General features: G+C 43.1%; 37 protein-coding genes. 9 read left to right on the top strand and 28 right to left on the bottom strand.

The annotated features are described in order from the left end of the window. Positions 1–123: 123 nt before the first annotated feature. The 4 genes from clpX to NFS18_RS13660 all read right to left on the bottom strand — a co-directional run bounded on the left by clpX (position 124) and on the right by NFS18_RS13660 (position 4,137). Positions 124–1,395: an ATP-dependent Clp protease ATP-binding subunit ClpX gene (clpX, locus tag NFS18_RS13675; protein WP_251391084.1), complete on the bottom strand. Its 1,272-nt coding sequence runs from the start codon at positions 1,393–1,395 to the stop codon at positions 124–126. Positions 1,396–1,430: 35 nt separating this feature from the next. Further along, positions 1,431–2,012, bottom strand: coding sequence for an ATP-dependent Clp endopeptidase proteolytic subunit ClpP (gene clpP, locus NFS18_RS13670; protein WP_251391083.1), 582 nt, complete (start codon positions 2,010–2,012; stop codon positions 1,431–1,433). A 121-nt stretch (positions 2,013–2,133) separates the two neighbouring features. Beyond that, positions 2,134–3,420 carry a trigger factor gene (tig, locus tag NFS18_RS13665; protein ID WP_251391082.1) on the bottom strand — a complete coding sequence of 429 codons (1,287 nt, stop codon included), beginning with the start codon at positions 3,418–3,420 and terminating at the stop codon, positions 2,134–2,136. Between the two features lie 171 nt (positions 3,421–3,591). Further along, a complete protein-coding gene (locus tag NFS18_RS13660; RefSeq protein WP_251391081.1) occupies positions 3,592–4,137 on the bottom strand; it encodes a DJ-1 family glyoxalase III in 546 nt (181 codons plus the stop codon). A gap of 226 nt (positions 4,138–4,363) precedes the next feature. On the opposite strand from NFS18_RS13660, the gene NFS18_RS13655 reads away from it, so the two are divergent. Together NFS18_RS13655 and NFS18_RS13650 are read left to right on the top strand one after the other, a co-directional pair. Further along, positions 4,364–4,879, top strand: a complete 516-nt coding sequence (locus tag NFS18_RS13655) for a CYTH domain-containing protein (RefSeq protein WP_251391080.1) — start codon at positions 4,364–4,366, stop codon at positions 4,877–4,879. A 156-nt stretch (positions 4,880–5,035) separates the two neighbouring features. Continuing rightward, positions 5,036–5,407 carry a helix-turn-helix transcriptional regulator gene (locus NFS18_RS13650; protein WP_251391079.1) on the top strand — a complete coding sequence of 124 codons (372 nt, stop codon included), beginning with the start codon at positions 5,036–5,038 and terminating at the stop codon, positions 5,405–5,407. A 112-nt stretch (positions 5,408–5,519) separates the two neighbouring features. On the opposite strand, the gene NFS18_RS13645 is transcribed toward NFS18_RS13650, so the two are convergent. The 10 genes from NFS18_RS13645 to NFS18_RS13600 all read right to left on the bottom strand — a co-directional run bounded on the left by NFS18_RS13645 (position 5,520) and on the right by NFS18_RS13600 (position 18,378). After that, positions 5,520–6,728 (bottom strand): aspartate kinase, encoded by a 1,209-nt coding sequence (locus NFS18_RS13645; RefSeq protein ID WP_251391077.1) that lies wholly within the window; start codon positions 6,726–6,728, stop codon positions 5,520–5,522. A 96-nt stretch (positions 6,729–6,824) separates the two neighbouring features. Further along, on the bottom strand, positions 6,825–8,030 hold the full coding sequence (locus NFS18_RS13640; RefSeq protein ID WP_251391076.1) for a cofactor-independent phosphoglycerate mutase: 1,206 nt from the start codon (positions 8,028–8,030) through the stop codon (positions 6,825–6,827). Between the two features lie 70 nt (positions 8,031–8,100). Continuing rightward, complete coding sequence (locus NFS18_RS13635; protein WP_251391074.1) at positions 8,101–9,318, bottom strand: homoserine dehydrogenase; 1,218 nt, start codon at positions 9,316–9,318, stop codon at positions 8,101–8,103. Between the two features lie 10 nt (positions 9,319–9,328). Further along, positions 9,329–10,427 (bottom strand): peptide chain release factor 2 gene (gene prfB, locus NFS18_RS13630; protein ID WP_408631560.1). Its coding sequence is split into 2 segments (ribosomal slippage): positions 9,329–10,363 and positions 10,365–10,427, totalling 1,098 coding nucleotides; the frame shifts between segments, so codons are not numbered across the junction. Positions 10,428–10,538: 111 nt separating this feature from the next. Next, the gene (gene secA, locus NFS18_RS13625; protein ID WP_251391072.1) at positions 10,539–13,112 is read right to left on the bottom strand and encodes a preprotein translocase subunit SecA; all 2,574 of its coding nucleotides are present in this window, start codon (positions 13,110–13,112) and stop codon (positions 10,539–10,541) included. A gap of 384 nt (positions 13,113–13,496) precedes the next feature. Then, entirely contained in the window at positions 13,497–14,267 is a 771-nt protein-coding gene (gene hisA, locus NFS18_RS13620; protein ID WP_251391069.1) for a phosphoribosylformimino-5-aminoimidazole carboxamide ribotide isomerase, read from the bottom strand. A 162-nt stretch (positions 14,268–14,429) separates the two neighbouring features. Beyond that, positions 14,430–14,792, bottom strand: coding sequence for a hypothetical protein (locus NFS18_RS13615; RefSeq protein WP_251391060.1), 363 nt, complete (start codon positions 14,790–14,792; stop codon positions 14,430–14,432). An 88-nt stretch (positions 14,793–14,880) separates the two neighbouring features. After that, positions 14,881–16,833 carry a fructose-1,6-bisphosphatase gene (locus NFS18_RS13610; RefSeq protein WP_251391057.1) on the bottom strand — a complete coding sequence of 651 codons (1,953 nt, stop codon included), beginning with the start codon at positions 16,831–16,833 and terminating at the stop codon, positions 14,881–14,883. A gap of 12 nt (positions 16,834–16,845) precedes the next feature. After that, positions 16,846–17,604, bottom strand: a complete 759-nt coding sequence (dapB, locus tag NFS18_RS13605; RefSeq protein ID WP_251391055.1) for a 4-hydroxy-tetrahydrodipicolinate reductase — start codon at positions 17,602–17,604, stop codon at positions 16,846–16,848. 144 nt (positions 17,605–17,748) lie between these two features. Further along, positions 17,749–18,378 (bottom strand): single-stranded DNA-binding protein, encoded by a 630-nt coding sequence (locus tag NFS18_RS13600; protein ID WP_251391052.1) that lies wholly within the window; start codon positions 18,376–18,378, stop codon positions 17,749–17,751. Positions 18,379–18,773: 395 nt separating this feature from the next. On the opposite strand from NFS18_RS13600, the gene typA reads away from it, so the two are divergent. The 3 genes from typA to hpf all read left to right on the top strand — a co-directional run bounded on the left by typA (position 18,774) and on the right by hpf (position 21,963). Beyond that, entirely contained in the window at positions 18,774–20,603 is a 1,830-nt protein-coding gene (gene typA, locus NFS18_RS13595) for a translational GTPase TypA (RefSeq protein WP_251391050.1), read from the top strand. 41 nt (positions 20,604–20,644) lie between these two features. Next, positions 20,645–21,256, top strand: a complete 612-nt coding sequence (locus tag NFS18_RS13590; protein ID WP_251391048.1) for a transporter — start codon at positions 20,645–20,647, stop codon at positions 21,254–21,256. Positions 21,257–21,405: 149 nt separating this feature from the next. Further along, positions 21,406–21,963, top strand: a complete 558-nt coding sequence (hpf, locus tag NFS18_RS13585; protein WP_251391046.1) for a ribosome hibernation-promoting factor, HPF/YfiA family — start codon at positions 21,406–21,408, stop codon at positions 21,961–21,963. A 161-nt stretch (positions 21,964–22,124) separates the two neighbouring features. Here the strand turns inward: hpf and NFS18_RS13580 are convergent, their stop codons facing one another. Next, positions 22,125–22,775, bottom strand: a complete 651-nt coding sequence (locus NFS18_RS13580) for a YigZ family protein (protein WP_251391044.1) — start codon at positions 22,773–22,775, stop codon at positions 22,125–22,127. Positions 22,776–22,948: 173 nt separating this feature from the next. On the opposite strand from NFS18_RS13580, the gene NFS18_RS13575 reads away from it, so the two are divergent. Beyond that, complete coding sequence (locus NFS18_RS13575) at positions 22,949–25,510, top strand: transglycosylase domain-containing protein (RefSeq protein ID WP_251391037.1); 2,562 nt, start codon at positions 22,949–22,951, stop codon at positions 25,508–25,510. Positions 25,511–25,595: 85 nt separating this feature from the next. Here NFS18_RS13575 and NFS18_RS13570 read toward each other — a convergent pair whose 3' ends face one another. The 4 genes from NFS18_RS13570 to ftsH form a co-directional block, all read right to left on the bottom strand. After that, complete coding sequence (locus tag NFS18_RS13570) at positions 25,596–26,537, bottom strand: ROK family glucokinase (protein WP_251391035.1); 942 nt, start codon at positions 26,535–26,537, stop codon at positions 25,596–25,598. 62 nt (positions 26,538–26,599) lie between these two features. Then, the gene (hprK, locus tag NFS18_RS13565) at positions 26,600–27,529 is read right to left on the bottom strand and encodes an HPr(Ser) kinase/phosphatase (RefSeq protein WP_251391033.1); all 930 of its coding nucleotides are present in this window, start codon (positions 27,527–27,529) and stop codon (positions 26,600–26,602) included. Between the two features lie 20 nt (positions 27,530–27,549). Continuing rightward, the gene (uvrC, locus tag NFS18_RS13560; RefSeq protein WP_251391025.1) at positions 27,550–29,421 is read right to left on the bottom strand and encodes an excinuclease ABC subunit UvrC; all 1,872 of its coding nucleotides are present in this window, start codon (positions 29,419–29,421) and stop codon (positions 27,550–27,552) included. Positions 29,422–29,666: 245 nt separating this feature from the next. Further along, positions 29,667–31,736, bottom strand: a complete 2,070-nt coding sequence (gene ftsH, locus NFS18_RS13555) for an ATP-dependent zinc metalloprotease FtsH (protein ID WP_251391023.1) — start codon at positions 31,734–31,736, stop codon at positions 29,667–29,669. 231 nt (positions 31,737–31,967) lie between these two features. Between ftsH and NFS18_RS13550 the strand changes: the two genes are divergently transcribed. Beyond that, a complete protein-coding gene (locus tag NFS18_RS13550) occupies positions 31,968–33,449 on the top strand; it encodes a DUF1846 domain-containing protein (protein ID WP_251391021.1) in 1,482 nt (493 codons plus the stop codon). Between the two features lie 51 nt (positions 33,450–33,500). Here NFS18_RS13550 and NFS18_RS13545 read toward each other — a convergent pair whose 3' ends face one another. Beyond that, the gene (locus tag NFS18_RS13545; RefSeq protein ID WP_251391085.1) at positions 33,501–34,070 is read right to left on the bottom strand and encodes a phosphatase PAP2 family protein; all 570 of its coding nucleotides are present in this window, start codon (positions 34,068–34,070) and stop codon (positions 33,501–33,503) included. A 75-nt stretch (positions 34,071–34,145) separates the two neighbouring features. Here NFS18_RS13545 and NFS18_RS13540 point away from each other — a divergent pair, with 75 nt between their 5' ends. Further along, a complete protein-coding gene (locus tag NFS18_RS13540; RefSeq protein WP_251391019.1) occupies positions 34,146–34,742 on the top strand; it encodes a manganese efflux pump in 597 nt (198 codons plus the stop codon). A 78-nt stretch (positions 34,743–34,820) separates the two neighbouring features. Here the strand turns inward: NFS18_RS13540 and NFS18_RS13535 are convergent, their stop codons facing one another. Both NFS18_RS13535 and NFS18_RS13530 read right to left on the bottom strand, forming a co-directional pair. Next, on the bottom strand, positions 34,821–35,432 hold the full coding sequence (locus NFS18_RS13535) for a metallophosphoesterase family protein (RefSeq protein ID WP_251391017.1): 612 nt from the start codon (positions 35,430–35,432) through the stop codon (positions 34,821–34,823). 3 nt (positions 35,433–35,435) lie between these two features. After that, positions 35,436–37,352, bottom strand: a complete 1,917-nt coding sequence (locus NFS18_RS13530) for a BMP family ABC transporter substrate-binding protein (RefSeq protein ID WP_251391015.1) — start codon at positions 37,350–37,352, stop codon at positions 35,436–35,438. Positions 37,353–37,526: 174 nt separating this feature from the next. On the opposite strand from NFS18_RS13530, the gene NFS18_RS13525 reads away from it, so the two are divergent. Continuing rightward, a complete protein-coding gene (locus tag NFS18_RS13525; RefSeq protein WP_251391013.1) occupies positions 37,527–37,889 on the top strand; it encodes an ArsR/SmtB family transcription factor in 363 nt (120 codons plus the stop codon). A 62-nt stretch (positions 37,890–37,951) separates the two neighbouring features. On the opposite strand, the gene NFS18_RS13520 is transcribed toward NFS18_RS13525, so the two are convergent. The 6 genes from NFS18_RS13520 to NFS18_RS13495 form a co-directional block, all read right to left on the bottom strand. Then, positions 37,952–39,838, bottom strand: coding sequence for a heavy metal translocating P-type ATPase (locus NFS18_RS13520; protein ID WP_251391011.1), 1,887 nt, complete (start codon positions 39,836–39,838; stop codon positions 37,952–37,954). A gap of 11 nt (positions 39,839–39,849) precedes the next feature. Further along, positions 39,850–40,068 carry a cation transporter gene (locus NFS18_RS13515; protein WP_251391009.1) on the bottom strand — a complete coding sequence of 73 codons (219 nt, stop codon included), beginning with the start codon at positions 40,066–40,068 and terminating at the stop codon, positions 39,850–39,852. A 115-nt stretch (positions 40,069–40,183) separates the two neighbouring features. Continuing rightward, entirely contained in the window at positions 40,184–41,095 is a 912-nt protein-coding gene (locus NFS18_RS13510; RefSeq protein WP_251391007.1) for a S8 family peptidase, read from the bottom strand. Between the two features lie 54 nt (positions 41,096–41,149). After that, positions 41,150–41,626: a precorrin-2 dehydrogenase/sirohydrochlorin ferrochelatase family protein gene (locus tag NFS18_RS13505; RefSeq protein ID WP_251391005.1), complete on the bottom strand. Its 477-nt coding sequence runs from the start codon at positions 41,624–41,626 to the stop codon at positions 41,150–41,152. Between the two features lie 21 nt (positions 41,627–41,647). Next, the gene (locus NFS18_RS13500) at positions 41,648–43,264 is read right to left on the bottom strand and encodes a peptide ABC transporter substrate-binding protein (protein WP_251391003.1); all 1,617 of its coding nucleotides are present in this window, start codon (positions 43,262–43,264) and stop codon (positions 41,648–41,650) included. 29 nt (positions 43,265–43,293) lie between these two features. After that, on the bottom strand, positions 43,294–45,102 hold the full coding sequence (locus NFS18_RS13495; protein WP_251391001.1) for a dipeptide ABC transporter ATP-binding protein: 1,809 nt from the start codon (positions 45,100–45,102) through the stop codon (positions 43,294–43,296). Between the last annotated feature and the right edge of the window lie 139 nt (positions 45,103–45,241).

Here is a 45,241-nt window from a genome sequence, read left to right as displayed (position 1 = left end):
TTTGTGCCTCGCCGCAGGCGATTTTAAATGCACAAATGCGGTTACTGTGCACAGCAGCAGGCTGTGAACAGTAACACCAAAACAGGCAGGTGAATTCTCACCCGCCTGCTACTATTTTCACGTTTATGCACTCTCTGATGTTAAAAAGGATTTTCGTTCCTCCCCGTCGCACTCATACAACGGTCGTCCTGTACCCTTGACAACATCCTTTGTAATTCTGCACTCTTTAATCGTATCATCTGACGGCACACGGAACATGGTATCCATCATGATATTTTCCATTATTGCCCGCAGCCCCCTTGCTCCTGTCTTTCTCGCCAGTGAAGTCTCTGCAATGGCTATCAGTGCATCCCTGTCAAATACAAGACGCACCCCATCCAATTCCAAAAGCTTCTGATACTGCTTTACAATAGCGCTCTTCGGCTCTGTCAAAATCCGAACCAGTGCATCCTGATCCAGCATATTTAAGGATACTGTTACCGGAAGACGCCCTACCAGTTCCGGAATCAGACCAAACTTCACTAAATCCTGAGGCAGCGCCTCGTGGAGAAGCACGTCCACGTCATATTCATGCTTGGAAGCAATCTCGGAATTAAAGCCAATAGACTTTCTGTCCAGACGAGTTTCTATAATCTTATCCAGACCTTCAAATGCTCCGCCACAAATGAACAAAATATTCGTTGTATCAATCTGTATCAGCTCCTGATGCGGATGCTTTCTTCCCCCTTGCGGCGGTACAGATGCAACCGTCCCTTCAATTATTTTCAAAAGTGCCTGCTGCACACCTTCACCGGAAACATCCCGCGTAATGGACGGGTTCTCAGATTTTCTCGTAATCTTATCAATCTCATCAATGTATATGATCCCATGTTCAGCACGTCTGATATCCCCATCTGCCGCCTGGATGACCTTCAAAAGGATATTTTCCACATCCTCTCCTACATATCCGGCCTCTGTCAATGCTGTTGCATCTGCAATTGCAAATGGCACATTCAGCACTTTTGCAAGCGTCTGTGCCAGCAATGTCTTACCACATCCAGTCGGTCCCAGCATCAGAATATTACTCTTCTGCAATTCTACCCCCAGATCTGAACCTGCCATAATCCGTTTGTAGTGATTATATACAGCTACAGAAAGCACCTTTTTCGCCTCGTCCTGTCCTATCACATAACCATCCAGAAATGCTTTGATTTCTTCCGGTGTCAGAAGATTGATTTCATCAAAACTGCTTCTCTCATCGTATTCAAATTCTTCCTCGATAATCTCTGCACAGACATCGACACACTCATCACAGATATATGCTCCGTTCGGTCCGGAGATCAGCTTGCGGACCTGCGCCTGCGTTTTACCGCAGAACGAACATCTCACTGTATCATCAACCAGTCTTCCTGCCATATTTATCTCACCTCTATCTGCCCTCATTAAATATATTAATGACTGGCAATTACCTCATCAATTAATCCATATTCTTTTGCCTGCTGTGCAGACATGAAGTTATCACGCTCTGTATCAACCTTAATAACTTCTAAAGGCTGTCCGGTATTTGCAGCCAAAATCTCATTCAGTTTCTGACGTGTACGCAGGATGTGTTCTGCTGCAATCTGGATCTCAGTTGCCTGTCCCTGAGCTCCGCCGGAAGGCTGATGGATCATAATCTCTGCATTCGGCAGTGCAAAACGTTTGCCCTTTTTACCGCCCGACAGCAAAAATGCCCCCATACTTGCAGCCATACCGATACATACGGTAGACACATCACATTTAATGTACTGCATCGTATCGTATATTGCCAGTCCTGCTGTGACAGAACCGCCCGGACTATTGATATACAACTGTATATCTTTATTCGGATCATCGGCCTCCAAAAAAAGAAGCTGTGCAACAACAATATTCGCTGACACATCATTAACCTCTTCTCCAAGAAAAATAATTCTGTCCTTCAGCAATCTTGAATAGATGTCATAGGAACGCTCTCCACGACTTGTTTGTTCTATGACATAAGGTACTAAGCTCATTTTCAATGACCTCCTCTAATATCTGATATTACGTCTTATGAAATTAAATAATACCTTCCCTCACAAAGTTGGTGTCTTAATAACAGTGCAGCCTTTCGGCTGCACTGAACTCTTCGTAAAACTATGCTTCAACTGCTGCATCGGAAATTAATGTAACTGCTTCCTGAACGGCAATATCTTCCTTCATTTGAGCTTTCTCATTCTCACCCATGAATTCTTTCAGCTTCTCAACGTCCATCTGGTAAGATTCTGCCATCGTCTTCAGTTCCTCTTCCAGACGTTCTTCGGAAATCTCAATATTCTCAGCCTTCACAACAGCTTCCAGAACCAGTCTGGTCCTGATTCTCTTTTCAGCCTGCGGCTTCATCTCTTCCATCATCTTTTCAGAGTTCAGTCCTGTAAACTGGAAGTACTGCTCCAGACTCAGTCCCTGCTGCTGGACACGACGTGCAAAGTCTTCGGTCATCTGTCTTACCTGCAAGTCAATCATCGGCTGCGGAATATCCATCTGCGCATTCTCCACTGCCTGCTCTACTGCCTGGTCTTCTCTCTTCTCTTTACCTTCACGCTCTTTGCGCTCTTTGATATTCTTCTTTACTTCTGCTTTATAATCATCCAGTGTCTCACACTCAGATACTTCTGACGCGAATTCGTCATCCAGCTCCGGAAGCTCCTTTGCTTTGATCGCATGCACAATACACTTAAATGTTGCAGCCTTACCTGCCAGTTCTTCTGACTGATAATCTTCTGGGAAAGTAACATTTACTTCTATCTCTTTCTCAATCTCAGCACCGATCAACTGCTCTTCAAATCCCGGAATAAAAGAACCTGATCCGATTGTAAGCGGATAGTCTGTACCCTTTCCGCCATCAAATGCAACACCGTCAACAAATCCTTCAAAATCCAGAGTTACGATATCCTTATCCTGAACTGCACGGTCTGTTACTTCGATTGTTCTTGCATTGCGTTCACGCTCTTTTTCAACCTCTTCATCAATCTCTTTCTGTGTAACTCTTGTAGAATACTTGTCAACTTTCAGTCCTTTGTACTCTCCAAGTGTTACTTCCGGCTTCAAAGCAACTTCTGCTGTAAAAATGAACGGCTTTCCTTTTTCAAGCTGTACGATGTCAATCTGCGGCTGGGAAACAATTTCCTCTTCACACTCATCATATGCCTTCGGATAAGCCTCAGAAATCATGCTGTTTGCAGCTTCATCATAGAAAATCTCTGCCCCATACATTTTCTCAATCATCTGACGCGGAACTTTTCCTTTACGGAATCCCGGCACACTGATTTTCTTACGTTCTTTCAAATATGCTGTCTGAATTGCTTTTTCCACTTCTTCAGCAGCAACTTCAATTGTGAGCTTTGCCATATTATGCTCTAATTTTTCTACCTGTAAACTCATTTTTAGCTTCCTCCTTGATTCGTACCTTTTTTCATATCTTACGGACGTCTTTCAATCCGGTAAGTTTACATTCAGGTATCCTGTTTTTTATCGAATAAAAATGAACATTCGCAGTCATTGGAACAGTATAGCATAAACACCCTTGAATTTCCAGTATTTTTTCCGCTTTTGTCAGAATAATATAGACTTTTTCACCTCTTCCGCTTTCTCCAAGCCACACAGCGCCTCGGTCAGTTTCAGCGCAAAGGTCAGTGCGGTTCCCATTCCCCGTCCGGTAATTACATGCCCGTCCTGTATTGCCGGCTCCATCACGACTTCTGCCCCAATCAGCTTTTCTTCAAAAGACGGATAGCAGCAGGCCTTCTTTCCTTTTAAAATCCCAAGCCCTCCCAACACACTCGGCGCTGCACAGATTGCTGCGAGAAACTTGTCTTCTTTATCGTATGCACATAAAAGCCCGCTTAGACCACTGTGTTCCTGCAAATGTAAAGTTCCCGGCATTCCTCCTGGCAATACAAGCATATCCACATCCGAAAAATCCATTTTTTCAAATGTGATATCTGCCTTGACTGTGATGCCATGTGCTCCGGTAATCTGTAATGAATCATTTATGGAAACCATATCCGTATGAACTCCTGCCCGGCGTAAAATGTCTACTACAGTAAGTCCTTCAATTTCCTCAAATCCCTCTGCTAAAAATACACTGACTTTTTTCATGCTTAAAATCCGCCTTTCTGCGAAAGTCGCCATTGGGATTATGAAATCCCCTGCAACTTTTCTAAATATTTTTTTGATTATATCATCACTGACAAAATATTTCAAATTGCACATTTCTCATTTTGAGTTGTTTTATAAAATGATCCCATTGAAACAAATGTATTTTATGTTATCATATATACATATTTTATGCTGCCAACTGAAAGGCGGCGGAATGGAGATTTTTATGGAAATTGAACGTAAATTTTTAATTGAAAAAGAGAAAATTCCTTTTGCACCGGAAAAGTACCCTTGCCGCCACATTGAACAGGGATATCTCTGCACTGCCCCGGTAGTACGGATTCGACAGGACAATGACGATTTTTTTCTGACCTATAAATCCAAGGGACTGATGGTTCGGGAAGAATATAATCTTCCCCTTACAAAAGAAGCCTACTGCCATTTAAAAGAAAAAACTGATGGACGGCTCATCATCAAAGAGCGATACGTCATCCCGCTATCAGAAGGATATTCTTTTAAGTTAGGTTGTAAATGTGATTCAGACACTGTCACCGATCTGCCGCAGTATTCAGAATTAAATATTGAGCTTGACTTTTTTAAAGAGGCTCTGGAAGGATTGGTTCTTGCAGAGGTAGAATTCCCGGATGAAGAAACTGCAAATCGTTTTAATCCGCCGGTATGGTTTGGGGAAGATGTCACTTATTCTTCCAAATATCACAACAGTTCACTCAGCCTCGCATAAGATTCATTATTTTCTAAAGCTTTACTATTTGTAAACATTATGTTGCTTTTCTTATATTTGCTAAGTTTTGTTGCATAACAACCCTTGTTATCGGGAAAATTGATATAATTAGACATTATTCGAGTTCTTCTATTTTCAGATAACGGAGGGAATATTGTGGCAAACCTGCAACTGACAAGAAATTTATACAAATACAGAGAAGCGCACAATTACACACAAGATAAAGTCAGTAAATATCTCAATATTACACGTCAGGCATATTCCAATTACGAAACAGGCAAACGCAATCCGGATATTGACCTTCTTATCAAACTTGCTGAATTGTATGGTGTAACTCTGAATCAGCTGATTATGGATTCTTACAGTTCCTCTCTGATTCGTGAGAACCGGCCGCCTTATATCACGGCAGCAGAACCGGAAAGTAAAGCCACATTATTTCTTTCAAAAGAAGAAACTGATTTGATCATGAAGTATCGGGAAGCCAGTCCAGAGGATCGTTATCTGGTGATGAAGATTTTAAACAACTAAACACGCGAATAAAAAAAGCGTCAACTCACTGTGTCTTCTATAGATACAGGTTTGTTGCCGCTTTTTCTTTAAAGTCCCATAATTCCAACCATGATTTTGTTATACATCTTTCTCAGCCTGCAAGTCCGAAACGGTCATGTACAGCAATCATTGCACGTTCTACGTCATTTTCATCAATGAGCACAGTAATACGTACCTCAGAAGTGGATATCATATTAATGTTAACCCGTGCGTTAAACAATGCCTCAAACATCTTAGCAGCCACGCCCGGATTACTCATCATGCCTGCCCCTACGATAGAAATCTTTGCCACATTATCCTTGTGGTTAATCTCCTGAATGGTCAGCGCATCCTTGTTTTCTTCCAGCGTACTCAGAGTCTCATTTAAATCATCCTGGGCAACTGTAAAAGAAATGTCCTTTGTTCCGCCGCGTCCCACAGACTGCAGAATAATGTCTACATTGATTCCTTTCTTTGCAAGTGTGTTGAATATTTTAAATGCAATACCCGGCTTATCATCTACACCGATCACAGAAACCCTGGATGTATTCTTATCGGAAGCTACACCGCTGATTAACATTTTTTCCATCTTCGCTACCTCCTTGACTACCGTTCCTTCTGAGCGGTTCAGACTGGATCTTACGACCAACTGTACTCCATATTTCTTTGCCATTTCCACAGAGCGGTTATGCAGCACCTTTGCCCCCAAAGATGCCAGCTCCAGCATCTCGTCATAACTGATCTGCTCCAGTTTTCTTGCATTTGGTACAATACGGGGATCTGCCGTGTAAACACCGTCTACGTCCGTATAAATCTCGCAGGCATCTGCATGAAGAGCTGCCGCAATCGCAACTGCCGTTGTATCGGATCCTCCCCGCCCCAGTGTTGCGTAGTCCTCATATTTATTAATCCCCTGAAAACCTGTTACAATAACAATCTTACGGTATTCCAGTTCATGCTCAATCCGGTCTGTGTCAACCTTTTTAAATCTTGCATTTCCATAGGCAGAAGTACTATGCATTCCTACCTGAAAAGCATTCAGTGATACAGTTGGTACTCCTAAAGTAGCAATTGCCATTGCCATCAGAGACACTGATACCTGTTCCCCTGTTGTAAGAAGCATATCCATCTCTCTTCTAGACGCATTTGGATTGATATCTTTCGCCTTTGCAATCAGCTCATCTGTCGTGTCACCCATAGCAGAAAGCACGACAATGACATCATTTCCCTTTCTATACTCTTCGGCGCATCGTTCCGCCACATTAAAAATGTGTTCCTTATCCTTTACGGAACTTCCCCCGAATTTTTTTACTATCAGCATATTTCCCTCCTGCTGTCATTCCCTTTATTCAGACAATGTAATTGTTCAGCCGGAAAGCGGAACTGTCATAATAATATAAGGCTGTCTGCCTCAATACTATTCTGCCTGAAGCAAATACTTCATCAAAAGGTATCCTTCTTCTCTCATTATACCGCTCCTTCGACCGCTTTCTTCTGTATACACTTGTGCACCCTTATAAGTCCTTGTACTGTCATAGAGCATATAAGGAACAGGTTCTGCAGTGTGTGTCCGCACCCGGATCGGTGTCGGATGATCCGGAAGCACCAGCATGCGGAAATCTATTCCAAGCCCAGAAAGCTGCTTTGTCACAGAACCTATGATCTGTTCATCAATAAACTCAATCGCTTTGATCTTGTCAGCTATACTGCCCTGATGCCCCATCTCATCAGGAGCCTCCACATGAATATAAACAAAATCGTAATTTTCCTTTGTTAAAGCATCTACAGCCCCCTGTGCCTTCCCCGCATAATTAGTATGCAGACCGCCGTTTGCGCCCTCTACTTCTATGTTATGCATCTGTGCACCAGATGCGATTCCTTTTAACAAATCTACTGCAGAAATCATTGCCCCTTTTACATGATACAATTCTTCAAAAGAAGTCAAAGAAGGTCTTGTTCCCGCTCCCCAGAACCATGCTGAATTAGCCGGGCGCAGACCTCTTTCTCTGCGTGCTTCATTAATTGGATGATGATTCAAAATCTCAAAACTTTTTTCCATCATTTCCCGGAGTACATCGTCCTCTGGCAAATATTCTCCAATTCTCCTCGTTAAAATATCATGAGGAGCAGTCAAATCCAGCACCCGTCCGTGATTCCATATCAGAAGATGGCGGTAACTGATTCCGGTATAGAACTGATATCCATCTCGTGCCAGTCCCTCTTTCAATGCCTCCATCAGTATCTTCGCTTCTTCTGTTGTGATTTCATCGGAACTATGATCTAAAATATGCTTATCCTCATAGTGCTCTTCTTCCTCAGAAAGAGTCACGATATTGCAGCGGAAGGATACATCATCTGTATTCATATCCACTCCGATACTCAATGCTTCCAGCGGAGAACGTCCGGTATAATACATCTTTGGATCATATCCGATAACGGACAGATTTGCAGTATCACTTCCCGGAGACATTCCCTCCGGCACAGTCCTGACCATACCGATTTCTGACCGGACTGCCATTTTATCCATATTTGGTGTCTGTGCAGCCTCCATCGGCGTTCTTCCGCCCAATTCCTCTAAGGGTTCGTCTGCCATTCCGTCACACAACATAATAATATATTTCATTTTTCGTTTCCTCGATTTCTCAATCCCTGTTACTTTTGTATAAGGATTGCAAAGCAAAGATTTCCCACACTTACCCTTCTACACGGATCATGTACATAATTCCCGGAAATCCTTTCGCAATTTCTTCGTATTTTCCTTCTGTCATCTTTTCGGTTACAAATCCGAATTCCCCGTCCAAACCTTCTACCGTTACGATTTCTACCGGACCAAAACAACTGTCCAGATATGCTTTCATGGCATTGCAATCACCCTTGATCCGCACAAAGAACCGCTTGCTTGTATCCTTAATAGAAAGCAAATTAAGCTTATCGCTTTTCCACATGGTCATAATATTTCTGTGCAGATGTTTTGCTTCATCCACTACATCAGCTACCACTGCGCTGGCTGTCGGAAGCTTGCCTGCTCCGCTGCCGTAGAACATAGCATCACCCAGTACATTTCCATGTACAAAAATGGCATTAAACACATCATTAACACTATACAGAGGGTGACTGCTGTTCAACAAATAAGGCGCTACAATCGCATGGAGATGGTCCCCGTCACGCTTACTGGATGCCAGCAGCTTAATGGTCATTCCCATTTCTTTTGCATACATCATATCCTGTTTGGTGATGTTCGTAATTCCCTCTGTGTAAATATCTTCAAAATCCACCTGCTGACCTGAAATCAGAGAGGATAGAATTGCAATCTTCCTACAGGCGTCATGACCTTCTACATCGGCTTCTGGATTACGCTCTGCGTAACCCTTTGCCTGTGCCTCCTTCAGCACCTCGTCATACTCCGCCCCTTCATAGAACATTTTCGTCAGCATATAATTGGTCGTACCATTCAAAATACCTGTAATCTCTTCAATCTCATCTGCCGTCATAGAAGAGTTAAGCGGACGGATAATCGGAATCCCACCGCCCACACTGGCTTCAAACAAGAAATTAATATTCTGTTCACGGGCAATAGACAACAGCTCCGCTCCATGTTTGGCAACCAGTGCCTTATTGGACGTTGCCACGCTCTTGCCTGCCAGAAGGCTTCGCTTCACAAAAGTATATGCCGGCTCGATGCCTCCCATCACTTCTACCACAATCTGCACATCTGGATCATTTACAATCACATCAAAATCATGCACCAGCTTTTCCTGGATTGGATCTTCCGGAAAATCCCGTAAATCCAGCACATATTTTACATTCAATTCATCGCCGATTCTCTGATTAATACGCTCGCCGTTGGTATTGATTACTTCTACCACGCCTGATCCCACTGTGCCGTATCCCAACACTGCTATATTTACCATAGTTCTCTCCTTACTTCGCACTCAGATATGCATTGATAAACGGATCAATGTTACCGTCCATCACTGCTCCCACATTGCTGATTTCTGCATTGGTACGGTGGTCTTTCACCATCGTATATGGCTGCATGACATAGGAACGAATCTGACTTCCGAATCCGATTTCTTTAATTTCTCCACGAATATCAGATACCTTGTCTGCTTGTTCCTGTTGCTTTAATAAGTACAGCTTTGCTTTCAGCATCTGCATTGCCTTGTCCTTATTCATATGCTGGGAACGTTCATTCTGACATTGTACCACTATACCGGTAGGCAAATGAGTGATACGGATTGCGGAAGATGTCTTATTGATATGCTGACCGCCCGCACCGCTGGCGCGATAAGTATCAATCCGAAGATCATCATCATTAATCTCAATTTCAATTTCATCCTCGATATCCGGAATCACATCACAAGATACAAAAGAAGTCTGCCGTTTTCCCGCTGCATTAAATGGGGAAATACGCACCAAACGGTGAACTCCCTTTTCAGACCGCAGATACCCGTAAGCATTTTCTCCCTGCACTTCAAAGGTTACCCCCTTGATTCCTGCCACATCACCATCCAAGAAGTCTAATACTTCCAGCGTATAACCTTTGCGTTCTGCCCAGCGGGTATACATCCGGTAAAGCATACCTGCCCAGTCACAGGACTCTGTTCCTCCAGCGCCTGCATGGAGACTGATAATCGCATTGTTCTTATCATATTCTCCAGTCAGAAGAGTCTGTATCCGCAGCTCCTCAAATTCAGAAATGAACCGTTCCAGCTCTTCCTGAATCTCAGCAATAGTATCATCATCTTGTTCTTCTTGACTCATTTCGATCAAAAGACCTATGTCCTCGTAATCGGTATACATCTTTTCAATCTGTTTCACCGAATCCTGAAGACTTTTTAATAATTTCATCGTATGCTGGGATTCTCCGGGTCTGTCCCAGAATCCTGGTTCTTCAATTCTTCGCTCTAACTCTTCAATCTGCTCTTTCTTTGCAGCTAAGTTAAAGTGAATCCCTCAAATCTTTCAGTGGTTCTTCATATGCAGTCAGATTCTGCTTTAATTCATCCAGTAAAACCACCTTAATCACCTCTTTCTCATTTATATTTTCAATCATAAAAGCGAATGTCTTTACTCCGTTGCACAAAACTCTCCATCGGACCTTGTTTCTTAAGGATATGGATACAGCTCATTATGCCTTACGTCCGCAGCACTGCTTGTATTTTTTACCGCTTCCGCACGGACATGGATCATTTGGATATACTTTTTTTTCTTCGCGTTTTTTCGGTCCACGAGCTGTACTGGCATCTTTATTTGTTCCGGTTACTTTGGCAACCTGTTCACGTTCTACCTTCTGCTCAACACGGATATGGAACAGTGTGCGGATTGTCATTTCTGCAATAGCGTTGGTCATCTCTCCAAACATATCGTATCCCATCATCTTGTATTCTACAAGTGGGTTTCTCTGACCATAAGCCTGCAGACCGATTCCCTGACGAAGCTGATCCATATCGTCAATATGATCCATCCATTTGGCATCGATGACCTTCAAGAGTACGACACGTTCCATTTCCCTGATATGCTCCGGTTCAGGAAATTCTGCCTCTTTCTCTTCATATGCCTTAACAGCACGTTCCTTCAGCAGATGTTTTAATTCCTTCTGCTGCATTTCTTCTGCTTCCTTTGCAGACGGAATCTGAAGCTGTGGGATTACTTCTTTCAATGTACGCTCCAGTCCTGCAATATCCCAGTCCTCCGGTCCCGTCTCTGTAGACACGAAACGGTCTACTATATTTTCCACATGCTCGGTAATCATCGTGTAGACTGTATCACGCATGCTTTCCCCGTCCAGGACACGGCGGCGTTCACCATAAATAATCTCACGCTGCTCATTCATAACCTGATCGTATTCCAGCAGGTTCTTACGAATACCAAAGTTGTTGCTTTCTATCTTCTTCTGCGCCTTTTCTATGGCGTTAGAAAGCATCTTATGCTCAATCTGTTCTCCATCCTCCACGCCCAATGTATTAAAAACACTCATCAACTTCTCAGAACCAAACAAACGGAGCAAGTCGTCCTCAAGTGACAGATAGAAGCGAGATTCTCCCGGATCTCCCTGACGTCCGGAACGTCCTCTGAGCTGATTATCGATACGTCTGGATTCGTGTCGTTCTGTGCCGATGATCTTCAGTCCGCCTGCTGCCCTTGCTTCTTCATCCAGCTTAATGTCAGTACCACGGCCTGCCATGTTGGTTGCAATAGTAACAGCTCCATGCACACCTGCATCAGCAACAATCTCTGCCTCCATCTCATGGTATTTGGCATTCAGGACATTATGCTTTATGCCACGCTTTTTCAACATTTTGCTCAACAATTCAGATACTTCAATGGTAATCGTACCAACCAGTACCGGCTGTCCGGTTGCATGTGCTGCTTCTACCTCATCTACAACCGCTCTGTACTTTTCTTCCTTTGTCTTATAAACTGCATCATCCAAATCCTGTCTTTGGACTGGCATATTGGTCGGAATTTCAATAACATCCATTCCATAAATATCACGGAACTCTTTTTCCTCTGTCAGGGCTGTACCGGTCATACCACTTTTCTTTTCAAACTTATTAAACAAGTTCTGGAATGTAATGGTCGCCAGCGTCTTGCTCTCACGTCTTACCTTCACATGTTCTTTCGCTTCAATCGCCTGATGAAGACCATCGGAATAACGGCGTCCCGGCATGATACGTCCGGTAAATTCGTCAACGATCACAACCTCTCCTTCTGGTGTTACCACATAATCCTGATCTCGGAACATCAGATTATGGGCGCGCAGTGCCAATGTAATATTGTGCTGGATTTCTAAATTCTCCGGATCAGCCAGATTCTCCAGATGGAAAAACTGCTCTACCTTTTTCACACCATCTTCCGTCAGGTTGACATTCTTTTCCTTTTCATTGACAATATAATCGCCTGTCTCCTCAATATCCTCTCCCATCAGAGCATTCATTTTTGTAAATTCTCCGCTTGCCTCGCCCCGCTGCATCTGACATGCCAGAATATCACATGCTTCGTACAACTTGGTAGACTTACTGCTCTGCCCGGAAATGATCAGCGGCGTTCTTGCCTCATCGATCAATACCGAGTCTACCTCATCGATAATGGCAAAGTTCAACCCTCTTTGCACAAGCTGTTCTTTATAAATAACCATATTGTCTCTTAAGTAGTCAAACCCCAGTTCATTATTTGTCACATAGGTAATATCGCAGTTATAAGCCGCACGTCTCTCGTCATTGTCCATACTGTTCAGGACAACTCCTACAGTCAGTCCAAGAAACTCATGTACCTTTCCCATCCACTCTGCGTCACGCTTTGCCAGATAGTCATTGACTGTAACGATATGCACACCCTTGCCGGAAAGTGCATTCAAATATGCCGGAAGCGTGGACACCAGTGTCTTACCTTCACCTGTACGCATCTCAGAAATACGTCCCTGATGTAGGATGATACCGCCAATAATCTGCACACGATAATGGCGCATTCCCAGACTTCTATATGCTGCCTCCCTAACAACGGCATAAGCTTCCGGTAATATATCATCCAGTGTTTCGCCATCTGCCAGACGCCCCTTAAACTCTCTTGTCTTGTCCTTTAATTCGGCATCTGACAACGCTTTCATCTCTGGCTCCATTGCCTCAATTCTGTCTACAATCGGGTAAATACGCTTCAGTTCATTCTCACTGTGCGTACCGAAAATTTTCTCCATCAAACCCATAATCTGCAATAACTCCTTGTCTTTTAAACTATTTCTCCGGCAGCAAGATAAGTACATCATTCACCGCCATTACTTTCTTTGCACACTTTAAAATTCATTCTATCACTATATATAAGTAAATTCAAGATTTATTAACAAAGCCGATATTCTCTATCAGCTAATATGTCCATTTCTCTATATATCATTTCTTCAAAGCCATTGTATCTGACAATAAACACCACATCTGGTCTTGAATACTATCCTTTTTCCAATAAAATGTATATTTGCCACTCCCAAAATTAACACGCTGCTTTCCGTTATAAATATAATCATATTTACTTCATTCACTTTTCCACCCGACTTTTCTACTGTACAAAATAAGTCGTTTAAAATCATGCATACAGACTATTGTATTTCCATGATAGCTTCATAGGACAATTTCCCGCCAAATAAATCCAACGCACTTCCGATCGTGAAGTCAAGCTGTCCCTTTCCCAGTTCTCTGAACCTCCCCAATTCTTCAACAGTTCCGATTCCCCCTGCATATGTAATCGGAATCTTCGCCCATCCCCCAAGCATTTTCACCAGCCCCTCTTCCATGCCTGCAGATTTTCCTTCCACATCCACGCCATGTATAAGAAATTCACTGCAGTGGGATCCCAGTTCTTCCAACACCGCTTCATTCAGCTCTACATCCGTAAACTTCTGCCAGCGGTCAGTCACAATATAATATCTTCCATCCCGACTCCGGCAGCTCAAATCCAGTACAATATGCTCTTTTTCTACGGCTGCTTCTAATTTTGCCAGATTTTCATAGTTCAGCATTCCATTCTGAAACACATAAGAAGTAACAATTACCTGACTTGCTCCCGCATCCAAATACTCTTTTGCATTTTCTGCCGTAATTCCACCGCCTATCTGCAATCCTCCCGGATAAGCTTCAAGAGCCTGCATTGCCTGCCTCCTTGTTTCCTCATAGTATTTTGATGTAGGTGAATTGAGCAGGATGATATGTCCGCCTGTCAATCCGTCCTTTTTATAAAGATTCGCGTACCATGCTGCATCCTGTCCTGACGTAAAGTTCGTCTCTGCCATATCTCCACGGTCACTCAAACTTCCGCCTACAATTTGTTTCACCTTTCCGTTATGTATATCAATACACGGTCTGAATCGCATTTCTCGTTTTCCTCTTTTCTTCTTTAAATAATTCATTCCATAATACCACGAAACCACAGCAAAAAAAAGAGAACCGATTTAAATAAGTCTCATATACGAAAAAAACGGTCCAGGGAATTTCCTTAGACCGTTTTCTGCAAGATAACATCTCTTCCTCGCTTCTTATCTGTTATTATTTGTTCCTGTTTCATTTCTTGTTGTATTATCTGCTGCATTGTCATTTCTGTTTTCATTTCCGGTCAGATCATCTGCAATGTTATCAATTCCGTCTGTCACATCATTCACTGCATTATCAATTACACCGTCTCCATTGTTATCTGTACGATTATAATTTCTGTCAGTAGTTCCATCTGTGGCATCATTCATACCGTCTGTCTGATTTGCTTTGTTTTTCTCATCTGTTGTTGTGTTAGTTGTTCCATTATCTGCGTTGTTCATTGCATTATTGTCTCTTCCACATCCGGTCATACTTCCAATCACTGCAACACACATTACCAGAACAAACAATTTTTTCATGTTTTTCATTTTCATTACTCCCTTTCAAATATTCTTTACAGGAGTAATATTCGTCGTTTTCTTCAAAAATATGTATTCAAAACAAAAAAACATTTATTTACAGTTTTTCTTTGATCTCGCCACTTCTATATGCTGCCAGCAGTTCTTTCAAATCATCGATCCGCTCCCTGATGTCCTGACCGGCATCAGTATCTCCTACCAGCCTGCGGTCCAGAACCCTTTTGATCACGGTTGTCTCAGAGTGAATATCGCTTCCCTTCTCAATCGCAGCTTCTGTAGATTCAAACGGTTCATGGGCAACGAGACGGAGCCCATATGAATTGTATACAAGCGTGTAGCCTGCAATTCCGGTTTCCTTTTGATATGCCTTTGAAAATCCGCCGTCAATAACAAGCACCTTTCCATTACATTTTACTGGACTCTCCCCATTTTTTCGTTTCACCGGAACATGCCCATTGACAATATAAGCGTCTCTCGGCGATAGTCCGAATTCTTCTATAATATTGTTCACAACCGTTTCATCTTCTAAAAGAACATAATACGGATTCTTATACTCCGTATGAGTTTCTTTCTCAGCCAAAAAATACCGCTCAAAGGTTGCCATCTTATCTTTGCCGAACAGCGGTGAATTTGCACTCAGCCAGATATACCACATAATATCCCTTCCGTTTTCCCGCTCCTTTTCATCAATCGCAAAAAATCCTTTCCGTACATAGCGTTCCAGAGCGTCATACAAAGAGCGTCCCTTAAAGGTATGTCCGAACAGATTCACTTCTTTCAAGCTTCCGTCTTTATTCAGCGGAACACAGCCATGATACAAAAGATTGCCGTTATGCACCTTATAAAGTCCACCCTTGGATAACAGCAGTCTCATATGGTCCTGCAGCTTCTCACATCCGATAAATGCCCGCTCCAGACGATCCATGATCTCCTGTTCCTCATTGGTCAGCTCATACGGATTCTCCGGATCAATGGTCGGAAAATTGTTATCCAGAAGCATGTATTCTTTTCCATTTAATTCAATTGTTCCTGTCTTATAGTCAATCCTGTGCAGCATCGCCCGCTCTTCCAGTTCAAATCCCGGCTGACGTCTGATCGTCTGTCCCTCCAGCTTGAACTGGATAATTGAAATTGCCTTATGCATGCGCATATTCATTTCCATTTCTGCTATATTCTCAGGCACGTTCCCCTTTAGTTCAAAACATCTGCACGGGTCATGTTTATAAACACGAAGTGCAAATGTTGCCAGCGGCAGAAGATTAATTCCGTAACCATCCTCTAATATATCCAGATTATCATAGCGTGCGCAGATTCGGATAACATTGGCTATACAGGTCTGCTGACCTGCCGCAGCTCCCATCCAGAGCACATCATGATTGCCCCACTGAATATCAAGAGAATGGTATTTTTGCAATTTGTCCATGATGATATGAGGTCCCGGACCTCTATCATAAATATCACCCACGATATGTAAATGATCTACAACAAGCCGCTGGATCAGCTCGGAAATTGCCGCAATAAATTCTTCCGCCCGGTTGATACGGATAATCGTACGGATAATTGCATTATAATAAGATTCTTTATCCGTAATTTCCGCTTTTTCAGTAATCAATTCCTCAATAACATAAGAAAAATCCTTCGGCAAAGCCTTTCTCACCTTGGAACGGGTATATTTACTCGCAACATGCTTGCTCACTTCGATCAGCCGGTAAAGGTGAATCGTATACCAGTCTTCCATATTTTGTTCTATCTTTTTAACCTGGGCCATCTTTTCTTTCGGATAATAAATCAATGTTGCAAGTTCTTTCTTGTCCTGCTTGGTCAGTGTATTGCCAAACACTTCTTCAATCTTACGGCGAACAGAACCAGAACCATTCTTCAGCACATGGGAAAATGCTTCATATTCTCCATGTACATCAGTAATAAAATGCTCCGTGCCTTTCGGCAGATTCAAGATAGCCTGCAAATTAATAATTTCCGTGGATGCCGCCGCAATAGTCGGATACAGGTCTGACATTCTTTCCAGATATCGTTGTTCCAAAGTTTTCATAATAACTGCCCCCTAAAATTGAATCACATCACTCATATCATACAACCCTGCCGGTTTCCCTGCCAGAAACTTGGCTGCTTCAACAGCGCCCTTACCAAAGACACTTCGGGAATAAGCAGTGTGTTTAAACTCTATGATCTCATCTGTGCCTGCAAATAAGACTTCATGCTCTCCCACGATAGTACCGCCCCTGACTGCGGAAATACCCATCTCTTTTTTGTCTCTTTTCTGTCTTACCTGACTCCTGTCGTAAACATATTCATACGCCCCGTTCATCGCCTCATTGATGGAATCTGCCAGTGCCAGTGCCGTGCCGCTTGGCGCGTCCAGCTTCTGATTGTGATGTTTCTCCACCAGTTCTATGTCATAGCCCGCCGGAGCCAGCACCTTTGCCGCATCCTTCAAAAGCTTCATTAACAAATTGATTCCCATAGACATATTTGCTGATTTCAGAACGGCTGTCTGCCCGGCTGTTTTTTTCATCTTTTCCAACTGCTCCTCAGAAAGTCCTGTAGTACAGAACACTAACGGAATCCTTTTCTCTGCACAGTAATCCAGCACTCTGCCGGCAGCAGCCGCATTGGAAAAATCAATCACTACATCCACGTCCACATCACACTCATGGATGGTTCCAAATACCGGATAAGGATTCTGCAGCCCAGAATACGTATCTACGCCCGCCGCAATCTCGATCTGGTCATCTGTCTTGACCAGATTCGTGATCATCTGCCCCATCTTTCCGTTACATCCGTGCATCATAGCCTTTATCATAATCTTGTCCTCCGTATATCTTATCTGTCATCCTCATAATTTCATGTAATATACAAAAAGGATATCATATTTGAGGAGATTCCTCAAGAAATGATATCCCTTTCACAATGTTTTTATTCTATTCTTTTTATTTCTATTATAACTTTATTCCTCAATACACTCCAATTTGCTTACCGACACTTCATACGCAGTTCTTGTTTCCGTCTCTGTCTCTGAAAGCTTCTTCACATAATCCCGGCTCTGAATCCGTCCCAGGACCTGCACATGCTCTCCCACCTCAAATCCTGATGCAAATCTGGCGTTTCTGCCCCAGCAGATACATGGAATATAATCCGATTTCCCATAAGGACGGTTCACGGCAAGCAATAAATCCGCAATCTCTCTGCCGAGAGGCGTCTTCCGATAAATCGGTTTCTTGCAGATATATCCCTCCAGCAGGATATGATTGGTCTTGGCTCCATCCAGTTCCTCGTCAATGAATTCCACTTCACGAACAAATACGGACAGCACCAGACGATTCTTCTGCTCTTCGTGACGATTATATGAACGGAACTGCCCGGACACTTTGATAAACTCTCCGGTATAGTCCCTCGTCACATCCATAAGCCGGTCGGATATCATGAGCGGAATCCGGTCCTCGGAGCTGCTTAACCGTTTTACAAGTACATCCGCCATGTAAAAACCTTCTCCGAATACTTCGTGGCTGTATGTAAATGTGGATGCCACCTCTCCCATAATTGTCACCTGGTTGTTTTCAATAATCTTATCTGACATGATTTGTAGTTCTCCCTTCCTCTGCGTGGTATTTTTAAGTCACTACTAAGTTTATGCACAGAAATTTATCTCAGAACAAAAAAAGAAATAAATCTTTCGACAGGGCATGACGAGGTTTGTCGAGGTTTATCATTTAAGTAACTATTCAGCCTTTCGGCTTCATAATCACCGAATCCGCCCTATTTTAAGTTCACCTACGGTGAAAGGGCGGATTCCATTTCTCCAGCACACGTTTTTACGGAGTTTGCAGCAGGTGCAAACTCCTATGCTGAACTGTTACTCATTTAAACCATTTTCTGCGGGTTCCACTTGTAAATTTGCAATTTTATGATAAAATAAAAAAGTTGTAAGTGTAACTGTATCGAGATATTTTAAAATAGGAAGTGTATCATATTATGAAAACAAAACGTGAAAATGTAAGAAATATTGCAATTATCGCTCATGTAGACCACGGTAAAACAACTTTGGTGGATGAGCTTTTAAAGCAAAGCGGTGTATTCCGTGAAAATCAGGACGTGGCAGAGCGTGTTATGGACTCCAACGACATCGAGAGAGAACGTGGAATCACCATTCTCTCCAAGAATACTGCCGTGTTCTATAAAGGAACCAAAATAAATATTATCGACACTCCGGGACACGCGGATTTCGGCGGTGAGGTAGAGCGTGTACTGAAGATGGTAAACGGTGTAATTCTCGTAGTTGATGCTTTTGAAGGTGCCATGCCGCAGACCAAATTTGTACTGCGCAAAGCGCTGGAGCTTAGTCTTCCGGTTATCGTATGCATCAACAAAATTGACCGTCCGGAAGCAAGACCGGATGAAGTTATTGATGAGATATTAGAACTGTTCATGGATCTGGATGCTTCCGATGAGCAGTTGGACTGCCCTTTCGTCTATGCATCTGCCAAAGCAGGAATCGCCGTATTGGATCTGACAGATGAAGAAAAAAATATGGAACCATTGTTTGAAACAATCATTGACTATATCCCTGCACCGGAAGGCGATCCGGAAGCTCCCGCACAGATGCTCATCAGCACCATTGACTATAACGAATACGTAGGGCATATCGGCGTAGGCAAGGTAGAAAACGGTACGATTTCCGTAAATCAGGAAATGATACTTATGAATCACCATGATCCAGATAAACAACAAAAAGTAAAAATCAGCAAGCTGTATGAATTTGACGGTTTAAATAAAACAGAAGTTAAGGAAGCCGGCATTGGTTCCATCGTTGCAGTTTCAGGTATTTCCGCCATTTCCATCGGAGATACACTCTGCTCCCCTGAAAAACCAGAAGCAATTCCATTCCAGAAGATTTCCGAGCCGACAATTTCTATGAACTTTATTGTAAATGACAGTCCTTTTGCCGGACAGGAAGGAAAATATGTCACGTCCCGTCACTTACGTGACCGTCTCATGCGTGAATTGAATACAGATGTCAGCCTGCGAGTAGAAGAAACAGAAAATGCTGACAATTTCAAAGTATCCGGACGCGGTGAACTTCACCTCTCCGTTTTGATCGAGAATATGCGCCGTGAAGGTTATGAATTTGCAGTCAGCAAGGCAGAGGTACTCTATCATACTGATGAAAACGGCAAACGGACAGAACCAATGGAGCTTGCATACGTAGACGTGCCGGATGAATTTACAGGAACAGTTATTGACAAACTCAGCCAAAGAAAAGGTGAACTGCGCAGCATGGGGACTTCCAACGGCGGATACACGCGCCTGGAGTTTTCCATTCCAGCACGCGGACTAATTGGATACCGCGGTGAATTTATGACTGATACAAAGGGAAATGGAATTCTGAACACCAGTTTTGACGGCTATGCTCCATACAAAGGCGATATCCAGTACCGCAAGCAAGGTTCTCTTATTGCTTTTGAAGCTGGAGAATCCGTAACTTATGGCTTGTACAGCGCACAGGAACGTGGTATTCTGTTTATAGGAGCAGGCGAAAAGGTCTATGCCGGCATGGTTATCGGACAAAACGGCAAAGCCGAAGACATTGAATTAAATGTGTGCAAGACCAAACATTTGACCAATACCCGTTCTTCCAGCGCAGATGAGGCCCTTCGTCTCACACCGCCGAGAATCTTAAGTCTGGAACAGGCTCTGGACTTTATCGATACTGATGAGCTTCTGGAAGTAACACCAGAGACACTACGTATCCGAAAAAAAATTCTGGATGCCAGAATGCGCAAGCGCAGCAGCATTAATAAGTAAGAGTATTTCCCCTTTCGCCAACCACACAAGGAGAAGCACAAATGAAAAAATATGCCAACGCATTTCTAAAAAAATTAACAACAACTCTGGAGTTTGTCATTGCACTGGTCCTTGCTGGCGGAATCATCCTTATGACCACGCGGCTGATCCTCTCCTTTGGAAACCTCCCGGACATGGACCAGTTTCCAAACTACGATGACCTGCTGACAACCTGTTTTAACCTAATCATCGGTGTGGAAATGATTCGTATGTTGTATCTTCACACACCTATGACCGTGTTTGAAGTGTTGTTGTTCGCCATTGCACGTCAGGTTATTATTGACCACTCATCTCCGGTCAACAGCCTGATTGGCGTACTGGCAATTGCAATTTTATTTGCCACAAGAAAATTCCTCTTCGTGGAATTCGATGAATCGGAAAAGACCGTATTCCGCGCCAATATGAAGGTTCGTTATATCAATAAGATTTTCCATGTTACAATTCCGTACCATGATGACGAAACACTGTTGGATATCTTGCTTCGCAAACTTGCTGAAGAAGAAACAGAAGTTGGTGTAGGCGCATGTGCATATTTCAAAGACTTCGGACTTCGGATTGCTAAGATTACAAATGGAGCAATTACACGTATCGAAGTAATCCGGTCAATCCATTAATAAAAACACATGTAAATACGTTTTTATTCCAATTCAAATCGAACCCTCTATACAATTGTCAGATTTCATGCTATAATATCAACATAAATACAGACAGCAATTGATTACTTTTCTGTTTGTATAATATGAACAAGAAGGAGTTGAGCAGCATGAAATTTATTATCAGCGGCAAAAACATCGAAGTAACACCGGGACTTAAAGATGCAATTGAACAGAAACTTGGAAAACTGGAAAGGTATTTCACTCCTGAAACAGAAATTACCGTAACTCTGAGCGTAGAAAAAGAACGTCAGAAAATCGAGGTGACGATTCCGGTCAAGGGCAGCATTATCCGCTCTGAGCAGACAAGCAGTGATATGTATGTATCCATTGACCTTGTAGAAGAAATTATCGAACGTCAGCTCCGCAAATATAAAAACAAACTGGTTGCAAGAAGCCAGGGACACCCTACCGCTTCTTCCTCTGGCAATTCCTTCAAAAAAGAGTTCTTTGAGGAAGAGTCGGACACCGCAGAAGACGATGAAATCCGCATCGTCCGTACTAAAAAGTTCGGTATCAAGCCAATGTTTCCTGAAGATGCCTGCATCCAGATGGATCTCCTTGGACATAATTTCTTCGTGTTCTCTAATGCTGAGACAGACGAAGTCAACGTTGTATATAAGCGAAAGGACGGAGCTTTTGGATTGATTGAACCGGAATTCAATTAATTTATAACATTTATTACAGACTAAAAACGTCCACCGGATGTTTTTGTCGTATACTTGGCAACATAAAATATCTGCGCTTTGTTGTAAGGATACACACAACAAAGCGCAGATATTGTGTTTCCTGTAATCTGACACGAATAATAAGAGCAAAATTTTTCAACTTATTCCTCCCAGATCAGGTACTCTCCATCCACCTCGGCAAATCTGCACACCAATTCTTTCTCAATCACAGCTCTTCCGTTCGTTCCTTCTGTAATCTCAGAAATCAATGACTTCTCTTCCTCCTCGGAAACAAGTACAAACACTTCCACCTTATCCGTATACACGGAATCTAGTATAGGAATCTTTCTCTGTCCGAGAATATACTGAATTTTTCCAATTCCGGTATAATCTGTCGTAAGTTTCAGTTTAGCCCCGCTGATTCTGGTTATAATCATACTAGCAGACAGCGCCTCCTGAGAAGCCTTTGTATATGCTCGTACCAGTCCCCCCGTTCCGAGCAGAGTACCGCCGAAATACCGGGTGACAATAATCATCGTATTCGTTGTCTCTGCCCCGCGCAGCACTTCCAGTATGGGCTTGCCCGCAGTACCGCCCGGCTCTCCGTCATCACTAAAACGCTCTGTGGTCTGTACTTCTCCGATTACATATGCCCAGCAGTGATGCCTTGCATCCCAATACTTTTTTTTCACTTTTTCCAAAATTTCAGTTGCCTCTTCCTCCGAGGCAACCGGATAAACTTCACCGATAAACCTGGACTTCTTCTCTACAATTTCAGCCGAAGCGCCCTTATATACTGTTTTAATATACATACCTGTTTTTGTACTCCTTATTATTACTTGCCTTTTACACTATATCAATTTTCCATAAACTACAATCCTTTTCTTAATAATTTCTTAGGAAATATGAACTTTTTATTTTTTTCCTTTATTTAAAAAAGGTTCTTTGCTATAATGAGTGTTATGAATAGAGGAGGCTATTATTCATGAATTACGGAAAAGAAAATCTACAAAAACGAAAGAAAAACATATCTTCTAAAAAGAATATGAAAAAGAAACGGGTAGGCGTCCGCTTTTTTAAAGCGCTGATCATCTGCATACTTATACTTGTAGTTGTGTGTGCCGGCGGTGTCGGTCTATTTGCCAAGCAGATCATCGACAGGACGCCGACAGTCACACCATCTCAGGTCAAGCCGCAGGGTTTTACCACCTTTGTATATGCAGAGGACGGAACCCTTCTGGAAAGTTTTGTCTCAGCCGGTGCCAACCGTGTTTACAAATCCATTGACGAGATTCCAGAACATCTGGGCAATGCATTCGTCGCAATTGAGGATGAGCGTTTCTACCAGCACAATGGTATCGATCTGCAGGGTATTATCCGTGCCGGTGTCAAGGGTCTGGCCGCGGGAAGCTTTGATGAAGGTGCGAGTACTCTGACACAGCAGTTGATCAAGAACAATGTGTTCCCAAACTTTGTAAATGAGAATACTTTTTATGACAGACTGGAGCGTAAGCTTCAGGAACAGTATCTGGCTCTTGAAATTGAGAAACAAATGTCCAAAGAAGAACTTCTGGAAGCTTATATGAATACTGTCAACTTAGGTCAGAGCTGTCTTGGTGTGCAGGCTGCTGCCAAACGTTATTTTGGAAAAGATGTAAGCGAACTTACTTTATCTGAGTGTACAGTTATTGCTGGCATCACACAGAACCCAACTGGTTTTGACCCTGTTGTCAACCCTGATAAAAACGCCGGCCGGCGGGATAGTGTTCTGGCAGCCATGCTGAAACAAGAATACATTTCCCAGGCAGAATATGATGAAGCAAAGGCTGATCCGGTGTATGACCGTATCATTGCCACCCCGCCTGCTGAAGATACAAATCCATACTCCTATTTTACTGATGAACTTTCCAAACAGGTCATCAGGGATTTAATGGAGCGGAAAGGTTTCACAGAAACTCAGGCTTATAAAGCACTGTACAGCGGAGGACTGACGATCACCTCCACACAGGACCCCCGCATTCAGCAGATTTGTGATGAAGAGGTTGCTAATGAAGCCGTTTATCCCTGGGGTACGGAGTACGGTCTGGAGTATGCTCTGACAATTACAAGAGCAGACGGTACCGTAGAAAACTACAGTAAGGAAATGATGGCACAGTATATCGGATCTGTATATGGCAAGAATTATCCGCTTGTATTTTCTTCTCCTGACGAGGCAAATGCAGCAGTAGCCGAATATAAGAGTACCCTTGGAATCACAGAAGGGGATACCATAGACGAGCGTATTGATATCAACCCGCAGCCGCAGACTTCTGTTGTGCTTATGGAACAGTCCACAGGTAAAGTGAAAGCCATTGTCGGCGGACGAGGACCGAAAACAACCAGTCTGTCACTGAACCGCGCAACAGATTCGCCAAGGCAGCCTGGTTCCTGTTTTAAGATTTTGTCTACCTACGCTCCCGCATTGGATTCCTGCGGATATACACTTGCATCCGAATTGAAAAATGATAAACCTTATGATTACGGCAGCGGAAAGACTGCCTCTAACTGGGATCACGTATATACTGGTACAACAACCATGCGTTATGCCATTGAGCATTCTATCAATGTAGCCGCACTGCATACCCTTACTTCTATTGGATTTCAGACCGGATTTGATTATCTGAAGAACTTCGGACTCACAACACTGGCTGACAATGAAGAAATCAACGGCGGCATATACACAGATAAAGCTGCTGCAACAGCTATCGGCGGTATCACACACGGTGTTCTTAACCTTGAAATGACAGCGGCTTATGCAACGATTGCCAATAATGGCACTTATATTGAACCGATTCTGTATACTCAGGTATTGGATCACGATGGCAATATCCTTCTGGATAATACAACACCTGCTACCCGTCAGGTACTGAAGGATACAACTGCCGCTCTGTTAACCAACGCTATGCAGGATGTTATTACCAAAGGAACCGGTACTCCGGCTCGTATGGCGAATATGCCCGCATCCGGCAAAACAGGTACAACTGATAAAAGTACAGACCTCTGGCTTGCTGCTTTCACCCCTTACTATACTGCATCCGTATGGGGAGGTTATGACGAAAACAAGCCAATGGAATGGATGGATCAAAGCTGGCACATGATACTTTGGAAGAATATTATGGAACGTGTTCACGAAGGGCTTCCATACAAAGACTTCCAAATGCCTGCAAGTGTTTCCGAGAAAACCGTCTGTTCTAAGACGGGGCTTCTGGCATCTTCCACATGTACCGGAATCACTGAATATTTTGCAGATGGAACGATACCGACACAATATTGCAGCGGACATTATGTAGCTCCGCCAGAAGAGGAAGAGGAAGATAAAGAAGAAGACAAGGAAGAAGGCAAGGATAAAGATAATGATTCCAATAACAATAATGGAGAAGGCTCTGAGGGAGATCCAGGAACTGAAACCCCTCCCGAATCGGAGACTCCTCCCGCAGAATCAGAAACCCCTACTGAACCTGAGGCTCCTCCCGCAGAACCGGAAACTCCTGATGAACCAGCAGCATAGTTTACAAATCATAATAACCGAATTAGAAAAGGAACTCTTCCAAACCCGGAAAAGTTCCTTTTCTGTTACAATATGTATTTACTTCTTATCCCCGCTCATCCAGAATCAGTTTGGCAGCGCCGCAGATACCCGCGTCATTTCCAAGCGTTGCCAGCTTAAACTCAACATCCTTATTTGCGAAAAAAGCTTTCTCCAGGAAGGGCTTCTGAATATACGGAATCAACACCTCGCCTGCTCTGGAAACGCCGCCGCCAATAACAATGACTGCCGGATCCGTCACGATTGCCAGATTTGCAAGACAGTAACCAAGAAAACGACCGAACTCTTCTGCTACCTCCTGCGCCACAGTGTCTCCTGCCTTAACTGCATCAAAAACATCCTTCGCTGTTACATTTTCTGCCTGAAGCACGGTCTTTCTTGTTTCAGCTGCCAACTTCTTACGTGCAAGACGCACAATTCCTGTAGCAGAAGCATACTGCTCCAAACATCCCTTGTTGCCACATCCACAAATCTCTGTCTCATCATAATTTACACAAAGATGACCAATCTCGCCGCCTGCCCCATGTGTGCCTACAACAACCTTTCCACCGATGATAACACCTCCGCCGACTCCAGTTCCAAGTGTTACCATGACAATATTAGTCTCTCCTTCACCGCCTCCCTGCCACATCTCTCCAAGAGCTGCTACATTGGCATCATTTCCCACCTCTGTAGGCAGTCCTGTCAGTCCTTCTAACTCTCCTTTCACATCCTTATAACCCCAGCCAATATTAGCGCTTCCATTCACTACACCGTCTGCTGTAACCGGAGCGGGCACGCCGACACCAATTCCTACAATGTCTGCTTCTTCCAGACCTCGCTCCTGAATTTTCCCTTTTATTGATTCCGCAATATCCGGAAGAACAGCCTCTCCCTCATTTTCTGTTTTTGAAACAATTTCCCATTTATCCAGAATCTCTCCTGTCTTTTCAAAAAGCCCCATCTTTACTGTCGTTCCGCCGATATCCACACCAAAACAATACTTCATTTGTCTCCTCTCCTTCTCTATCCCTCGCTTTATATTCATTCCAATAGTATTCTGATCTCTGCCTATCTTCTACGTGTCAAATTCTCCTGAACCCTTTTGTAAAGTTCCTGTGCTGCATTATACCCCATCTGTTTCTGTCTATGGTTAACTGCTGCGGATTCCACAATGATAGCCAGATTTCGTCCCGGACGAATCGGAATACTGTGGCATACTACCTTATTGCCAAGAAACTCTGTATAGCTTTCTTCTAGTCCCAGTCTGTCGTATTCTTTTTCTCTGTCCCACTCTTCCAGCGTAATAACCAGGTCAATATTCTGGGTCTCACGGACACTCTGCACACCAAACATAGACTTCACATCTACAATACCGATGCCACGAAGCTCAATAAAGTGCCGTGTAATATCGGGTGCAGATCCTACCAGTGTCTCATCACTGACCTTGCGGATTTCTACCACGTCATCTGTTACAAGGCGGTGACCTCTCTTAATCAGTTCCAGAGCAGCCTCACTTTTACCGATACCACTTTCTCCCATTATCAATACACCTACGCCATATACATCCACAAGTACACCGTGAATAGAAATACAAGGTGCCAGTTTAACATTCATCCATCGGATCAGTTCCGCCATAAATGCAGACGTTGTTTTTGTTGTAGTCAAAATCGGAATATCCGCCTTCGTTGCCAGTTCCAGAAAATCTCCATCTGGATAAACATCAGTACTGAAAATCACACACGGAACCTTACAAGACAAAAACTGTTTGTAGATCTCTATCTTCCTCTCTCTGCTCAGCGTCTGTAAAAATGTATACTCTACATATCCAATAATCTGTACACGATCTGAATCAAAATGATCAAAATATCCAGTCAACTGTAACGCCGGTCTGTTCACATCTGGAACAGCCACTTCTTTGTCTGCCAAATCTACACTCTGTGTAAGATTTTTTAATTCCATTTTTTCAGCCAGTTCATTTAATTTTACACCTTGTGCCATTGCTCTCTTCCTCTCTTTTTTCAATTATTTTCAGTATAGCACGAGTGGAAAAATTTGTACACGGATTCCGCTGATTTTTCATTCATTGCCGGAATTGCCGCCAATTCTTCCACTGTTGCCCCTTTTATCTCATCTAATGAGGTGAAATTACGCATCAGAGCCTTTCGTCTCGCCGGACCGATCCCCTCAATATCATCCAATATAGAATGAACCTGTCCCTTGCTGCGGAGCTGTTTATGATACTCAATCGCAAACCGATGTGCCTCATCCTGTATTCTTGTTACAAGCCGGAATGCCTCTGAAGAACGATCAATAGCAATCTCTTCATTTTGATAGTATAAACCTCTTGTCCGATGGCGGTCATCCTTTACCATACCGCAGACTGGTATATTCAAATGCAATGATCCCAGCACTTCCAGAGCTACATTGACCTGTCCTTTTCCTCCGTCCATCAATATCAAATCTGGAAATGCCGTAAATCCCCCCAGCTCTTTACTCTCTTCCCGCTCTCTTAATCCGTGGGTAAAACGCCTTGTAAGGACTTCCCTCATACTTCCATAATCATCCGCCCCCTGAATACCTTTAATTTTAAACTTGCGATAGTCGTTGCGTTTTGGTCTGCCGCGGTCATAGACCACCATAGAACCTACGGATTCAAACCCGTTCGTATTGGATATATCATAAGCTTCCATCCGGCAAATATTTTGCAGTCCAAGCAGCTTTTCAATCTCTTTCACTGCCCCTATAGTACGTCCTTCCTCCCGTTTGAGACGTTCTTTATCCTTTGTCAGAACAAGCTGTGCATTATTCGCCGCCAGCTCCACCAGCTTCTCCTTAGTCCCTTTCTTCGGCACACGGACACTGACCTTACCGCCTCTTTTAGCGGACAGCCATTCTTCAATAAGCTCTATGTCTTCTAATTCCTCCTGCACTACTAATTCTCCCGGAATAAACGGAGTTCCGGCATAATACTGTTTAATAAAGCTGTCCAGAATATTTCCGGCAGCTTCTCCTTTTACAATCCGCAAATAAAAGTGGTCTCTTCCAATGAGCCGTCCGCCCCGGATAAAAAACACCTGTACGACTGCATCTTCTTCTGCTGTTGCCAAAGCCAGAATATCCCTGTCTGCTCCCCGGCTGTCGGTAATCTTCTGTTTCTGAGAAATCTTATTCACACTATTTAGCAATTCTCTGTATTCAATTGCCCTTTCAAATTCTAACGCTTCTGACGCCGCCTGCATCTTCTCTTCCAATTCTTTCTGGATACTGTCAAAATTGCCATTTAAAAAGCGTACGACTTCTGTTACCGCTTTGCCATAATCCTCTTTGGAAATATATCCCTGACAGGGTGCGTCACACTGCCTGATATGATAGTTCAGACAAGGACGTTCTTTCCCTGTATCCCGAGGCAGATTCCGACTGCAGCTGCGGATATGATACAATTTATGAAGAAGTTCAATGGTATCTCTGACTGCCCCTGCACTTGTATATGGTCCAAAATATTTTGCCTTGTCCTTTTGAATCTTCCGGGCCAGCATAATTCTTGGAAAAGCTTCTCCCGTGGATACTTTAATAAAGGGATATGTCTTGTCATCCATCAACATCGTATTGTATTTCGGATGATGTTCTTTGATCAAATTGCACTCCAGTACAAGAGCTTCCAACTCAGAGTCGGTCACAATATACTCAAATCTGCGAATATGTGTCACCATCTGCTCTATCTTAATTCCCTTGTTGCGGCTGCTCTGGAAATACTGACGGACACGGTTTTTCAGGCTGATAGCTTTACCCACATAGATAATGGCGTCAGTTTCATCATGCATAATATAAACACCGGGTTTGCCGGGGAGTTTTTTCAGTTCTTCTTGTATATTAAAATTGTTATTTTCCATCTGTTTTACTCCGGATTTATACAAAATTATTTTCCTTTATATCCTACAAAAAAACGGGCAGAGATGCAATAACATTCTGTCCGTTTTTTCTTTTACTTGTAACAGTTCAGCCTTCGGCTTCCTGTTACAGGCATCAAGCCATGCAAAACCATTTCGTGGTGGCTTGATGCATCTCTACCTATACGTTATTTCACGGACTTTGCAGCCAGTGCAAAGTCCTGGGCTGAACTGTTACATTTACTTTTCTACTGTTTTGGCTCTTCTGCAGATTCTTCTGCCGCAGGTATCGCCTCTTCAACCGCCCCTGTCTCCTTCATTGTGATACGCCCTTCTTTTTCCTCCGGCTGATCATCAGCTTCTTCCGGATCCGGAAGTCCTTTGACTTCACGGAAAATCTTCATGAATTCTTTACCTGTAATGGTTTCTTTTTCAATCAGGAAGTCCGCTATCTTGTCCAATGCCTCTCTGTTCTCTGAAAGAAGATGCTTTGCTTCTACATAAGCATTTTTCAGCATTATCATGACTTCAGAATCAATCTCTGCCGCTGTAGCGTCACCGCAGTTCATCACCGGACGACCGTCCAGATAACGGTGCTGTACAGACTCCAGACCGATCAGACCAAACTTCTCAGACATACCATACTGAGTGATCATTGCACGGGCAATCTTTGTTGCCTTTTCAATATCGTTGGATGCCCCTGTTGTAACCGTGTCGAAAACAAGCTCTTCTGCTGCACGTCCTGCCAGTGCACCCACCAGCATTGCCTCCAGCTCTTTCTTCGTATTCAGGAACTTCTCCTCCTCCGGTGTCTGCATAACATAGCCAAGAGCTCCCATCGTTCTCGGCACAATCGTAATCTTCTGCACCGGTTCAGCGTCCTTCTGCAGCGCGCTGACAAGAGCATGACCAACCTCATGGTAAGATACGATTCTGCGTTCTTCTTTGCTCATGATACGGTCTTTCTTCTCTTTACCGACCAATACCACTTCCACTGCTTCGAACAAGTCTTTCTGGCTTACAACCTGTCTGCCATGTTTTACAGCATTAATTGCAGCCTCATTGATCATATTCGCAAGATCGGAACCGACTGCTCCGGAAGTTGCCAGTGCAATTGCTTCCAAATCTACAGTTTCGTCCATCTTCACATCCTTTGAATGTACTTTCAGTGTATCAGTACGCCCTTTCAAATCAGGCTTATCTACAATGATACGTCTGTCAAAACGTCCCGGACGCAGAAGCGCCGGATCCAGAACTTCCGGACGGTTCGTTGCCGCCAGAAGCAAAAGTCCCTTATTTGTATCAAATCCGTCCATCTCTGCCAACAACTGATTCAATGTCTGTTCGCGCTCATCATTGCCGCCGCCCATAGCAGTATCACGGCTCTTACCGATCGCGTCAATCTCATCAATAAAGACGATACATGGAGCCATCTGCTGTGCCTGCTTAAACAGATCACGCACTCGGGAAGCTCCCACACCTACATACATTTCCACAAATGCAGAACCAGACAGCGAGAAAAATGGCACCTTCGCCTCTCCCGCTACCGCCTTCGCAAGCAACGTCTTACCGGTTCCCGGAGGTCCGACAAGAAGCGCCCCCTTTGGAAGTTTTGCTCCGATGCCTGTATATTTGCCTGGGTTATGCAGGAAATCAACAACTTCCTGCAAGGACTCCTTTGCCTCATCCTGACCTGCCACATCCTGAAAGGTCACACCGGTCTCTTTCTCCACATAAACTTTGGCATTACTTTTACCAATCCCCATCATGCCGCCGCCCTTGGACATTCTCCGCATAACAAAGTTAAATAAAATTACCATCAAAAGCAATGGCAGAACCAGTGTAATAAACAGTTCAAAAATCATCGCCGACATGGTATCCGGTATAGTCTGTTCAAAAGTCACGCCCGCTTTGTCCAAACGATCCGCCAGCTGATAATCGTCAACAGCTCCTGTATAATAATCCGGCGTATGTTCTGTTTTTTCCTTGTCCCCGCCAGACTGTGACATTGATTCAATCTGACTAAGCCATTCATTAGCCATCAATTCTTCGGTTTTACCTGCTGCCTCTAATTCTTCTTTTCTTGCCTCGTCAGTCAATGTAATATAAATCTTGGAAGGCTCCAGAACTACTTTCTCAACCTTCTTCTCCCCAATCAGGGTCAAAAATTTATCATAACTGATTTCTTCCGGGTCCTGTCCCTGCATCAGTGAAGATAATCCCATAACTACAAAAATAGCCAGCAAGGTGGTTGCAAGTATAATTCCCCATCCTTGCCGGTTGTTTTTGGGATTCTTATTATTGTTTTGATTATCCATTTTGCTCCTCCTAAAATCCACTATTTTTATTATAAGTACACCGTTCCTATAAATCAACAAGAAGATTATGAAAAAATTGTAAACTGATTTTGCAAAAATATTGTAAATTTGATAGCTTTTGTAGTATACTGTTATTTTGTAATACATCATTTATTTAACACATGTCAAACAGGTTTTAAGTTTTTATTGCCGAAACACACAATACATTTACGATTGGGGGCTCCGTTCATTATGAAAATTGGTTTTGATAACAAAAAATACTTGCAGATGCAGTCTGAGCATATCCGCCAGCGTATTGAAAAGTTTGATCACAAACTCTATCTGGAGTTTGGTGGCAAGCTTTTTGATGATTACCATGCGTCCCGTGTACTTCCGGGCTTTGCCCCTGACAGCAAGCTTCGCATGTTGATGCAGCTGAGCGATCAGGCAGAGATCATCATTGTCATCAGTGCGAAGGATATCGAAAAAAACAAAGTCCGCGGAGACTTGGGCATCACTTATGATTCGGACGTACTTCGGCTGATGGATTCCTTCCGTGACAGCGGTCTGTATGTGGGAAGTGTTGTCATTACACAATATTCAGGACAGGAAAGCGCCCTTTTGTTCAAGAATCGACTGGAAAAGCTGCATATCAAGGTATATATTCATTATAATATTGCAGGTTATCCGTCTAACATTCCCTTGATCGTCAGTGATGAGGGATATGGCAAAAATGAATATATCGAAACTACCCGGCCTCTCGTTATTGTAACAGCACCAGGACCGGGAAGCGGTAAGATGGCAACCTGCCTTTCTCAGTTATATCATGAACACAAACGGGGAATCCATGCAGGATATGCAAAGTTTGAAACATTTCCCATCTGGAATCTTCCGCTCAAGCATCCGGTCAATCTGGCTTATGAAGCTGCAACAGCAGATTTGAACGATATTAACATGATCGACCCATTTCATCTGGAAGCTTACGGGGAAACTACTGTCAATTACAACCGTGATGTGGAGATTTTCCCGGTATTAAATACGATTTTTGAAAAAATTTACGGAAAGAGTCCCTACAAATCCCCAACTGACATGGGTGTCAATATGACAGGCAACTGTATCTGTGATGATGAAATCTGCAAAGAAGCTTCCCGTCAGGAAATTATCCGGCGCTATTATGCAGTACTCAATGACATTCTGAAAGGAACATGTAAGGAAGAACAAGCCCAGACGATTGAACTTTTGATGAATCAGGCAGGAGTTACCATTTCGGACCGTAAGGTTGTTGCTGCTGCATTGGAACGGGCACAGGAAACTAATTTACCCGCTGCTGCATTGGAACTTCCTGACGGCAAACTGATTACCGGAAAAACCGGCAGTCTGCTTGGAGCATCTGCTGCCCTTCTGTTAAATGTATTAAAAGAATTTGCCGGACTGGGACATGAACTTCATATCATTTCCCCGGAATCCATTGAACCAATTCAGAAACTAAAAGTTGAATACTTAAAGAGCAAGAATCCACGTCTCCATACAGATGAGGTTCTGATCGCGCTCTCTACAAGCGCTGCCGCCAACCCGGATGCAAGACGTGCCCTCAGACAGCTTGATAAATTAAACGGCTGTCAGGCACATACTTCGGTTATGTTATCTGATGTAGATATCAAGACATTTCAAAAATTAGGTGTGCAGCTTACTTGTGAGCCGGTTTATGAAGACGGGGATGTATATCACCGTTAGACACAAAAAGAGCATATGATAAAAAACGGACTTTGCAGTAAATGCAAAGTCCTATGCTAAACTGTCACTCTTGTTTTTCTTTTTATCTTCCAATTTCTTAACCAATTTGCAGGCAAACCACGCTGAAAATATTCCCACTAAAATTCCTGCGATCACGTCACTTGGATAGTGGACACCCACATACAACCTTGAAAATGCAATCAGTGATGCCAGCACAACCGCAGAAACTCCATATTTTTTCGGAAGCATTTTGTAATACACCATCGCCGCAGCAAAAGATGCACAGGAATGCCCCGATGGGAAGGAAAAATCTGACTGCTTCTCCACCAGAAGAATCAGACCATTTATCACCTCATAAGGCCGTATCCTTGCCACAATATTTTTTAATGCTACATTCGTGATCAGTGCTCCGATTCCAAGTGCCAGAAGCGCTGTAATTCCCACATGTCTTGTCCGCTTCGGAATCAGGAGAATGACAGAAATCACAATCCAGAGCCAGCCCCCGTCTCCCAGCGACGTAATAAACGTCCAGAGCGGCATCATCCACTCCTGGCGGAAGTATTCCTGAAGCCACAATAATATATTTGCATCCAGCATTGCCAGATTCATTAAAAACGCCATATTCTTCACCTCGAACTTCCTCTTGAATATATTGATTAAAAAGAGAACTTCTCAATTGATATTCAGGAGGATCTTATGTATCTTTTGTCTGCACTCTTGTTTGCTCTGTCTGCAAACATTGACAGCTTTATCATCGGCATTTCCTGCGGAATACGAAAATCCAAAATCTCCATTCCACAGATTCTTCTCATCAGTCTGATCACACTCTGCGGTACTGTCGCAGCTCTTGCTGCCGGCGGAGAACTTCTGTGTCTGTTTCCCCTTCCCTATGCGGAATACACCGGAAAATTTATTTTAATTATATTTGGTTTATATTATGCCGCAAAATTTACTTTTATGAATATTTTTCATCCCATCCCTCAGTATGATGAAGCAGCGGTCTCCTGCTGCCTCTCTTCAGAAACAGATCCACCATTCTCCTGCCGGACACTATCATGGAAAAGCGCCTGTATCTTTGGATTCTCTCTTTCTGTCAATAACTTAGGAATCGGTCTTGGTGCCAGTATCAGCGGACTTCATTTGATTCCCTCAGCTCTGATTTCTTTTACAGCATGCATATTTTTTCTGCTCATAGGAAATCACGCAGGACGCTGTATTTCTTTTCAGAAGTCTGAACGATACGCAGATTTATGCTGTGGTATGTTTCTCATACTGCTGGGCTTTTTCTGTTAAATTTACTCCCGGGTTTAAAAACATCCGTCAAACTATTTTATCACATATATAACAGCATAACTCCAAACATATCCCGTTTTAACGAATGATATGTCCATCCTCATATTCAAACACACACCGCTCAAAAGCATTTATCACATGGGTGTCCTGATATTTGTCGTACCGTTTATGATTCCGCCCGTAGGACATATGCACATGTCCATGAAGAAAGAACTTTGGACGGTATTTTTCTATCAGATCAAGAAATGTCTGAAATCCCTGGTGCGGAAGATCACGCCCGTCATTGAGCTGATATCCCGGCGCATGGGTCACCAGAATGTCAAATCCCCTGCGCCGCCAAAGCTGAAACCAGAGCTTTCTCACCCGTTTCCTCATATCCTTCTCTGTATATTGATGTGCCCCGCCGGTATAGCGCATAGATCCGCCCAGCCCCAAAATCCGGATTCCATTATGCATATAAATCTCATCTTCAATACAAGTACATCCCTCCGGCGGAGTATGTTCATATTTTCCGTCATGATTCCCGTGCACATACAGCACAGGGATTGCGTACATCGTCACAAGAAAAGACAGGTAATTGGGATTTAAATCTCCGCATGAAATGATCAGATCAACATCTTCTAATTTACTTTTCTCAAAAAAATCCCACAAATAGGGCGATTCTTCATCTCCAATTGCAAGTATTCTCATCCGTTAAATCTGCCCTTTCTCCTTTTTCACACCCTGCTGTAAAGTGACAGCCTGTGCCTGCTCCCGAAGTTCAGAAGTGCGTGGGATTGCCCCGATAACATTGTCTGCCAGCCAGTCCATTTTCACAATTTCTTCTGGTGTAAGCTGACTGTGGGAATCTTTCTGTACAATTCCTTCCTGTGAATATATTTTTCCTGAAAACGGACTGAACTGTCCGGATGTAATCGTATATTTCAATAACTTAATCAGTCTCTTTGTCTCATCTGGTATCTTTTTGGAGCAGATTACATCAATAACACCTGCAGACATCCCCCACCAGTAGTTGATTGCCTTCTTGACTGTTGCATTATCGTCATATTTCCATGTACCATCCATGATGGTACGGATCAACTGTTCATAAAACTTGCCCCATTGCCAAATTGGCATTGCAAGGTTCACAGGATATTCTCCGTCCATACGATAAATCCCAAAAAATCGCGTTGCTTCCTCCGGAGTCACCATATCCTTTCCAGATATACAAGAGGGATGAATATCCCGGATACGTTCCGACACATCGATATCCTTCATGGACATCCACTCCAGATATACCTTTGCCCGCGGATTAATCATTTTTGCTCCAATGGCAAATGCATTAATATTTGCAATGGAGCCATAAATCGGATAATCCTCCATATAAAGCAATCTATCATTTTCTGCCATTGCTCCCGCAATCGCTCCCATCAAGAATTTTGCCTCGTGCATCCGCGCATAATAGGTACGGATATAACGATGCGACGTATTCAGTGAGCAATTCAGTATGCGGACCTCTGGATTAGCAATTGCCGCTTTCACACTTGCTTTTGCAAATGTTGGTGAAGTTGTCAAGACAATATTACACCCCGCTTTTACTGCGGTTTCCAGATACAGGTCAATATTCTCTAATGTTGCGTTTTCATAGACCACTGTATTGACTTCCTCCGGGAAAGTTTCCTCCAGATACAGTCTTCCCAGCTCATGGGAATATGTCCATGCTGAAGAAGACGGTGTTTTTGCATAGATAAATCCAATCTTAAGTTTCGGTGTGCTGGTCGGGATCAACCGGCTCAAAACAGACTTCTTTTCCACATTAGGAGCCATTTTCAGATCAATCTCATCTTCTTCCTCTAAAAGACTGAATTCCTCCCACGTCTTAGCAACAAGCGCTTTCAACTCATTGCTGGTTTTCTGATTTACGACATCATAACCATACAGGACAATAAATGCAAGAAACGCGTCTCCCGCTGTGATAGTAAGCTTCTGACCCCCTCTTTGATTGAATTCTGCCGCAAAACGGGAGTATGAAGAACTGAATGTCAACTGATCATCCCGCGTCCACACTTCTTCAGGCTTCTTTCCGATCGCAGTCTGAAGCTTTGCAAAACTTCCCAGCTTGGTAAACCAGATATAATTCACCTTAGAAAGTTCATAAAAGTCCATAAATTCGTAATAAAGTTCATTTTCTTTTTCCTTTGTCCGCTTTGGAACAATCCGGATTACTTCGCCCGGAATAGAAACTGCGCCGTAATATTTCATAACACTGGCTCGTTTGTTTCCTTCCAGAACATAGAATTTATTCATATATTCGTAAGCCTTAATCGGTTCCCGGATACCTTCTTCCTCATGACTTGTACTCAGCATCGACCATTTTAATGCAAACTCTGTATTTTCTTTCAGAATCGGCATAAAATTACTTGCAAATGCACTGCTGCGACCTCCTGTCTTGGTTCCTGCCAGCTGTTCCATCGGAATCTGTACCAATCCCAGCGAAACCTCCGAATAGCTTCCCTTCGGCGGCAATATATCATCCAGCACTTCCAGTGTCGGCTGCAGTCCACGCAGCATACGGGACTGGTACTCCTTCTTTCCCAGCCGCTGTGCTTTTGAATAGTCATCTATTGACATATAAAATTCCTCCTTATGAGTGCTCACCTAATTGTTTTTTCTTAGTATATCATGACTCCTTTCATACTGTAAATTGGCAGTTTTGTTGACTTTTAATGCACTTCATATTAGAATAATGGTAAATTTAGAGTAATGATAAATTAGCAATTGCTTCGAGAAAGAAGGATAATTCATATGGAACAACGTACATTGCCGCATCAGCACGGACAATCCATGCCCCAAATATTGGAACATATACCTGAAACTGATCATTTTCAGATTACTGCTGATCTTTTCAAACAGTTGAGCGATCCAACCCGGATTCGTATTTTCTGGATACTCTGTCACTGTGAAGAATGCGTGATCAATATTGCTGCCATGATGGATATGAGCAGCCCCGCTGTAGCACACCATTTGCGGTTATTGCGGACAAGTGGACTCTTAGAATCTCGCCGAGATGGAAAAGAAACATATTATAAAGCCAGTACATCAAAAAAGGCACAGACACTGCACCATATGATTGAAGAAATGATGGAGATCTCATGCCTAAATTTATAACCTATATACTCTTAATGTAACCGCCAGTTGTAATTTATCATCAGTGAAACGCTCTTTGTTATTTACAGATTGTGTACTCTCAAGGCACGGATTGCGTTCAGAACTGCGATGACCATAACACCTACATCAGCAAAAATCGCCGTCCACATATTTGCAATTCCAACTGCTCCCAATGCCAGACAGGCAAACTTGATGACCAGTGCAAATACTATATTCTGGTATACGATCCGCAGACATTTCGAGGAAACCTTGATTGCTTTGACTATCTTCATTGGATCATCATCCATCAAAACCACATCTGCTGCCTCAATAGCTGCATCAGAACCCATAGCACCCATGGCAATTCCAATATCTGCACGAGTCAATACTGGTGCATCATTAATTCCGTCTCCCACAAATGCCAGCTTCTCTTTTTCCAACTTTTTGGCAAGAAGTTCTTCTACTTTCGCCACCTTATCTCCCGGAAGCAGTTCGCTGTATACTTCGTCCACACCCAGTTCTGCCGCAACCTTATCTGCCACACGCTTCGTATCTCCGGTCAACATAACTGTTTTTTTGATACCTGCGTGTTTCAAGGCAGCAATAGCTGCTTTGGAATGAGCTTTCACAACATCAGAAATCACAATATGCCCTTCATAATTTCCATCAATTGCCACATGGATAATTGTTCCTGCATCATGGCAGTCTTTATGTTCCACACCGAATTTCTGCATCAGCCTGCTATTGCCAGCTGCAACTTCTCTTCCATCCACATTTGCCACAATTCCATGACCGCTGATTTCCTGAATATCTGTCACACGGCTTCTGTCAATCTCTTTTCCATATGCTTTCTGTATGCTCTTACTAATCGGATGTGAGGACGCACATTCTGCCAATGCCGCATATTCCAGCAGATGTTTCTCTTCCATCTCGTTATGATGAATTGCCGTTACTTCAAACACACCTTGTGTCAATGTTCCTGTCTTATCAAATACAACATATTTTGCTTGTGACAAAGTTTCCATATAGTTAGAACCTTTGATCAAAACACCTTCTTTGCCTGCCCCGCCGATCCCTGCAAAAAAACTGAGCGGAATACTGATAACCAACGCACAGGGGCAACTGATCACAAGAAACGTCAGAGCCCGGTAAATCCATGCGCCCCACTGTGCACTCTGCCCCAGGAACAGCATTTGTACCAGAGGCGGTAAAACAGCCAGTGCCAGCGCACCATAACAAACTGCCGGTGTATATACCTTCGCAAATTTAGAAATAAAGTTCTCAGATTTAGACTTTCTGGAACTGGAATTCTCAACAAGTTCCAAAATCTTAGAAACTGTAGATTCACCGAATTCTTTTGTCGTACGGATTTTCAATACACCTGTCATATTGATACATCCGCTGATGATTTTCTCTCCCTGCTTTACATCACGCGGCAGGCTTTCTCCTGTAAGTGCACTTGTATTCAGACTTGAATTTCCTTCCAGCACAATCCCATCAAGAGGAACCTTTTCCCCCGGCTGTACAACAACCACACTTCCGATCGAAACTTCATCCGGGTCAGCCTTTTCAAGCTTTCCGTCCCTTTCTACATTAGCATAATCAGGACGGATATCCATCAGTGCACTGATATTCTTACGGCTCTTTCCAACTGCATAGCTTTGAAATAACTCTCCGATCTGGTAAAACAGCATGACTGCAATTGCTTCGTTATAATCTCCGCTTCTTGAATAAATTGCCAGCACAAATGCCCCGACCGTAGCAATCGCCATTAAAAAATTTTCATCAAATACCCGGCGGTTCATAATTCCTTTCCCCGCCTTTTTCAATATATCGTATCCGATAATAAAATAAGAAATCAGATACAGAAGCATCTGTAGAATTCCGGTTACAGAAATAAATTGCAAAGTCACGACCATAGCAGTCGTTATAATAATGCGTGTCAGCATTTTCTTCTGTTTTTTATTCATACATGTCTCCCTTAAAATTCAATCTCGCAGTCTGACTCCACCTTCTTACATGCTTTCAGCACATCTTTCATCACTGCTTTCGGCTCTGCTCCTTCTTCAAACTCAACAATCATCTTCTGTGTCATAAAGTTCACGACCGCATCTGCAACTCCCGCAGTCTTCTTTGTTGCATCTTCCATCAGGTTTGCACAATTTGCACAGTCTACTTCGATATTATAAGTCTTTTTCATTGTAATGCTCCTTCTCTTTAGATTTTAATATTGTTTGTGTTTTTAACGATTAAGCATTTATTTAATCATTATACCTATAATATATGTTAGACAGAAGAAAAAGTCAATATATTTTTTAAAATTTTCCTTCCATTAACAATTTCATATTCAAAAGCCCCCAACCGCTGCCTTCTTTATTATAAGGTACACAGCTTTCCCGAAAACGCAGCTTCACTTCTACATTTGTCATGTCCCGGTATTTGGACAAAAGGCAGGCAACCGCTCCTGATACAAGAGGCGTCGCCATGGAAGTACCGCTTTTTTCAATATAGGGCCTTTTCCATCTGTTTGTATATTCACCATTGCAGCTTGTAATATATGTTCCCGGAGCAACCAAATCTGGTTTCACAATACAGTCATCCGTCGGTCCTCTGCCCGAATAGTCCCAGTGTCTTTTCCCCACTTTATTTCGTGCCGGAATATCCACCGCTCCTACCGTAATTACCTTCCGGCTGCTGCCAGGAGCCGCTACTGTCCTTTCCTTGGGACCGTAATTTCCTGCGGACACTATCACTGTAATTCCCATATCCCAAAGCAATTCCACACCTTGAATCAATTTTTGTTCCTCTTCTATATTTAAACCCGGATGTGTACCGACAGAAATATTAACGATATGAATCTTCTGCTTCTGCGTCAGCTCCAATATCCATTCAATCCCATTTAGTACTGCGGTTATGCTCCCGTTTCCATCTTTATCCAGTACTTTTGCTATGACAAATTTAACTTTCGGCGCCATTCCTGCATATGTGCCGCCAGATATCAGTCCACTTCCGCCTAAGATTCCCGCCACATGAGTTCCATGTCCACTGTCATCGTAAATTTCTTTTTTATGATTAACAAAATCTTTAAATTCTACGATCCTTCTGTCAAAATCAGGATGTAATATAATGCCTGTATCTAATACCGCAGCGGTAATCCCCTGTCCCAGACATCGCCTTTTGACAATATCGTCACACCAATATTCTACCGTGCTTTTCGCCAGTTTCATAAGAAACTCCTTTTTTACCAGAATATTCACGGATGTGGATTTTGGGAATAATTTCTACTTCTGCAAAATTTCTTCTATTAGACCTCGCACCTCTTTCACCTTCCCCGGATCTTTTCCGCCTGAATTGATTCCCATAACAACGTTGCCATATTCTATAACTGACGGAAAATAAAAATCACAGGCATGTTTATCATCCGCCGTATTTACAAGAATTTGTTTTTCACGGCAGATGGACACGACTCTTTGATTAACCTCCGGGCAGTTTGTAGCTGCCAGTACAATATCCATATTTTCCAACAGATTCTCTGTTTCTGATGTGAATGGACTTTGTATCAAAATCAGTCTCTGGGATTGTGTTTCTTTTTGAATAGTCAGAAGTTCTTCGCAAAATTGCGGTGCAAGCACCGTCAAACGTTCTGCAAACTGCAGCAGCGTGCGGATTCTTCTTGCTGCGATTTTCCCTCCGCCCACCACAAGAATATTTTTTTGTGAAATATCAAAGAACATCGGAAAAAACTTTTTGCTTTCCATAAACTTATGCCTCCCAAAACATTATGGTTCGCTCTTCCTTTCTATATAACGGTATTCAAACGCTCCTGTCGCAGCTACTGTCTGAAGCTGTGTGATCTTTGGATTTACAAGATTACATACCTTTACAGAGAAGAGCGGAATAATATAAAACTGTTCCCCTACCGCCCATTGCTCTGCCTCATGAATCAATGCGGTTCTTTTTTCCGGATCCAGCTCTTGGTCAGATGCTCTCACAAGCTCATCATACACCGGATCCTGAATGCCGCTGCAATTATACGTTCCATTCGACAACAGCATTGATAAGTATGTGTATGGATCGGCAAAATCCGCAGTCCAGTTCATTCTGCAAAGATCATATGCGCCTGCACGGCGGTCGGAATAATTGGTCTGCAGCTCTTGTGACTGAAGCTGAATGGAAATATTAAGATTCTGCTTTAGTTGTTCCTGAATAACTTGCGCCGTATCTATATCCAATTCTATGGATGGATACTTATATATCAACTGTGGGAATCCTTCTCCGTTTGGATAACCTGCTTCTGAAAGAAGTCTGTTTGCCTCCTCTACATTTTCTTCAAAAGGAGTTTCTGTCTCTTCTGAATAATATTGACCGGTACTGCTGTTTTTCATATATTTTGCAATAAAATTAACGGTCGGTTCTGCTTCCTTCCCAACCATTTTACAAAGCTCCTCTCTGTCAATAGCTAGATTGATTGCTTTACGCACTCTCACATCATTCAGTGGTTCTACAGAAAGATTAGGATAAATATATCTGGTAGCAATCGAATTGGTCAGATACAAATCCCTTTTCCCCTCATACAGCTCCGCAGCAGCCGAAGGAAGTCCCACGGCAATCTCAACCTCTCCTGTCTCGTATGCACTTTGTAGTGACTGCTGATCAGAAAAGAAACGAAACACCAGTATTTCTGTTTTTATCTGTTCCTGGTTCCAGTAAGAATGATTTTTCTTTAATGTAAAATATTGTTCTGGAACATATTCCGCCAAATAATACGGTCCATTAGAACAACTTGTTTTCGGATTTTTATCCCACCCGCTGCCGGTCTCCTTTGCATATCCCGCATGGGAAGGTGTGTATACCGGAAGACGCAAAAGCTGCAGAAAATAGACACAGGGCTCTTCTAACAAAAACTGCAGTGTGAAATCATTGATCACCTTGACCCCCAGCGTTTCCATATTTTTTTCCCCGTTATAAATTTGTTCTGCATTTTGAATCGGAAATAAATAATTTGCATAACCGCTTGCGCTTCTGGGATCCAGGGCACGCCGGATCGTGTTTACAAAATCATGTGCGGTCACACTGGAACCATCTGACCAGTATGCATTTTCTCTCAATTGAAAGATCCATTCTGTAAAATTGTCGTTTACGACATAAGAAACTGCTGCACGGTATTCGATTTCTCCAGATTCATCGTATGTTAAAAGTTCATCCAGTGCAGTGGCCGAATAGGTCAGATATGTCAGCGCAATATTGCCCGCCGGATCCAAACCTCCTGTTTCACTTCCAATACCGATAACAATCTGCTCTTCTTTCTTCTGCATTTCCACCTTTGCGCCGCAGCCCGCAGCACAAAGGCAGATTGCCAGAACCAGAATCCATAACACACTGTACGTTCGTTTCATAACAACCTCCCTGATACATGAAACTGCCTTTAAATTTGTGATGTCATTACTGCTTTGCTTCTCCGGCGCCCAGTATGTTCTTCCGAATAAAGAAAGCAACGCACCTGTCTGTTCCCAAACTGATACAATTTTGGCATTTCTTTCCGGCAGCGCATCATAGCATATCCGCATTGTCCCACATAGGGACATCCTTTTATCTTGTCTTGACTGATACCTGCATCCCCTTTTAAAAGAAATCTTTTTTTTCGCCGCATCCGTTTTGGATCCGGTAACAACACAGCAGAAAGCAGCTGCTTTGTATAAGGATGCCATGGATCCTTATATACAGAAGCAGTATCTCCCAGTTCCATAAAATTCCCCAGATACATAACTGCAATCTTCTGGCTGATATGTTTTACTACATTCAGATCATGGGAAATAAAAAGATAACTTACTCCGGTTTTTCTTTGAATATCAGCCAAAAGTTCTAATATCTGTGCCTGTGCAAAAATATCTAAAGCAGACGCCGGTTCGTCTAAAATCAGCATTTCCGGTCTTGCCGCCAGCGCTCTTGCGATGGCTATTCTCTGCCTTTGTCCTCCTGAAAATTCCTGTGGATACTTCCATTTATCTTTTGCCTCTAATCCCACAAGCTGAAGCATTTCTTCTACTTGCCCTTCTCCTTTTGTTTCTTGTGTCCTTTTTTCTCCGTAAAATGGTTCCATTAATATTTTTTCAACTGTATATCTTGGGTCAAAGGAAGCGTAGGAATCCTGAAACACCATCTGGATTTTTCCCTCATGCCAAATCTTCCCGGCAGACGGAGAAAGCATCCCGGTAAGAAGCTTTGCAAGTGTGGTTTTTCCACAGCCGCTTTCTCCCACAAGCCCAAACGTTTCTCCTTGATGCACGGAAAATGTAATCTGTTTTAAAACTTCTCTCTGTACAGCCTGTTTCCACGAGGCTCTTTCCCAAAACATACATTCTACATTTTCAACCTGCAAAAGCAAGTCTGTTTCTTGTTTTTTCTCTGCCACTGACATCACCTCTCTGGCTTTTTCCACCAGCCGGCGTGTATAAGGGTGCTCTGGCTGATAAAAGATCTTATGTACATCGCCTTCCTCTACAATCGTTCCCTCCTGCATGACCAGCACTCTGCTGCACGCAGATGCAATGACTCCCAGATCATGACTGACCAGAAGAATGGCTGTTTTTGTTCTTTGAGAAATGATTTTCAGCAAATCTAAAATCTGTCTCTGTACCGTTACATCCAAAGCAGTAGTCGGTTCATCTGCAATCACTAGATCCGGTTCGCAGGCTAACGCAATCGCGATCACAACTCTCTGCCGCATTCCGCCTGAAAATTCAAACGGATACTGATTCATCCGCAGAGCCGGCGACTCGATTCCGACCATGGACAGTAGTTCTTCTGCTCTCTCTTTTGCCTCTTTTTTTGAACATTTTTGATGGCAGAGGATCGTTTCTGTCAACTGGTTTCCAATCTTAACAAGTGGGTTGAGGTAAGCGGACGGATCCTGAAACACCATTGCGATCTTTTTTCCCCGAAGTTCCCCTAATTTTTTTTCATACATGTGCCATACATACTGCTCTTCTGCCGGACTTTTTTGGGGCGGCGTATAGTCTTCCCCGTCAAAGAAGAGTTTTTCACAAGAATATCCGGCATTTTGAGGCAGGAGCCCTAAAATACTGCGTATGACACTGCTTTTTCCACTGCCTGACGCCCCTGATAGTCCCACCATTTCTCCTTTTTCAATCCAAAAGGATAAGTCACAGACTACCTGGTTTTTCTGTTCTTCTTCATACCATATACAAAGCCTGTTTACCTCTAACAGTGACATTCAAATGCTCCTCCTTCTTTTCCAGATTCCATTGCATTTTCTGTAACAGTTCAGCCATAAGGGAGAATTTGCGCTGCATAGCAGCGTATAGGCGGTGAAACCGCTAAAAAACGTCCACTGGACGTTTTTGTCGCATGCT

Origin of the sequence: Mediterraneibacter agrestimuris (genome assembly GCF_943193195.1) — a bacterium.
GTDB classification, from domain to species: Bacteria; Bacillota; Clostridia; order Lachnospirales; family Lachnospiraceae; genus Schaedlerella; species Schaedlerella agrestimuris.
The sequence above is the reverse complement of the archived record's forward strand: the minus strand, read 5'-3'. Positions and strand labels throughout refer to the sequence as shown.

Coding starts and splice junctions, on each gene's coding strand:
- NFS18_RS13570 (WP_251391035.1), bottom strand. CDS start 26,537: ATGAAGTATTGTTTTGGTGTGGATATCGGCGGAACGACAGTAAAGATG.
- hpf (WP_251391046.1), top strand. CDS start 21,406: ATGAAATTTATTATCAGCGGCAAAAACATCGAAGTAACACCGGGACTT.
- NFS18_RS13655 (WP_251391080.1), top strand. CDS start 4,364: ATGGAAATTGAACGTAAATTTTTAATTGAAAAAGAGAAAATTCCTTTT.
- typA (WP_251391050.1), top strand. CDS start 18,774: ATGAAAACAAAACGTGAAAATGTAAGAAATATTGCAATTATCGCTCAT.
- clpX (WP_251391084.1), bottom strand. CDS start 1,395: ATGGCAGGAAGACTGGTTGATGATACAGTGAGATGTTCGTTCTGCGGT.
- NFS18_RS13550 (WP_251391021.1), top strand. CDS start 31,968: ATGAAAATTGGTTTTGATAACAAAAAATACTTGCAGATGCAGTCTGAG.
- NFS18_RS13615 (WP_251391060.1), bottom strand. CDS start 14,792: ATGAAAAACATGAAAAAATTGTTTGTTCTGGTAATGTGTGTTGCAGTG.
- NFS18_RS13645 (WP_251391077.1), bottom strand. CDS start 6,728: ATGCTGATAGTAAAAAAATTCGGGGGAAGTTCCGTAAAGGATAAGGAA.
- NFS18_RS13530 (WP_251391015.1), bottom strand. CDS start 37,352: ATGTCAATAGATGACTATTCAAAAGCACAGCGGCTGGGAAAGAAGGAG.
- hisA (WP_251391069.1), bottom strand. CDS start 14,267: ATGCGATTCAGACCGTGTATTGATATACATAACGGAAAGGTGAAACAA.
- NFS18_RS13495 (WP_251391001.1), bottom strand. CDS start 45,102: ATGTCACTGTTAGAGGTAAACAGGCTTTGTATATGGTATGAAGAAGAA.
- ftsH (WP_251391023.1), bottom strand. CDS start 31,736: ATGGATAATCAAAACAATAATAAGAATCCCAAAAACAACCGGCAAGGA.
- NFS18_RS13540 (WP_251391019.1), top strand. CDS start 34,146: ATGTATCTTTTGTCTGCACTCTTGTTTGCTCTGTCTGCAAACATTGAC.
- tig (WP_251391082.1), bottom strand. CDS start 3,420: ATGAGTTTACAGGTAGAAAAATTAGAGCATAATATGGCAAAGCTCACA.
- NFS18_RS13505 (WP_251391005.1), bottom strand. CDS start 41,626: ATGGAAAGCAAAAAGTTTTTTCCGATGTTCTTTGATATTTCACAAAAA.
- dapB (WP_251391055.1), bottom strand. CDS start 17,604: ATGATAAAGGCTATGATGCACGGATGTAACGGAAAGATGGGGCAGATG.
- clpP (WP_251391083.1), bottom strand. CDS start 2,012: ATGAGCTTAGTACCTTATGTCATAGAACAAACAAGTCGTGGAGAGCGT.
- NFS18_RS13520 (WP_251391011.1), bottom strand. CDS start 39,838: ATGAATAAAAAACAGAAGAAAATGCTGACACGCATTATTATAACGACT.
- NFS18_RS13575 (WP_251391037.1), top strand. CDS start 22,949: ATGAATTACGGAAAAGAAAATCTACAAAAACGAAAGAAAAACATATCT.
- NFS18_RS13580 (WP_251391044.1), bottom strand. CDS start 22,775: ATGTATATTAAAACAGTATATAAGGGCGCTTCGGCTGAAATTGTAGAG.
- hprK (WP_251391033.1), bottom strand. CDS start 27,529: ATGGCACAAGGTGTAAAATTAAATGAACTGGCTGAAAAAATGGAATTA.
- NFS18_RS13590 (WP_251391048.1), top strand. CDS start 20,645: ATGAAAAAATATGCCAACGCATTTCTAAAAAAATTAACAACAACTCTG.
- uvrC (WP_251391025.1), bottom strand. CDS start 29,421: ATGGAAAATAACAATTTTAATATACAAGAAGAACTGAAAAAACTCCCC.
- NFS18_RS13610 (WP_251391057.1), bottom strand. CDS start 16,833: ATGAAAACTTTGGAACAACGATATCTGGAAAGAATGTCAGACCTGTAT.
- NFS18_RS13500 (WP_251391003.1), bottom strand. CDS start 43,264: ATGAAACGAACGTACAGTGTGTTATGGATTCTGGTTCTGGCAATCTGC.
- NFS18_RS13510 (WP_251391007.1), bottom strand. CDS start 41,095: ATGAAACTGGCGAAAAGCACGGTAGAATATTGGTGTGACGATATTGTC.
- NFS18_RS13635 (WP_251391074.1), bottom strand. CDS start 9,318: ATGGTAAATATAGCAGTGTTGGGATACGGCACAGTGGGATCAGGCGTG.
- NFS18_RS13660 (WP_251391081.1), bottom strand. CDS start 4,137: ATGAAAAAAGTCAGTGTATTTTTAGCAGAGGGATTTGAGGAAATTGAA.
- NFS18_RS13600 (WP_251391052.1), bottom strand. CDS start 18,378: ATGTCAGATAAGATTATTGAAAACAACCAGGTGACAATTATGGGAGAG.
- NFS18_RS13535 (WP_251391017.1), bottom strand. CDS start 35,432: ATGAGAATACTTGCAATTGGAGATGAAGAATCGCCCTATTTGTGGGAT.
- NFS18_RS13525 (WP_251391013.1), top strand. CDS start 37,527: ATGGAACAACGTACATTGCCGCATCAGCACGGACAATCCATGCCCCAA.
- secA (WP_251391072.1), bottom strand. CDS start 13,112: ATGGGTTTGATGGAGAAAATTTTCGGTACGCACAGTGAGAATGAACTG.
- NFS18_RS13640 (WP_251391076.1), bottom strand. CDS start 8,030: ATGAAATATATTATTATGTTGTGTGACGGAATGGCAGACGAACCCTTA.
- NFS18_RS13515 (WP_251391009.1), bottom strand. CDS start 40,068: ATGAAAAAGACTTATAATATCGAAGTAGACTGTGCAAATTGTGCAAAC.
- NFS18_RS13545 (WP_251391085.1), bottom strand. CDS start 34,070: ATGGCGTTTTTAATGAATCTGGCAATGCTGGATGCAAATATATTATTG.